Below are 55,737 nucleotides of genomic sequence, written 5' to 3' on the forward strand. Positions count from 1 at the left end.
GTTGGGAGCAGGTTCGCTTAACCAAAGCACAGCTTGCTTCTCCTTCTAAATTGTCTTTCCTAAAACGTCTCAATATTTGGTGGTCTCTTGGGATGGCAGGAGCAGTGATCTTTCTCTTTCTTCTTACGGTAAATATCTATAATTATGTAACCTTGAGCGGTGAATGGCAGCCAAAAAATACAGAGCTTTTTGAAGATCTTGATGTTGATGATACTTATCTTCATATTGAGGGTAAGAAAATTCATGGTTACATTGTCGATGATGATTATGATTCTGATGACTATAAAGAAGATAGTGACGATGACTCTGATTCCGATTATGACTCTGACTATGATTCAGATTATGATTATGATTATGATGATGACTACGATTCAGATTATGATTACGATGATGACTATGATTCTGATTACGACTCTGATTCTGATTCCGATTACGATTACGATTCTGATAACTTACCTTATTTTAATTACGACTATATCGACGGCAATATCTCAATATCTGATAAACGTATTCGACAAAAGAGAGATAAAGGCAGTGGGTATGAAGCCTATTACACAGCTAGTAAGGAGAAAATTACTTATCGCAAAGTTGATGGAAAGTTAAAGATTAAAATTGGTGATCAACTTACAGCGACCTATAGCAAAAAACGAGATCTTTTCCATCTCTTCTAGCTTTAGGGTTCAAAAGGCTGGGGAATTCCCTAGTCTTTTTTGCATTAGAGGTGCTTTCTGTAAAGTCTATGTTATAATAACGAGGACACCATTGGTAAGAAGAGGAAAACTATGTCAGAAGATATGATTGATGTGGAACACTATCATCAGTTGGCTTTACAAAAGCAAAAAGAGCATCGCAAATTTTTAGAGCGTTTGCGCAAAAAACCACCAAAACATTTGGATAAATTGACCAAACGTTTACATGAAGAGGTTTTTGAAGAGATTGATTGCACCAAGTGCGCTAACTGTTGTAAGGCCTTGGGACCTGATTTAACAGAGCAAGATATCATACGTATGTCAAAGCTCTTTCGTATGAAATTACAGACTTTTGAGTCTACTTACTTACGTATCGATGAAGATGGCGATAAGGTCTTTCAAGGGATGCCCTGTCCTTTTCTAGGCGGAGATAATCTGTGCAGTGTTTATGATTCTCGTCCCAAGGCCTGCGCTGCCTTTCCTCATACGGATCGAAAGAAATTTTATCAAATTAATCATTTGACACTTAAGAATACTTTGATTTGTCCGGCTGCCTATCTTTTTGTTGAGAAGCTTCGCCAGGAATTGGAGTAGAGCGGTGCTTATCAGACATTCGTGCTTTTATTTAGCAGAACGTCTATGCTTAATCTGATTTTGAATATAGTTATTGGTCGCTATTGGGGTGGTAGATTGTCAGTTGAGGTTGTTTGTCAGGAGCCTTATCATTTGGAGGAAATATATGGAAAATTTTGATATCAGGAAGTTGCAGTGGACTAGAGAGCCCAAGAGCTACACGATTTCTCCGGAGGAAATTACTATTACAACTCAACCTTGTACAGATCTTTGGCAAAAGACCTATTACCATTTTGTTAATGATACAGCCCCGGTACTACAGATGAGGACTGACGAATTGTACTTTTCCTTTACGGTCAAAACGGAGTTTTGGGATAGTCGGCAGCGCTTCGACCAGTGTGGGATTGTTCTTTATCAAGATTCTGAAAATTGGCTCAAGGGTTCTATTGAGTATGAGAATGAGGTCTACGGACATTTAGGGTCTGTTGTCACTAATCATGGTTATTCTGACTGGGCAACGAGGGAAATCTCAACCAAGAATAAGTATATGTGGTATCGGTTGAGTCGACGTGGTAGCGATTATTGTATTGAGAGCTCTTTGGATGGTGTGAGATTTGAGCAAATGCGCATCTGTCACTTACATGCAGGTGATGGTCGTGTCCGTTTTGGTGTCTATGCTTGTTCACCGGAAAATTCTAGTTTTACTGCTAGATTTACCCATTTCCATTTAGGAGAATGTCAATGGAAAGCACATGATGGTCAACAGCCTGATTGAAAATTATAAAAACACTTCTGATCCTAGGTTACTAGATGCTAGCAGAAGTGTTTTTTACTATCTTCTTTATAGGTAGGCTTTTACGTTATGACACATTTGTATTAATTGATAGCCGAGTAATTGTTTTTGTAGGAGTGGTAAGATTGCTTTTATGGAAGAAGTGGGGGAGTGTGTTGGGAGAGCATTTCAGAAGTGAAGATCATTGACAATTTTAGCATGTTATTTTACTATTTAATTGAATAATATAGGAGTCAATAATATGCAGGAAACAATTAATCATTATAAAACTAATCTATACAAGGCTTTATCTCATTTGACCAAAGGACTGGGTAGTGAGAAGCGGATTGAAATTTTAAATATATTATCACAAGGCCCTAAATCGGTAGAGGGGATTGCACAAGCAACTGGCCTTTCGGTTGCCAATACGTCACGCCATCTTCAAGTGCTAAAAGACAGTCATTTAGTAGTGACGCACCGCAATGGAAATTATATTCGTTATAGTTTGGCTTCAGAAAAAGTGGCTCAGCTTATCCTTTTAATGTTTGATGTAGGTGAGGAGCAGCTTGCTGAAGTTCGTGCTATTGAGGAAGATTATGATCAAGCGGCTGGAGTTAGCCAACTAACTTTGGACAAGGCAGTGGAGATGTCTGAGCAGGCAGATGTTGTCTTGGTTGATCTTCGACCAGCTGAGGAGTTTGAAGCTGGGCATCTGCCACGAGCGCTGAATCTACCGATTGATGAGTTTGCTCAGAGAAAAGCGAAGCTGCCAAAAGATAAAAAAATTATCCTCTACTGTCGTGGTCGTCAGTGTGGTTACGCTAATCTGGCTGCCCAAGACTTACAGAACATGGGCTATCAAACTTTTAGCCTTAATCGAAGTTTTGCAGATTGGAAATGGGGCACAGGTTTAGCCATCAAATAAGTCAATGTAAAAAGTAGTTTGCCAAAAGGTCAACTACTTTTTTTAGTACAGTTGAGCAAAACAGTTGACCTTTTATTGGAATATGCTATAATTCAATTATTCAATTAAATGATTGAATATAAAAACGCTATTATTTTTTAAAAACTCTATTCAACAAAATAGTTGAATAGAGTGGAGGAGGCTATTATGACAAAACAACTAACAACTGAAACTTTTGCACAAGAAATCCAAGCTGGTGTCACATTGGTAGATTTTGGTGCGACCTGGTGCCCACCATGTAAGATGATTGAGCCAGTCGTAGAAGAGTTAGCGCAGGAATTTGACGGAAAAGCCAGCGTGACTAAGGTTGACGTCGATCAATCACCTGAGCTAGCCCAATTGTTCAATGTTCGTTCCATCCCTACCCTTATTTTCTTTAAAGATGGAAAGCCGGTCGATGCAACAATCGGTGTTCAATCTAAAAAAGTTCTGGCCGATAAGTTGGCCAGTCAATTATAGGAGAAAGCTATGTACGATGCGATTATTATTGGATCAGGCCCTGCCGGATACACGGCAGGGATTTATCTGAGCCGTTCTGGTTTAAAGAATCGATTAATTTCAGGGTATTCTCAGGGAGGTCAGTTGACAACGACAACTCTAGTTGAAAATTACCCTGGTTTTAAAGAAGGTGTAGATGGTAATGAACTTGTTGAAAGCATGCGCCAACAAGCCGAGCAATTTGGGACTGAAATGACCTTTGGTTTGGTTGAAAATATTGAAGGAGACGTTTCCCCATTTACCATTCATCTGGATAATGGAGAGGCCCTTCAAACCAAAGCGGTCATTATTGCGACAGGTTCCAGTGCTAAGTACCTAGGAATTCCTGGCGAAGAAGAAGTGATTGGAAAGGGTGTCAGTGCTTGTGCGACCTGTGATGCCTTCTTTTATAAAGAACGCGAAATTGTCGTGGTCGGTGGAGGTGATGTTGCCATGGAAGAGGCGATCTTTCTAACCAAGTTTGCTTCCAAGGTGACCCTTGTGCATCGTCGAAAAGAGTTAAGAGCATCAGATATTATGGTTCAGCGGGCAAAAGCCAATGATAAGATTGATTGGATGCTCAACTACACCCCGCTTGAGGTCCAGTCAGACATGCTAGGTATGACTGGACTTGATCTCAAAGATAACGAGACGGGAGAAGTGGTTCACCTTAAGGCAGATGGTTTGTTTGTAGCTATCGGTCATCATCCGAATACCGAGTTTTTACGGGGGAAGCTCGCCTTGGATGATAAGGGCTATATCAAAACAGAACCAGGAAATTCAAAGACAACAGTAGAAGGTATTTATGCAGCAGGTGATGTCCAAGATCCTAAGTATCAACAGGCGGTAACAGCAGCTGCTAGTGGTGCCATTGCTGCTCTAGATGTTTTGGAGTATCTCAACCAATGACTCAAGATAGTATCACATCAACTTTGGAATTAAAAGAACTTGTCTCAGCGACAGCTCGTCTTGCGCTCTTAGTCTCTGCCAATCAGTGCAGTCTCTCTCCCTTAGGGCAAAGAGCCTTGATGAAAGAAGCAAGAGACCGTAATCTCCCTCTTTATCAAGTAGATATATTTCAAGTCCCTAGACTGATTTCCTTATACGGACTAAATCCAAACCAAATCAGTTTACTCATCTTTGAGCAGGGTCAGTTGGTGGCAAAGGAGGTTGCCTAGTATGGCTAGAAAAGCACTCAAGCAAGCTAAGAAAAAGAAATTCGCTGTACAAGAGTACAGCCGTTGCCAATCCTGTGGGAGACCGCATGCTGTCTACCGCAAGTTTCAACTCTGTCGGATTTGCCTACGTAGCAATGCTTATAAAGGAATGATTCCAGGATTGAAAAAAGCATCTTGGTAACAAGAAAGGAATTATCAATGGAAATTAGTTACTGGTCCGATATTGCCTGCCCATTTTGTTATATCGGTGCAGCTCGTATGAAACGGGCGATGAGAGAAGTGGGATTAGATCCCTATGATTTGGAAATGAAGGCCTTTCAATTAGATCCCAATGCGCCTTTAGAAACTGACGAAACCATGCAAAGCCAATTTGCGGCCAGCCACGGGATGACCCAGGAGCAAGCCAAATTGCAATTTGAGCACATGGCTGCTATGGGTGAGGAGGAAGGCTTGCACCTAGATGTTGCTGGTGCTATTCCAACCAATACCTTCTCAGCCCACCGTTTAGTCAAATGGGCGCGCAAACGCTTGTCTAAGGAAGACCACCAAGGCTTGATCATGAAGCTCTACCAGCTCTATTTTGTAGATCATGTCTCAATCGCTGATAAGGAAGTCCTTGTCTCTGCTGCGACAGCAGTCGGTCTGCCAGCTGATGAGGTTTCAACTTTTTTAGATGGAACAGAGTTTTCAAGTGACGTGAAACAAGATATTCTTGAAGCTCACCAATCAGGTGTGCAAGGAGCACCCTTCTTTGTGATTAACCAGAAATATGGTATTTCCGGTGCTCAGCCCTATGACTATATGTTAGCAGCCCTTAAACAAATCCAAGCAGAAGAAGGAGAGGTTTAGAATGAAAGAATTTAAATTAGATCTTTTTGATGCAACTAGCGCCAATGAAAACGGCCTTGGTCTTGTCTGTGGTATCGATGGGTGCGCCATTGACCCAGGATTACTAGAGCCAGTTGACGCTACCGATGACTCTAATCAGGATAAGGTGATGGACTAATGGAACTATCTGTGTTAAATTTAGTCCCTTTACGAACGGGGCAGTCTTACAAGGAAGCAATGGATGATATGGTAACCTTGGCCAAACAAGTGGAATCCTATGGTTACAAACGCTACTGGATAGCTGAGCACCATAACAGCAACATGATTGCGAGTAGCGCTACTCAGTTACTCATCCAAAGAACACTGGACCAGACTAAGGCTATTCGTGTGGGTTCGGGAGGGGTAATGCTACCAAATCATAGTCCCTATTTAGTTGCGGAGCAATACGGTACGCTAGAGACCCTTTACCCTGATCGTGTTGATTTAGGCTTGGGTCGTGCTCCTGGGACCGATATGCAAACAGCAAGAGCCATCCGTCGATCCGATGATTTAAATCCGGATTTTGAGACAGATTTACAAGCCTTAGCTAGTTATTTTAAAGATGAATCACCGGTTCATGCCTATCCAGCAGCAGGCTTGGATATTCCATTTTATATTTTGGGGTCTAGTACAGACTCTGCTTACCTAGCTGCTAAGCTGGGACGTCCGTATGTCTTTGCGGCGCATTTTGCACCAGCCATGATGGAAGAGGCGATTAGGATTTACCGTCAAAATTTCCAGCCATCGGACAAGCTAAAAACTCCCTACGTTATTTTAGCCTTAAATGCCATTGTGGCAGAAACAGATCAAAAAGCCCAGAAATTAGCCACCAGCCAAACTCAGACCTTTCTAAATATTATTACCAATAGCCATCAGGGTCTCCAACCTCCAAAGGAAAGTGATGATGAGGTCTGGCGTAACTATGTCAAAGCTGAAAAAGTTCCTCATTTTGGACCAGTGGCATTTGCTAAGGAAGATCTCATTTACCGTGAAAAGGCGGCTGTTAGACAAATGTCAGCAGTTACCCTCTTAGGCTCTCCCGAGACAGTCTCTCACCAGCTGGCAGATCTACAAACTAGACTAGCATTTGATGAAATCATGGTGAATAGTTTTATTTATGATCAGGATGCCCAAGCAAAATCTTACCGCCTGCTAGCTGAGCTCGTACAAAAAGGTGTCAAGTAACATGGATAAAAAACGAATTGAAGCCTTTTCAGATGCTATTTTAGCCATTATAGTGACCATCATGGCCTTGGAGCTACAGCTGCCAAAAGAACTGACGATTTCAGGGTTTCTTGAAATTCTCCCAATGCTTTTTGTCTATATCGCTAGTTTTTTACAAATTATGACAGTTTGGCTGTATTACCATGAGCTGTTCCAATCACTGGATCAGATGAGTTTTCGGGTCTTTGGTGCTAATAGTATCTGGTTACTGGCTGCTAGCCTAGTCCCTTTGGCAACCCGGGCTGTAGGACAATACAGCGATAGTTTTGCAGCTCTAGTGTTTTATCTGATTGTGTTAGCGTTATGGGATCTGGCTTGGCTCCTTATGACAACCGTTTTACTAAAGACGACCACTAAGCAATTAACGAATAAAGAACAACAGGCTCCCTATCGGTGGGCTAAACTTTATGGACTACAATTGCTCATTATTCTTGTCATTAGTTACCTCTGGCCTACTTTTATCCCATTTGGTCCCTTACTCATGATCGTTAATGTGATTTATGGCTTTTTAAGTAATCGGCAATAACCCTAATGATTTATCTATCAAAATGAGGTTGAGACAAGTTCTCAGCCTTATTTATTTAGTCAATTTATTTGCTAGGCGGAGTGGTTAGATATCTTTATCTTGGGGCATACTCTCATTGTTTATGTTTTAAAATGGTTGAGGCTAGTCAGTGGCTTTAGATTAGGTTGGGAGTAGTAGACTTTTCATTATTTATAAAGAATGTTTTTGCTTGATTTCTTGGATAAATGCTTTCACGGCATGTGACTGTGGCTTATGACGCTTCCAAATCATATTTAAATGAATGGTAGGGAGCTTCCCCACTAGAGGGATAAATGCTAAAGTGCTGTTGGGATTATTAGTATCAATCAATCCAGACCAGGCTATGGCAATGCCGATACCTGTTTCAACCATCAAACTAGCATTGAAGATGAGATTATAGGTGGCAACGATTTTTGCTTTAGGGATCTGATTGGTGAAAAAGTCTTGTGATCCAGACTGATTGGAAACAATCAAGGGATAGGAAGATAAGTCTTTTAGCCTTAGCGTAGACTGTCTGGCTAGCGGATGTGTTTTAGGGAGTAGTACTCCCCAATATTCCTGCGTTGGCAACGATAAACTCTCATATAAAGAGCCATCAATATCTTGAGAAAGGATACCTAAATCTAAGATACCAGCATTGATTTTCTCGATAATGTCATCTGCATTGGCACTATAGAAATCAAAGTGAACATCAGGATAGGTTTCTATGAAAGCCTTGGTAGTCCTTAAGATGGTTTGGATGGAGCGACTTTCTGCAGAGCCTATTGTTATGGTGCCAGAAATAGGACCTTTATCTACTAGGTTGCTGGTTGTTTTGCTGACAAGAGACAATATGTCAAGGGCACGATTGTAGAGATAATGACCATCTTCGGTTAGGGTAACTTCTCGACTGCCACGGTGAAAGAGTTTAGTCCCTAAGTCATCTTCTAAATGTTTGAGTTGACGTGATAGAGTTGGCTGAGTGATGTGACATTTTTTAGCCGCTTTTGAGATTGATTTTTCTTCTGCAATCGTAACAAAATACTGTAAGACACGAATTTCTATCATTTTTCACATTTAACTCCCATTTTTATTTAGTATATCATGGATAGTTGAAATATGCTTTAAAGGCATAGAATGTATATGATATAGGTATTTGTCCTAGAAGCGAAAAAAGCGTATACTGAGCTTGTACAGAGAAGCGAGGAGGAAATAGTCATGGTCATTAATTCCTTAACATTGTCTAGCGGGAATAGCATTCCCACACTTGGGCTAGGAACATGGCTTTTGTCAAATGAAGAGACTGAAAAAGCAGTGCTATCTGCTATTGAAGCTGGCTATCGTCACATTGATACAGCTCAGGCTTACGAAAATGAAAAGGGTGTCGGAAGGGCTATTAAAGCATCTGGTCTTGCGCGTGAGGAGCTATTTATTACAACAAAAATCGCAGCTGAGCATAAAACCTATGAGGCTACACTTAAAAGTTTGAAGCAATCCTTAGCGCAAGCCAATCTAGATTACTTTGATTTAGTGCTGATTCACAGTCCTCAGCCTTGGGTGGAGGTCAATCAATCAGACAACCGCTACTTTTCAGAAAATCGAGACGTTTGGAAGGCTCTGGAAGATGCTTATAAAGATGGTCTAGTCAAGGCTATTGGCGTGTCTAATTTCTTACAAGAAGACCTGCAAAATTTACTAGATCACGCAGAGATCAAGCCAATGGTCAATCAGATTCTTTGCCATATTACCAATACTCCTAGAGACTTGATTGCCTTTTGCCATGCCAATGACATTGTCGTAGAAGCCTATTCTCCAATTGGTCACGGTGCCGTCCTCAAACGCCAAGATATCCAGTCGATTGCGGCGCAATATGGTGTGAGTGTCGCTCAACTGTGCTTGCGCTATGATTTGCAGTTAGGCTTGGTTGTCTTGCCAAAAAGCGCCAATCCTTCCCATATTAAAAATAATGCAGAACTTAATTTTGTCATTTCTGATGAAGACATGGAAATGCTGAAAAACTTGGATCCGATTGAGAATTATGGAGAGGATAGCTTTTTCCCTGTTTTTGGTGGAACATTATAAGTCTGGTTTGTAAAAAAAGAAACGATCAAAAAGGAAGTGAAAGGTTATGATCAAACACGAAGAAGTAAAGACAAATCCTTTGTTTGAGTTTGGAGAAATAAATCCCTATAGTGCTAGTTTTACGGGTCAATCCTATCTGGCAATGTTAGCACAAGCGCCGGATGGTTCTACTAGTGTTGGTAATGTTAGTTTTGAGCCGGGTTGTCGTAACAATTGGCATGTGCATTTGGATGGCTACCAAATTTTATTAGTCACTGGTGGTGAGGGACTCTATCAAGAAGCTGGCAAGCCAGCACGTCATCTTAAAGTTGGTGATGTTGTTGTGACAGATAAAGGAGTGAAACATTGGCACGGTGCCACAAAAGATTCTTGGTTTAGTCATGTAGCAATCACTGCTGGAGCCAGTGAATTTTATGAGCCCGTGACAGATGAAGCGTATGACGCAGCTAATGAACAGGAGAAGTAACAATGGTAAAAAAACAAACAGCAGGACGTGATCAATTAGGCGAGTTTGCGCCTAAGTTTGCTGAGATTAATGACGATGTACTCTTTGGACAAGTCTGGGCGCGTGAGGAAGAACTATCACCTAAGATTCGCTCGATAGTCACCGCCAGTGCCTTGATAACAGCAGGTAACTGGGAACAACTCCAGTATCATCTCAATACAGCTAAGAACAACGGGATCACTAAATCAGAAATTTCAGAGATCATCACCCATATTGCCTTTTATGTTGGATGGCCTAAAGCTTGGTCAGCCTTTGGCCTTGCTAAGGACGTCTGGGAGAATGATGGGTGACTCTAGTGTTTTTTGATGGTAATAACTTGAACAGAGACGTTAACCGTTTGAGAGTTGAACAAGGTATCAGATTAACGTGAAAGCCACAGTATCTTATGCGTTTTTTATTGTCATCGCACAAACGTTAAAGTGAAACTTTTAGCTTAATTCTTAAATCAATGAGCTCATTTTCGTCTAACGAACAGAGACTATCCAGCTAACAAGAACAGGAAAAAGGAGATAATCAGATGTCAATTGCTTTATCGATAGACGAACAGAAAATTCCTGTGACTTGGGAAGAAAATAAGGCGGTATCAGTCTTAAAAGAAAAACTCATCCAACAGGATTTGACTATAGACCTGTCAGCCTATGGTGGTTTTGAACAAGTTGGCGACCTTGGTATGACGCTACCCAGTCAAAATAAGCAGCAAACTGCTCAACCGAGAGACATCATGCTCTATAATGATAGCCAGGTCGTTCTCTTTTATGGCTCAAATAGCTGGTCTTATACCAAGCTTGGTCACATGGAAGAGACTGCTAGCAGTCTATCAGAGAAAGGCGGTGTAAGGATTACCCTTTCCTTGGAGGAAGATAATGATTGATAAACGTTTTGACTCGTATATAAATACTGGAAAATTAGTGCCTGAGAAAGATGGGATACGTCAGCTTATTTCAGCAATTCAGGCTGAAAATCAGTCGTTGGTGCAGGAGTTGAATACCCAAGTTCAAACCATTGCCAGTACCAGACGAATCATAGAACAGTTGACTCAAGATAAGATTGACGATACCGTCACCATCAACATTCCCTTTCAAACTGATTTTGGTCGCCACATTGATTTTGGAAAAAACATCTATATTAATAAAGAGGTTTTGATGGTGGACTTGGGCGGTATTGTTATTGAGGACGGTGTGCTTATTGGACCTCGGGCCAAGCTAATCTCAGTGAATCATCCCTTACCTCCAAAAGCTCGTCACAAGTTAGAACTCAGGTCTGTTACCATCAAGAAAAATGCTTGGATTGGAGCAGATGCTACCATTTTGCCCGGTGTAACTGTTGGTGAAAATGCTGTTATAGCAGCAGGAGCCATTGTTTCAAAGGATGTTCCAGCCAATACTGTAGTTGCTGGGGTTCCGGCTGAAGTCATTAAGTTTATTGACGATTGTTAACAGGGAAGGCAGAATAGTCTTGACTAAAAGATAAAATTCCATTTGAGAAATTAGCTGCCTGCTTTTTTTTGAACATTTGAACTAAATGGTCGACTAAAAATCTCGATGATAGCATTGATGAACGATGGGTGAGCTTAATCCTTGACTTGCAAAAGCATTTACCCTATACTTGTATCACAAACAAGAACAAGTTTGTATTTTATCAGTTTATGATTTGAATGAATTGCTTAGAGAAGGAGTGCTATGGATACGAAATTTTCAGTGGCCATCCATATTTTAGCTATGATCGCTGAAACTAAGGAAAGCTTGTCCTCACAAGCCTTGGCGACAAGCGTTGGGACCAATGCTAGCTATATCCGAAAGGTCATTGCCCTTTTAAAAAACGCCAATTTATTGACCTCGCATCAGGGCAAGGTCGGCTATGAGCTTACCAAGGCTCCCTCAGACATTAGTCTGCTTGAAATCTATTATGCGACCCAAGAAGTGGCGCAAGTCAAGCTTTTTCAGGTTCATCAGCATGCCAATATGGATTGTCCTGTCGGCAAGCATATTGAAGGGGCCATCAGCCCAGTCTTCCAACAAGCAGAAAGACAACTAGCTGAAGAGCTAGCCAGTCAAAGCTTGGCGGATGTCATTGCTAATCTCTACAAACAAGCTAACTTAGCCAAGTAATGAGCTTGGCTAATAATTTAAATCAACTTGTATCTGTACTCAAAACAAGAACAAGAAAGAGTTGACAATTACCTCAATAACTAACAGACCCAGTTCTGCTATTTTCAAAAATTAGAAAGAAGAAAATCATGAAAGCAGCACAATTAAACGCCTACAACAAAAACAACCTCAACCTTGACCTAGTCGATGTCGCAAAGCCAACACCAGTGGAAAACCAAGTCCTTATCAAAGTATTGACTGCCGGTGTAAACCCACTGGATAACATGATTACTCGTGGTGAGGTCAAGATGATTGTCCCTTACAAAACGCCTCTCATCGCTGGTAACGAAGTAGTCGGTATAGTCGAGGAGGTCGGCAGCAATGTGAACCAGTTCAAGAAGGGGGAACGTGTCTTTGGACGCCTGCCGTTAGATAGTATTGGTGCTTTTGCCGAATATGTGGCAGTGGATACTGAAGCCTTGGCTATCGTTCCAGATTATTTGACAGATGAAGAAGCCGCTGGTGTGCCACTGACTGCTCTAACCATTATGCAGGCCTTAGAGCTGATGGATGCCAAAGCCAGGCAGACCCTTTTTATCTCAGGTGGAACCGGTGGTGTCGGTGCTATGGCTATCCCTCTTGCTAAGGCTAAGGGGTTGACGGTCATTACCAATGGATCTGGTAACAATGCTGACCGTGTTCTAGCTCTGGGTGCTGACCGATTTATTGATTATCAAGCAGAAGATTATACACAAACAGTGAGTGAAGTTGACTTGGTTCTTGATACGCTTGGTGGTACAGAGACTGAAAAGCAAATGGGAATTCTTAAAAAGGGTGGTCATCTTGTGTCTCTACGTGCTATGCCCAATGGGGCCTTTGCCAAGCGTATGAACCTTCCCAAATATAAGCAGCTTCTCTTTGCTCAAGCTGGCCGTAAATTCGATAAAATGGCTGATAAATACGAGGTCCATTATGACTTTATCTTCGTTGAAAGCAATGGTAAGCAGCTGCAGGAAGTGGCAGATATCTTTACCGAGCTCCAGATCAAGCCGTCTATAGATAGCGTCTTTGCCTTTTCAGATATCAATAAAGCCTTAGACAAAATCGCTAATGGTCGCTCACGTGGTAAAACAGTCCTCAGCATGAAAGGGTAAAACATGGCTTATTTAACAACTAAAAACCAATATATTGCTGTTAATGGCAACAAAATCGCCTACCGTGAAATCGCAAAAGGTAAGTCAGAACGGCCTTTGGTCATGCTGGTTCACTTAGCAGCAACCATGGACAACTGGGATCCTAAGTTGATTGACCTTTTGACTCAAAGACAACATGTCATTCTGCTTGATTTACCGGGTGTTGGAGCAAGCGAAGGCAAGGTTGCCCCAACTATTCCAGGCATGGCTGAGCAGGTGATTGCTATTGTCAAGGCCATGGGTTATACCAGCATCAACCTACTGGGACTGTCCATGGGCGGTATGGTCGCTCAAGAAGTCGTGCGGCTTGCGCCAACTTTAGTCAACCGCCTCATTCTAGTTGGGACAGGGCACCGAGGCGGCGTCGGTATTGATAAGGTAACGGCAACGACCTTTCGTTACATGGCGCGTGCTGGTTTTCACCGCGTAGATCCTAAACGCTATATTTTTTACGGGCATGATGCTAAGGGCAAAATAGAGGCGGATAAGGTTCTCAGTCGTTTAGACAGTCGCGATCCGGCTTATGCGGACAAGGCTATGGCAGTTTCGTCTTTCCTGCATCAGCTTAAAGCCATCAAACGCTGGGGCAAGTCAGCAGAGGACGACCTGAGCTTTATCAGCCAACCGACCTTGATTGCCAATGGGGATAAGGACATGATGGTGCCGACGGAAAATTCTTACATTATGCACGAAAAAATTCGCAATAGTCAGCTGATCATCTATCCTAATGCCGGCCATGGCTCACTCTTTCAGTATGCTGATCAATTTGCTAAGGATTTAGAGGATTTCTTAGGAGTGTCACATGACTAAAACCATCCTCATCACTGGATCAACAGACGGTATCGGCAAACACTTAGCCACCAAGCTAGCAAATGAAGGGATATGACCGCATAAAATGAAGCTAAACCGGCTAAAATGTTACTATTTAGACGAGGCTATAAACGTACTGACGCTCTAGTTCTCCAGAAACAATTCTTTACCTCAGTTGCTATTCTTGTTACAATAATGGTCCTGTCTCTTGTAAGTTTGTAAGCAATAGCAGTGACAAAATTATTATAGAATAAGATTAGGAAGTGAACCATGAACAAACTATCTACCAAACTCATCGTACAAAATACTATGATCGCAGCCATCTATCTAGTGCTGACCCTCATCAACCCTATCTCAAGTGGGATTTTCCAATTTCGCCTATCAACCCTCTTGATGGCAGTTCCCTTTTTCTTTCCAAAGCTATCTTATGGTCTCGTGATAGGGGTCATGGTCAGTAACTTTTTTACAGGTTTCGGCCTGATTGATGTCTTGGGTGGCTTTGTCATACAAACTCTATCCTTATTCGTCTATAATAAAATCTTCAAATCAGCCTACCTTAAGAGCTTTTTATACGCCTTAACAGCTGGTCTTGTCGTTTCAAGTGTCATTTTTTACGTAACCAAGATTCCATTTGAAAGCAAGGCCTTTGCCATCAGCGTCTTTTCTGTAGGTGTTTCAAACTTCTTGATTGCCGTCATCGGCGTCTTTATCGTCGATAAATACCTCAAAACACCCTTAGAAATATTCCTTGTCAAATAGTTAGATCCCTTGGTTGAAAGTCGTCAATCAAGGGTTATTTGTAGTGATCTCGAATAGATAGAAAATAACTGTTCTCTTGATCCACCGTATAAACTAGTTGGTGTTCATCTGTAATACGCCGAGACCAGGCTCTAGAATACCGATAGTTTAAAGACTCTGAGCTTACTAATTCTCTCCCTACTTTTTAGTCAGATATCTTGTAAACTAGCTCTCACACTCGGTTGCCATAATAACTGAGGGTTTTATTACTTTTAAAATCATGAAAATAAATGATGGTTTCTAGTGAGTGTTGATTGGATAAACTTGGTCGTCAAAGAGTACTGGCTAAGGTATTTCATGGTATAATGAAACAGTAATTTAAGGAGATGACATATGGTTTATAAACAGGACTATTTAGATGATGTCTTAGTCAGAATGGCCTACCATTCCAGCGCTATTGAGGGCAATACCATTTCCCTTCCTGAAACAGTCAGCATCATTTTAGAAAGTACACTTCCGAGTGGTCACAAGAGCATTCGTGAGTTTTATGAGATTGAAAATCATAAGCAGGCTTTTCAGTATGTGTTGGGCTTGTTAAAGGATAAGGAACCTTTTGTGCTGGGGCAAGTACAGGATTTACACTCATTGATTGTCGATCGCTTGCAACATGACCGTGGGTTATTTAAGCAGCAGCAAAATGCCATTGTCGGTGCTGAGTTTAAAACGGCCAGTCCTGAGGAGACGCCGATACTCATGCGCCAGTGGGCCGATAATCTAGCCTACCGACTCAATTTGGCGATTGGCGATGCTGAAGTCCTAGAGGTGCTTGCTGACACTCATATCCAATTTGAGCGGATTCATCCATTTTCTGATGGGAATGGACGTACAGGACGAATGGTTGTTTTGTACTTAGCCATGAAACTCCTCGGTGCACCAGTCATCATTAGTAAAGAAAATCGTGCAGAGTATATGCAACTTTTGGCAAATCAAGATGTAGCTGAGCTCACAGCACTTTTAGCGAGTTCACTAGCCTATGAACGTGAGCGCATGACGCAGTTTTAATGGGATACCAAAAAGAGGTCGAAACAAAATTATAAGTCCTACTTATTTAGCCAATTTCACAGCCTAAGCACAGTGGTTGGGAGTAAGACTTGTTCTCAATACAGGTGTTCTTTGATTAAACTTAACCCCACTAAAAGATTTTCCTCAGCTTTTGAGTCCTATACTCAAAGGCTTTTTTATTTTTTCTAAAAATCTCTTGACAAGTGAGTGATCACTCACTATAATAGCAAATGTCAAAGTGAGTATTCACTCACTTAAAGCTCGAGTGCTGGCGACAGGTGATTTAAAGGTCTGGGATCACTAGTGACTCTGATTCTAAAAGTCGCTGAGGCTAGGGCGAGCGATTCATTGAAAGAAGGTTAGGCAAATGGAAAAACTAATTGATTTAAAAGTACTGAAAAAATCATTTGGTCCCCAAATCGTTTTAAATGATGTGACCCTTTCGGTAGGTAAGGGCGAAATTATTGGTCTCATTGGACCTTCGGGAGCTGGAAAGTCAACCATGATTAAAACCATGCTAGGGATGGAAAAGGCAGACAGTGGTCAAGCCTTGATTCTTAATAAGGAGATGCCTGATCGCCACATTTTGAGTGAAATTGGTTATATGGCGCAATCAGATGCGCTTTATGAGAGCTTGACAGGGTTTGAAAATCTTGAATTTTATGGCCAGATGAAAGGCATCAAAAAAAATGACTTGCTGTCCCAGCTCAATCATTTAGCACGAGTGGTTGATCTAGAAGAGCACCTTGATAAGTACGTGAGTGGTTATTCTGGAGGGATGAAGCGTCGCCTTTCCTTGGCGATTGCCCTACTTGGTCATCCTGATTTGCTGATTTTGGATGAGCCGACAGTTGGGATTGATCCTGCTCTGAGACGTCAGATCTGGGCTGAGCTCGACCGGATTCGTCAGGAAGGTCGCTCCATCTTTATCACGACCCATGTCATGGATGAGGCAGAGTTGACCGACAAGGTGGCCCTTCTCCTACATGGGGACATCATTGCCTTTGATACGCCAGCTGCCCTCAAAGAAATTTATGGGGTTGCGACCATTGAAGATGTCTTTTTGAAAGCAGAAGATGAGGAGGAAAACTGATGCGGACACTTGCCATTACCAAAAAAGTTATCAAAGAGTTATTGCGGGACAAACGCACTCTAGCCATGATGTTTGTGGCTCCAATTTTTATCATGTGGTTGATGAATATCATGTTTTCGGCCAATAGCACGACTTCTGTAAGCCTGGGTACAGTTGATGTTTCTGATGCAGTGGTTAAAACCTTGGACAAGGTAGATCATGTTGACGTGGAAGGCTACACGAGTAAGGCAGCAGCGCAGAAGGCTCTAAGTGGCCAAGAGATCGATGGGATCATTGAGCAAACGGATGCCCATACCTATGAGGTGACCTATGCCAACACTGATGCTAGTAAAACCACCATTACCAAACAAGCCTTTAAAGCTGCGCTTAGTTCGTCAGCTGTAAATCAATTAAAAACAGCAGTGACCACAATGGCTAAGGCCAATCCTAAATTGGCCCAATCATTGCCTAAAGACAGCGCTAAAGTATCGATTAAAGAAAGCTATCACTATGGGAATGAAGACACTGGATTCTTTTCTAAAATGCTCCCTATCCTCATGAGCTTCATCGTTTTCTTCTTTGTCTTCTTGATTTCAGGAATGGCCTTGCTCAAAGAGCGCACCACTGGTACGCTTGACCGCCTCTTGGCAACGCCAGTTCGTCGTAGTGAAATTGTCTTTGGCTATATGTTGTCTTATGGCCTACTAGCGACGGTTCAAACTTTGGTCATCGTTTTTTCTACCATCTGGTTGATGGATGTTGAAGTCGTCGGCAATATTGTTAGTGTCGTTTTGGTGAATTTTGTTATGGCACTTGTGGCTTTGGCCTTTGGTATTCTCATGTCTACGCTAGCCAAGTCTGAGTTCCAAATGATGCAGTTCATTCCCTTGGTTATTATGCCACAGTTATTCTTCTCAGGAATCATCCCTCTAGATTCTATGGCCAACTGGGTTCAGTATATTGGAAAAGTTTTGCCCCTATCCTATGCTGGTGATGCGTTGACCAGAGTTATTTTGTACGGACAAGGTCTTGGAGATATTGCCTATGACATCTTGATCTTGCTGGTTTTCTTAGCAATCTTGACGCTTGCAAATATCGTTGGCCTAAAACGTTATCGTAAGGTATAATAAGGATATGTTAGACCAAAAATTTCAATCTTATCGGGAACAATTAGAAAACCTGCCCATGCCTTCTGGCAAACGTAAGGTTATGTTAGCAGCCATTGCCTTGTTTTCAAAACAAGGCTTTCATGCTACCTCGACAGCTCAGATTGCATCAGAGGCGCAGGTCAGCCAAGCTACGATTTTTAAGTATTTTAAGACTAAGGATGAGTTATTATTGGGCGTTTGTGAGCCCTTGGTCGATCTGGTTGGTAGGCCCTTTCTAGATGGCTTAAGAGCCTGTCCAGATACGATAAGCTTAGTTCACTTTTTTGTTCAGGATCGCTTTGCTTTTGTGGCAGCCAATAGTGACCTCCTTAAAATTATTTTTCAGGAGTTACAGACTGATAGTCCCATTAGAGAGCAATTGTTCCAGAATATTCAACCTTTACTACCGGAATTGCTAACAATTGTGACCAGAACCCTAAGAAAAGATGGGTTTGGTCATTCAGAATTGCCTCAAATTACGCTGTTAAGAACGATGCTAGCTCCACTTTTTACCTATATCGTTCAATGCTTTTTCTTGAACTGCCCTTCGAATCAAGAAGCAGATGAGCTACAGCTCATTGAATCACAGATCCTTGCTTCGATTAAGACTCTGTAAGCATCAATTTAAGGAGGAACATTATGACAAAAGTAACGATTATTGGTGCCACAGGGTCGCTCGGTCGAGCAGTGACAAAAATATTATTAGAAGGAACAGAAAGTGAACTGACCTTATTTTCACGCTCAGCCAACCGTCTGCCAGATCATCCACGTGTGACAAAAATTGCAGCAAGTATTTTTGATAAAGAATCACTAGAACAAGCAGTAGCTGGTAGTGACTTGGTTTTTGTAGCTATATCAGGTGATTTACCTGCTATGGTCAAGGCTGTCATAGATGCCATGGAGGTTAGCGCTGTCAGCCGTATCATCTTTGTCTCGTCTTATGGGATCTATGGAGAGTTGCCTGGTCAAAATGGTCGTGTGGACAGTATTTTGAGGTCTTACCGCAAAGCAGCAGATATTCTAGAGCAAACAGACCTAGACTACACCATTTTGCGACCAGGGTGGTTTGACAATTCAAGCGATCATTCCTATCAGCTCATTCCCAAAGGTGAGATTATCTATGGCAATAGTATTTCACGAGCTGCGATTGCAGACTTTGTGACAGAAGTGGCCTTGGATAGGAGCAAATATGCTAAAGAAAATTTGGGCATGGTCAGATAATAGAAAGGGGATTTAAGCAATGTCAAAAGAAAGGTGTTCAGCATTTTTTGATGCTGTCCTAGCCATTATTATGACGATTCTAATCTTGGAATTAGATGTCCCTAAGACCTTAACGATTCAGGGATTGTGGGAGATTGCGCCTAGCATTTTTAGCTATGTTTTATCCTTCTTTTGGCTGGGAACCATGTGGATAGGCATTCATAATTTGTGGCACAAAGCAACTAAAATTAGTCACTTAACAGTGTGGACCCAACTGCTCTTGTTGTTTTTTTGTGTCATTTTTTCCCTACACCACTAAGATTGTTGCCGCTAATTTTACCAATCATTTTGCCCAAGTCATGTATGGCATGATTACCATTTGGGTTTCAATTTGTGTGAATTGGTCAAATTATACACTGGTTCAAGCAGACCCAAATAATAATGAACTAAAAGTAGAAGTGAAATCGAGTGTTCGATTATTAGGAATTGATTTAGTAGTAAAACTTATTGGTCTGCTGGTGACAATCACCCTGTACCCACCAGCAATGATGTACAGTGTCTTAATAGCAGGTTTTCTGATTGTGTTGCCGCACAGGGTAGCCAATGATGTCTCTCAGCTGTCGAAAAATTAAAGTGACCATTATGGCTTGATAAAAGTCTGAGCTAAGCGACATCAGCTATGTGAGATTGAAAAGGCAACTAAATGAATGAAGATAGCCTAAAGGCCCCGTTCATGATGAACGAGGCCTTTAGACATGAGAGGAAATCGATTAGACTAGTCTGATGTCTCCAACAATGGTATAGAGTTTATCCTGCGCCTCTTCAAGGCTCAGATCGGTCTCAAGGAGCCAGTAGTTGACAAAGGCTGCGATGGCACCAGAGAAGATATGAATGGCGGCTGGTTCAATCTCCAAGCCACGCTCTTTGCTACCGTTTAGATTAGTCGTGACAATCATTTGTTGAAAGGCAGCAGAAAAACTTGCTGGCTGACTGGTTAGAAGCTGATGGATGATGAAGCGATTTTTTTCGACAGCTAGCAGAATGTTGTCCGGAAACAGTCGATTTTCTGCAGGAGTGATATGGTTAAGATCCTTGGCTACTGGACGGCAGGCTTCTTCCATTGAAATTAAAATTTCTTGAAGTAGGCTGTTGTAGAGATGTTCCTTGGTTTCATAGTGTTGGTAAAAAGCATTTCTTGATATCTGAGCTAGCTGACAAATTTCTTTGACGGAGATTTTAGCGATTTCTTTGGTTTGCAGTAAGTTCAATAAAGCCTCTTGAAGGTTTTTTTCAGTTTTTTCAAAGCGTAGGTCTTTTTTCAAGATGACAGTCCTTTCAATACTGTCATTTAAGTGACAGATAGCAAATAACTGTTTGTTGCTTCATTTAAATGACAAGTGTAATATAGATAGTATACTAAAAGGGAAGGATCTCTTCAATGCTTATGTAAGAGAAGATAGGAGATTAAGATGACAGAAACTAAGGAACAGATGTTACTGGGGCTCGCTATGTTTGGTGCAGCAGGCTTAAATTTTAAATCTTGGATGGATCCAGAGGTTCATATGACCGACTATCCAGATATTTCGGTAGATGTCAAAGCGGCGCAGCTAGCTGAAAAAGGGAAATTCCAGTTTATGTTCTTTGGTGATTTTCCTGGGACCAAAGCGGTGACAGATGCAGATATGCAGACTATGGGGATGGATCCTTTGCTGATCGCCACTGTCATTGCCAGTCAGACCAAGCATATTGGTCTAGGGATTACCAGGGCGACCTCTTGGAACAATCCTTATGAAGTCGCTAGACAATTCAAGACACTAGACGCTATCAGTAAGGGTCGTGCGGCTTGGAATGCTGTGACTGGTGCTAACGGAGTGAGTGCTAATGCTTACGGAGTGAACCTGCCATCTAGCTTTGACCGCTACGGAAAAGCCAGTGAATTTGTCGAGGCAGTTCAAAGATTATGGGCCACATGGGGCGAAGATGCGCTGAAATTGGATTCTGACAAGCAAGCGTTTGCGGACTATGATAAGGTCAAGTCTATCTCTTTTGAGGGGGATTATGTGTCGACCTCTGGAACCTTACCAATCCCCCCATCAAAACAGGGGCAACCACCGATTTTTCACTCAGGCGGCTCCAGCAATAGTGTGGCCTTTGCTGGCAAAGAGGCAGATGTCTATGTTGGGGAGGTCTGGACGATTGAGCAGGGGAAAGCTATGCGCCAAGCCCTTAGTCAAGCTGCTGTCGCAAATGGTAGAAAGTCTGATGCCATTGCTTTTATCGCAGGAGTTATGCCCCTGATCGGTGATAGTAAAAAAGATGCTCTGGAGCGTCATGCCAGATGGATCGATGAGGAGACCTTCTACCAACGAGTCGCTCATATCGGCTATGCCCTGGGCGTTAACTTTACTATGGCTGATATTGAAAAGCCTATCAATCCTGAAATTCTAGATAGCGTGGCTATTACGCCCTACAGTGACCCACGGACTGAAAATATCATCCGGGTGGCGCGTGAGGGCTGGACTCTTCGTGAAGTGGTTTACCACTCAGTCATCGACTACCACCCTGCAGCAGTAGGGACAGCGGAAGACATTGCTGACCACATGACCGAGTGGTTTGAAAGCGGCGCTGCCGATGGCTTCTGGGTTATGCCTGATGTCTATGAAACAGATCTTAAGCGCTTTGTCGATGAAGTTGTCCCAATTTTGCAAGAACGAGGTATTTTCCATACCGATTATGAAGGAGATACTCTCCGTGAAAATCTAGGGCTCCCTTATCAATATGGTGTGCGAAAGGAAGACTAGGTGACAGTCTTGATTAATTTGTCACTTAAGTGACAAAAGAGGCCTAAATGTTCCTTGACCTACTAAAATGACAGCGGTACCATAGAGGTGAATTTAGGATAGAATCGAGGTCAGCTTATGACAAATCGTGTAACAGAAATCTTAGGCATTGAAAAGCCAATCATTCAGGGACCCTTGGCTTGGTTAACTGATGGGAAATATGCAGGTGCAGTCAGCGCAGCTGGTGGTCTGGGTGTCCTTGGTATCAGTGCTGGTCAAAAAGTTGCGGCGACAACAGTAGAAGAAACGATTGAAAATATGCGCCGTGAGATCCATATTGCACGTGGCATTACGGATAAATCGCTGGGAATCAATATTTCCCCTGGATATGAGCTGACTGATATTTTTACAGAACCGATGCTTGATCTTATGGCTGAAGAAGGCGTAGAAGTCGCTATCTGGGGTGGAGAGTTTTCTGCTACTTGGGCAAAGAAAATTAAAGACAAAGGCATCAAAATTGTCTTTCGTGCCGAAAATCCAACGGTTGAAAATACGGAAGAGGCCATCCAAGGCGGTGCTGATATCATTGTGGCGACTGGTTTTGATGAAGGCGGGACAGTTCCAGGTAAGGCCATAGGAACCTTCTCAATCGTCCCTATGATTGTTGATGCAGCTAAAGGGCGTGTGCCAGTCATGGCAGCAGGTGGTATTGCCGATAGCCGAACTGCACGGGCCGCTTTTGCCCTTGGTGCAGAAGGACTGTTTGTCGGGACCGCCTTTATGATGTCAGAAGAGTCTATCTTAGCGCAAAATATCAAAGAAATGGCTTTGAAAGCTGATGCCTCAGACCTCTTGCTCTACCGTACAGTGCCCGCCTATTATCGTTCATTACCGGGAGATATTCCAAATCAACTCTTGAAAATGAGTAAAGCCGGTGCGACAGAAGAAGAAATTTTCCAAGTGCAACGGGGATACGATGGCATGCGTGATGGCATGCTCTTTGGCGATCTGACCAAGGGTTTTGCCTCCTTTGGACTTGGTATCTCAATGATCGATAAAATCGAACCTGTTTCTGTTATTATGGATAAGCTCATGAGCGGGATTGCAGATTTGGTATAATTTATGGAGAAATATTAGTGTCTATTGATTTTCCAAATAGCACAAGTTTTGTATAAAAATTCTATCCGAGTTTGGATAGAATTTTTTGTCTCTATCAGTTACTCGTATTTTCTTTTGAGATTGAGCGTGTTACAATGGCACTAGTATTAAAAAGAAGGAATTGAGTTATGGAGCCAGTCAATTTGTTGTTCACTGTCGATGATGCCTATGTCGAGCAGCTTAAAGTAACGCTCTATTCTGTTAAGCAAAATCTATCTGCTGCTGAGGTGCATGTTTATCTTCTGCAAAAAACACTCCTAACGAAGAACGACCAGCTAGCTCGTTTTTGTCAAACGTTAGATTATCATTACCATCCTATTATTGTAGGGGATCAACCTTTCAAGGATGCCCCGACGACAGATCGCTATCCTGATACTATTTATTATCGTCTTCTGGCGCACGAGTTTTTACCGAAAGATATGAACAAGATTCTCTATCTGGATGCAGATATCCTCTGTCTCAATGATTTTAGAGAGTTTTACCAGCAAGATCTGGGGCAAGATCTCTATGCCGCAGCCAGTCATAATGCTGACAGTAAAATTATGGATATGATCAATCAGCTGCGCCTTCAGAATTATGAGATGGAGTCCTCTTATTTCAATACAGGTGTTCTCCTTATGAATCTTCCTATGATTCATCAAACTGTAGAGCGTCAGGATATTTTAGAGTATATCGAAAAAAATCGGACCAAGCTGATTTTGCCTGATCAGGATGTCTTAAATGGCCTCTATGCAGACAGAGTACAAGCTGTGTCTGATGAGATTTACAATTACGATGCCAGATACAGTCGTTTGTACCAAGCACGCAGCGGCGGCGATTGGGATATTGACTGGGTTATTGAAAATACAGTCTTTTTGCACTTTGCTGGTCGAGACAAGCCTTGGAAACCTAATTATACTACCCGCTATGCAGCTCTTTATAAATATATGGCTAAAAAAGCGCATGAGGTTTAAAGTAGAGCCGCTTAAAATCGACTCGAGTGTTGAGATAGGAGCCAAAAACTGATTCGCTGAGTTAAGCTAATCAGTTGATTTTTGCGACCAAACTTATGCTATAATACCCTTATTCCTCTATAGAAAGGACCATCATGCCCTACAAATACCTTCTTTTCGATCTTGATCATACTTTGTTAGATTTTGATGCGGCGGAAAGTCTTGCCTTGCGCCAGCTTTTGTTTGAGGCGCAAGTGTCGGATATTGCAGCTTATATGGACTACTATGTCCCCATGAATCGTGGACTTTGGGACGATTTGAGCTTGGGCAAGATCAGCAAGCAAGAATTGATCGATACACGTTTTGCAAGGTTGTTTGCCCACTTTGGTCAAGATGTGGATGGTCAGTACTATGCCCAGCGTTATCAGCATTTTCTCAGTCAGCAGGGGCAGGTTTTAGAGGGAGCTAAGGAACTTTTGGAAAGCCTTGCCTTGCATGGCTTTCGTCTTTTTGCTGCGACCAATGGGGTGACCTTTATCCAAAATGGTCGTTTAGATCGCTCTGGAATCAGGGATTATTTCGAGCAGGTGTTTATCTCGGATGATCTGGGTTATCAAAAGCCTAAGAAGGAATACTATGATAGCATTGCGCATCGGATTGATGGCTTTGATAAGCAGCAAGCACTGATGATTGGTGATGGACTTCTCAGTGATATTCAAGGCGGTAACAATGCTGGGATTGATACGGTTTGGTACAATCCTGATGGTAAGGAGAATACCAGTCAGGCTCAGCCGACCTACACTGTAGCAAACTATAATGAACTTTTGACGACAATACTCGCTAAATAAACCTCCGATTCTACCATGAACCGGAGGTTTATTTAGCGAGTATTCTTTTTTGATACGTTGCAACATAATGAGCACCATGGTGACTGTCCAAAAGATACCGGCCAAGACAGTTCTAATGATACTTTGAAGGCTAAAAAGTGCTGTTAGTAGCTGCTCATGATAATCTAAAGCATCCATCAGCCCTGTTAATAGCCAAAAGAGGATTGTGAAAATTATCCCGGAGAATATCGTATTTCGGATAGTTTTCTTTCTTTCTGGTTTAATTTCGTCTGATTCAACATAATGAGCGGTTAGATTGGTACGCTTTGACGCAATGATGATGTATAAGCATATTCCCAAAAATACAATAATGTTTAAGGACATTAGGCCCCAGATAGCTAGGGTAACATTTATATAAGATACGAGCAGTGCTATTAATGTTGAAGTAATCAAATAATAAAAAGTAAATACAAAGGCATTGTTGCCGATGCGATTGATTTCTTGAAGAATGTATTCATCCATTTCTCTAATGCCGTAAAATCGCTTCAAAACGTTTGTCCAAAATTTACTCTTTTTCATAGTTTTATCCTTTCTTTAGTCGTGGCGATTATTCCAAAATAAGGTATTAAGATCAGTATCCAGAGTTTCTGCGATCTTAATACAGAGATCAAGCGATGGATTATATTTGTTATTTTCGATTAGGTTAATGGTCTGTCGAGCGACTCCAATGGTTTTAGCTAGGGCTAGCTGAGACAGGCCTTTATCCAAGCGAAACGTTTTGACATGATTTATCATAAATGCTCCAAAGTAAGAAAATAGTAGTGTCGATGGCAACTATCGATAGATTGTCACATATAACTGACAGATATAGTGTATCATATATATGACACTTGTCAACTATAGATGACATATTTTTTAAATTATCTACTCATTTGAACAAATGAGTAGATAGGATTAGATTCACAACTCTCCTATGTTACCATTCGGAACTATTTTGGTCATGTCTAGTTCTCGTTTTAGGACTTTTTTATTGCAAAAATAAAATTATGTAAATAATATATAGAATGAACAGCTGCTTGTGCAGAACCTTGAGTCGTTCATAGCTGACATTTGTCATATAGGGTCATGACATCGTGTACTAATTGTAAAAGATCTTTTGACCTATACTTACAATAGAAAGAGAGGAAGCAAAAATGAAAGAGAAAGAAAAAGCAACAGTTAAACTATCGTGGTTCCTATACTCTGTTATAGCAAGTATTTGTGCGGCTATTAGTATGTTTACAAATTGGTTTGATCATTATTCGTTTGATCGTTTCTTTGAAATTCAAGGAACTGTCATGGGTCTAGGGATTAGTCTAGCTGTTGCTTGGAGTGTATGGCGATATATCTTAAAAGAAATCTTTAGATCAAATAAAAAGTAGGAGGTGTCATGATGACAGAGCGTATTCTACAAGCTGACCATCTTGGAAAAGTTATTAAGGGTCATAGAATTTTAGAGGATATCACATTTTCAGTTTCTAAGGGTGATTGTGTTGCCGTGATTGGTCCTAATGGCGCTGGGAAGACGACCTTGATGCGCTGTCTGCTAGGAGACCTCAGGCTGTCATCTGGATCTATTTTGGTGGAGGGATTGGATGCTCGTCATGCTGACCTTAAAGCTAGGATGGCTGTGCTTCCACAAAGGAATCAAGTTCCTGAACAGTTGAAAGTTATAGAATTGATCCGTTTTTTTCAAAAAATAGCAAAGAAGCCTTTAATAGATCCTGCTATTGACCAGCTTTTAGGCTTCTCAGCTTCTCAAAAAGAGCAGTTGGCAGAAAAATTATCAGGTGGGCAGAAGCGGTTGTTATCGTTTGTACTCTGCTTGATTGGTCAACCTGATCTAATATTTTTAGACGAACCGACTGCCGGCATGGATACGTCGACTCGCAGAAGATTTTGGGAAATTATTGATCAGTTAAAAGCTGATGGTCGGACGATTATATACTCTAGTCATTATATTGAGGAAGTGGAGCATACAGCGGATCGGATTTTAGTATTGCATCAAGGAAGGTTGATTCGTGATACGACACCTTTTACCATGCGTAATGAAGACCAAGAAAAAGAGGTGATTTTGCCGGCTCGATTTGCTCCTCTTATATGGCAGTTGGAAGATATCTATCGAGTGGAACAAAAAATGGATAGCTTAAGGTTTGCAACGAAACATCTAGCCCAAGTGTGGCAGGTCTTACAAGAAGCTGGCTGTACCATAGAGGATATTGAGATTCATCGTAAAACCTTGTTAGATACTTTATTTGAACAAACTAAGGAGGAAGCCAATGAGAGCCTTATTAAAAATTGAAGGAATAAAAATGTGGAGGTCCTGGCCGGTCTTTATCTTGGCTATTGGGATGCCGGTTGGTTTTTTTCTCTTTTATTCTGGAATGATCATGTACAAAGATCCCGTCCAGCAAGATGCTTTTATCCAGTCTTACATGTTAACGATGACCGGATTTTCCATGTCCAGTTTTGGCTTTTTTACCTTTCCTTCAATGCTATCAGAAGATCAAACGGGTCATTGGCTGACCTATATCGAACATTCCAGACTCCCGATTTGGCAGTACTATGTTTCAAAGGTAGCTAGGGTTGCGCTTAATTTTCTCTGTGCTATCTTAGTGACCTTTTTAATAGGAGCCTGGGTCAGGGGAGTGACTATGCCAATAGAACGCTGGATTGGTTCAGCTGTTATGCTACTAATTGCAGGACTATTATTTTTAGCCTTTGGTCTCTTGATTGCACAAATAAAATCAGAGCAAATCAGGTCTATTGTTGGTAATATCACTTTTCTCAGTCTGGCTATTCTGGGTGGCTCTTGGATGCCTATTACCCTATTTCCAGATTGGATGCAGGTACTATCGAAGTGGACACCTATCTATCATGTTAATCAGTTTGTCGTGAGCTTTGCTCGAGATGGGAGTATCGATTGGCAGGCATTTGTTGCTATATCAGCCTATGCTATAATAGCTGCTGGAGCAGCTATTGCTCTTAAACGGAGAACAGAGGTAGCTTAATGTTTCGTCCCTTTCAACGAACCGATTTTCTATATTATATCGGACTTATCTTTACTATTTTTCCTTTTGCAGGGCCTATTTTGTTTGGCTATCCTGTTTGGACATTACTATTGTCTAGTTTATTCGTCTTTGCCTATCTAATGCTTGTCCATCTAAAGGATCAGTATAAGAAAAGCATAGCTGTCCTGTGGTTTTATCATCTTGCTTACATCATAGGAATGGCTTGCTTTATAGAAGGCGGAATGATGTGGTTCTTCTTTTTTACGGCTAATCTTCTGGTTTGGCGTTTTAATGCTGCTGTTAAGTCTTACTATTTTATTAGTTTCTTAGCGGCCCTTGTAGGAACTGGATTTATTGGTGCTATAACGACTGATGTCGCAGGAAATCGCATTATGCTAGCCATTATTCCAACTTTTATCGGCAGTGTCTACTACCTTGAAGCAAAGAGTCGCAAGGAATCTGAGCTAGAAGCAGCATTGTATCAGCAGCATAAGACCATTAATCTTTTAGCGGCCGAAAATGAGCGAAACCGAATTGGGCGTGACCTCCATGATACATTAGGCCATACCTTTGCTATGATAACTTTGAAAACAGAGTTAGCTCTAAAACAATTGGATAAGGCTAATTTATTAGCAGTGCGCAAGGAACTAGAAGACTTGCACAATATCAGTCAGGCATCTATGAAGGAAGTTCGTGAATTGGTTAATAACCTCAAATTTCGAACTGTTGCAGAAGAATTGTCAGCAATTCAAGATATGTTTGAGGGTTCTGAAGTGACCCTGCAGGTGATCAATGAATTGGATACCGATCAATTCTCCCCTGTCTTACAATCCAGTATGACGATGATTTTACGGGAGCTGACCACCAATGTTATTAAACATGCTCAGGCTCATCATTGTCAGATCCGTATCTTTCGTAAAAAAGGAATCTGTATTGAAGTAACAGATGACGGTCAAGGATTTGGAGTGTTAGACGCTCAGGACTTGCACTCTATTCAGGAGCGCTTACAGTTAGTAGATGGACAAGTCGCCATCATTTCCCCTAGACAGCCTACCAGGGTTAGTGTGATATTACAGGAAGTGTGGAAAAAGGAACAATGAATTTACTAGTAGCAGAAGATCAAGCTATGTTAAGAGATGCTATGTGTCAACTCCTTCTCATGGAAGAGGATGTAGACGAAGTCTTTCAAGCAGGTAATGGCCGTGAGGCGATCGTACAGATTCAAGAGCAGGAAATTGATGTTGCTATTTTGGATATCGAGATGTCTGAGCTAAGCGGGCTAGATGTTTTAGAGTGGATTCGTGCTAACCGAGAGATGAAGGTTGTGGTTGTGACGACTTTCAAGAGGCTTGGCTATTTCCAGCGAGCAGTTAAGGCAGGTGTAGACGCCTATGTCCTTAAAGATCGCTCTACAACAGAGCTTATGGCAACGATTCGTAAGGTCTTATCGGGGGGAAGGGAGTATTCTCCAGAGTTGATGGAAGATATAGTGAATCAGGAAAATCCTTTAAGCCAGCGTGAGCAGGATATCTTGCGACTAGTCGCCCAAGGGCTTTCAAATAAAATGATTGCTGAGCAGTTATTTCTATCCCATGGGACAGTACGTAACTATCTGGTCAGTATTTTTACGAAATTAGAGGCTAATAATCGTACAGAAGCTGTCCGAATAGCTCAAGAGCGGAGTTGGTTATAATTTTAATCATAACAATAATTATGTAAAAAACTGTTCAAGCGATCGGTTGTTTAGCTTGAAGCAAACGTATTGTTTGCCACTATCCTTAGGTGCTGTTGGACGCTAGCAACCTCCTTCGGAGTTTCATAGCTTAATTTTGAGCCTTAGGTCTCAAAATTCCCGAGTGTTAGAACCGTTTATATCATAGCGTTTCTAATACTTTTAGCACGACGGAGTTGGCTGGATTATGCTCACCTTGCTCGCAAAAATAGGAAATGTATTGAAAAACTTGCAGAACTTCTTGTCTCATTTTATTGGGAAAATAAGGTTGTCTACAGTCTGAACAACTGTTTAAGCGATCAGTTGCTTTTATGCTGTACCAGTATATAGAGAGTCAGTTTTCTTTAATTTCTCTGGGCGGTCTTGTCTCTTTATATTTGTTATAATAGTCTTATGAACGAGCTGATAAAACATAAGTTAGAGTTACTGCCAGCTAATCCTGGCTGCTATATTCATAAGGACAAAAATGGCAAGATTATCTATGTCGGTAAGGCAAAAAATTTAAAGAATCGGGTACGGTCTTATTTCCACGGGAGCCATGATACAAAGACAGAGATGCTGGTCTCAGAAATTGCCGATTTTGAGTATATAGTGACAGGGTCTAATACTGAGGCGCTGCTCTTGGAAATTAACCTCATCCAAGAAAATATGCCCAAGTACAATATCCGTCTCAAAGATGATAAATCCTATCCTTATATCAAGATTACCAATGAGCTCTATCCACGCCTCATGATTACGAGACAGGTACGAAAGAACGACGGGATTTATTTTGGTCCTTATCCCGACTCAGGAGCAGCGACCGAGATTAAGCGTTTGCTGGATCGTATTTTCCCTTTTAAAAAGTGTACCAATCCCGCTAATAAGGTTTGCTTTTATTATCATCTAGGACAGTGCAATGCCCATACCGTCTGTCAAACAGATCAAGCGTATTGGGATACCCTCAAAGAAGATGTTAAAAACTTTCTCAATGGTAAAGATAATAAGATCATTGACCAGATTAAGGAGAAAATGCTCAAGGCCTCGGAACTCATGGAGTTTGAGCGGGCAGCTGAGTATCGTGACCTGCTTGAAGCCATTAGCAAACTTCGGACCAAGCAACGTATCATGAATCAAGATATGATGGATCGTGATATCTTTGGCTATTATGTCGACAAGGGCTGGATGTGTGTACAGGTCTTCTTTGTCCGTCAAGGCAAGCTGATCCAGCGGGATGTCAATATGTTTCCCTACTACAATGAGCCTGAAGAGGATTTTCTCACCTATGTCGGTCAATTCTATCGTGAGAGCAAGCACTTCTTGCCAAAAGAGGTTTTTATTCCTCAGGACATCGATGAAAATCTCGTCAAAGCAGTAGTGGGTACTAAGGTCATCAAACCTCAGCGTGGCGAGAAGAAGCAGTTGGTCAATCTAGCGACTAAGAATGCCAGGGTCAGCCTTCAGCAAAAATTTGACCTGCTGGAAAAGGATATCAAAAAGACAAAAGGAGCTATTGAAAATATTGGCGAGTTGCTGAATATTCCGACTCCGCACCGTATTGAGTCTTTTGATAACTCCAATATCCAAGGGACTAGTCCAGTGGCTGCCATGGTTGTCTTTGTTGATGGGAAACCCAGTAAGAAAGACTATCGTAAGTTTAAAATCAAGACGGTTGTTGGTCCAGATGACTACGCCAGTATGCGTGAGGTCATTTATCGGCGTTATAGTCGGGTCATGCGAGATGGTTTGACCCCACCTGATTTAATCGTTATTGATGGTGGACAAGGTCAGGTCAATATTGCCAAAGAGGTCATCCAAGACCGTCTAGGCTTAGATATTCCTATTGCAGGTCTTCAAAAAAATGATAGGCACCAAACCCATGAATTGCTCTTTGGTGATCCTCTGGAAGTCATTGATCTGCCAAGAAATTCTGAGGAGTTCTTTCTCTTACAGCGTATTCAGGACGAAGTCCATAGATTCGCGATTACCTTCCACCGTCAGGTTCGCAGCAAGAATAGCTTTAGCTCCAAATTGGACGGCATTCCTGGCCTTGGACCTAAACGCAAGCAGCTCCTGCTTAAGCATTATAAAAGCCTGACTAAGATCCAAGAAGCAGATGTGGATGATATCGTCAACTGTGGCATACCTAGAAATGTCGCAGAGGCAGTGAAGGAAGCACTGACACAAGAAGAAGTTGTAGATAAGACGTAAATAGCTCTATAAGCATATTAAAACCGCTTACCTAATCCTTTATGAGTATAAGAAGTGGTATATGAAATTGAAATTGTTTGACAAGCGGCCGCCCTATGGTGGTCGCTTTTTGGTATTTAGAAAAATGTTTATATTGTTATTTGAAATTATTGTGATACAATAATTTTAGAGAAATTATTATTGTCTGGCAATAATTTAAAAGGAGAGATGTATGAAATTAAATATTTTTAAATGGTTAAGACTGATCTTGTATTTATTCCAATTTCTAGTCGTTGCTTTGATTATTTTGCTAATAGTGGGGATCTTTGGGGTAATATTCAGTGAGGAAAATCATCAGGGTATCTTTGTTTTTGATTATGGTTCTTCAACGATTACAATGCCAGTTATTATTCCTTTTTTAGTTCTCACTATTTTAGTAATTATGACTGGCATTTTGTCAGTAGTTCTTTATTGCTTGAGAAAATTATTATTAAACTTTCAATTTGATAAATATTTTTACCAATCTAATTTAAAGATTTTAAAAGTTGTTTTTATATTAGGAATAAGCTTCACAATTTTACAATTAGGGGTTCATATTATTCTTAATAGCAGTAATATTGATAGGATTAGTGACTTCTATACTTTTACTATAAAGGACTACTTTATCAATATCATTTTTTTAGTAATTAATTTCATTTTTATAATGATATTCCAAAAAGGCATTGCTTTGAGGAAAGAAAATGAGGAGATAATCTAATGAAATGGAAGAAATAAAAATAAATTTAGATGAGGTTATTAAGTCAAGAAACATGACATCTAAAGAACTTGCTAAAAGAATCAATATAACAGAAGCTAATTTATCGATTTTAAAAACTGGTAAAGCAAAAGGAATCCGTTTTGAGACATTGATGAACATTTGTCGAGAATTAGATTGTCAGCCGGGTGATATTTTAGAATATAGAAAATGAGGAGATATTTATGAAAAAATTACTTGCTATATTATTATTTATTAGTACCTTCTTCTTTTTCGTTGGTTGTTCATTGTGGACTAATGATACATCAACTGAAATAAAGAGCGAACTGCAAAATGATTTATCAAAGGAAGACCTCAAAGATTTGAAAATTCAACAATTAGTAGAATTAAAAACAGGTGACACTTTTGAGTTAAAGCAGCCTTTTAAGGGCTCAATATATGTGATGGCGAGTCGAGATGAGATTGAGAAAGTATCAGATTTGAATCTTAAAATAGGAGAAAGTGAGTTTGAAAAAGTAAGTAAAAATACTAGTCAAGATTTCAATTTTAGAAAGCAAGGCAAAACATATTTCTCTATCAAAAGAATCAAAGTAAAAAATATTAGTTCCGTAAAAATAATTTCAGACAGTGAAGCTAAGTTATTAATAGCTTTTAGGAAAGACTAAATTTTAAGGTACCAGTAACTAGTCATTTTTAAAGTAATCTATTTTACCCGACAGCAGCCTTTTATAGTCGTAGCGGAAAATTGCTTGACCTTTTCATTTATGATACTCTAAATCTACTTTAACACTTAGAAAGGGATTCTTATGGTAAAAGAATACGATTATATTGTCCTTGGAGGTGGTTCTGGGGGGATTGCTTCGGCTAACCGAGCTGCTATACATGGTGCCAAAGTGCTCTTGATTGAGGCAGCGGAGACTGGCGGGACCTGTGTCAACCGTGGTTGTGTCCCTAAAAAGGTCATGTGGTACGGGGCTCAGGTTGCTGAAGCTATTCATAAGTATGCTGGTGAATACGGTTTTACCGTGGGAGAGACAACTTTTGATTTTACAACCCTGAAAAATAACCGTGAAGCCTACATTGACCGTATCCACGGTTCTTATGAACGAGGATTTGCAGCAAATGGTGTAGAGGTACTGAATGCTTATGCCACCTTCCTTGATGACCACACCCTAGAAGCTAACGGTGAAACCTATACAGCACCCCATATTCTCATTGCGACAGGTGGGCACGCCCTCATTCCTGATATTCCAGGAGCTGAGTATGGTATCACTTCCGATGGCTTCTTTGAGTTAGATGAGGTTCCTAAGCGCGTGGCTATTGTCGGAGCGGGTTATATCGGTGTTGAGATTGCTGGTGTTCTGCATACGCTTGGTAGTGACGCTCACCTCTTTGTTCGTAAGGATCGTCCCCTTCGCAACTGGGACAATTACCTAACGGATGCCCTCATGGAAGAAATGGAAAAAGACGGTCCAACCCTGCATAAACATTGTGTACCCAAAGCAGTGGTCAAGAATGCTGATGGTTCCCTAACGCTCAGCTTTGAAAATGGTGAGGAACATACCACTGATGTCCTTATCTGGGCTATTGGGCGTGTCGCTAATACCAAGGGCTACGGACTGGAAAACACCGGAGTGGCTCTTAACGAGCGTGGCTTTATCCAAGCTGATGAATACGAAAACACCAATGTTTCAGGTGTTTACGCCATCGGTGATGTCAATGGTAAGATCGAGCTAACCCCAGTTGCCATCAAGGCAGGACGTCAGCTGTCAGAGCGCCTCTTCAACGGTCAAACAACAGCTAAGATGGATTATACCAATGTCCCAACCGTAGTCTTTAGCCACCCGGCCATGGGAATGGTCGGTCTTACTGAAGAGCAAGCCATCAAGCAGTATGGTGAAGATCGTATTAAGACTTACAGCTCTTCCTTTACGTCCATGTACACAGCTATGGCTGATCATCGTCAAGTATCTCGCATGAAGTTAGTAGTCATGGGAGATGATGAAAAAGTTGTCGGTCTCCACGGTATCGGTTATGGTGTCGATGAAATGATTCAAGGCTTCGCAGTTGCGATCAAGATGGGAGCTACTAAAGCTGATCTCGACAGCACTGTTGCTATTCACCCAACCGGAGCGGAAGAATTCGTGACCATGAGATAAGCAGAGCAGGTCATTGCTAGATAAGAGCAACAAAGAGTCTGAGACAAAGTTCAGGCTCTTTTGCATTATTCTAAATTTACCACGATTTATTGATTTTTGTCCCTCTCTCTTTCATGATATCAACTGATAGGGATGACTAGAAAAAGCCTCTCAAGGATTTGCCCTGAGAGGTTACTAGTCTTTTAATCATTCATTACTCTGCTGTATGCAATTATTCTTGAGCTGCAGGAGCTTCCGGCGTTTGCGTATTGGCACCGCCATCATCAGTTGTGCCAGCATCGTTGCCATTTTGACTATCAGCAGTATCAGTATTAGATTCAGATGTTTGGGTGTCTCCTCCTTGATCTGTTTCTTTCGCTGTTGATTGGTTGGTTTGACCTTGATTAGTAGAGGCATCTGTCTGACTTTGTGATTGGTCTGTATCCTTTTCTTCACGGATAATAGTGGTTGTAGAGGTTTTAGAAGAATCGGTATCTTTGTTGTCAGACTTGTGAGTATAGTTGTAAAGTGTGATTGAAGATACAATAATGGCTAAGATGGTACCAATAGTCGTCAAGGTAATACGCAGAGCTGAAAATCCTTTTTTAGTAGTGTGGACGATTTTCTTGGTCGCCTTGGCTTTTGGAACTTTCTTCTTTGGATTGTTTTTTTGAGAACGTGAATATTCAGACATGTCTTTCCTCATCTCTTATAGATTGTTTACTTCTAGTTTACCAAAAAATAACCGCTTTGGCTGAAAAAAACTCCTTCACTTTACTTAGCTTGAAGTGATTATGTTTTTATGAATTTCCAATTAATTGGGCTAGATAGGCTTTTGTGCTATAATGAAGCTAATTGATTTTTTGAGGATATATTATGATTTATTTTGATAACTCAGCAACGACCCAGCCCTATTCTGAAGCCTTACATACCTACCAAGAAGTAGCGACAAAGATGTTTGGCAATCCCTCTAGTTTGCACAATCTAGGGGATAAGTCGACCCGTATCTTAGAGGCCTCTCGTCAGCAGATTGCAGCCCTACTTGGAGTCTCTTCAGAAGAGATTTTCTTTACCTCTGGTGGGACTGAGGGTGATAATTGGGCCATAAAAGGAACTGCTTTTGAAAAAGCGGCTTATGGAAAACATATCATCGTGTCAGATGTTGAGCATCCGGCTGTCAAGGAGACGGCGCAATGGTTAGCTCATCAGGGATTTGATGTCGATTTTGCACCGGTTGACGAACGAGGATTTGTCAAGGTAGATAGCTTGGCGCAACTCTTGCGCTCGGATACGATCTTAGTGTCTATTATGGCTGTCAATAATGAAATCGGTGCTATTCAACCCATTCAAGCTATTTCAGATCTTTTGGCAGACAAGCCGACTATTACCTTCCATGTCGATGCGGTTCAGGCTATCGGCAAGATTCCAACGGCTAGATATTTAACGGATCGTGTAGATTTGGCCTCGTTTTCAGGTCATAAATTTCATGCTGTGCGAGGGGTTGGTTTCCTCTATAAGAAGGCAGGCAAGCGTATAAGTCCTTTACTAACTGGAGGCGGTCAAGAGAGTGACATGCGCTCAACGACTGAAAATGTTGCAGGAATTGCTAGTATGGCTAAAGCGCTTCGTCTTGTTATGGACAAGGAAGGACTGGCTCTTCCTAGGATTTCGAAAATGAAGGAAACTCTTTACAAGGCTTTGAGTCAGTATCAGGATATCCATATTTTCTCAGAGCCAACTGATGACTTTGCTCCTAACATCCTAACGCTTGGTATCAAAGGAGTTCGTGGTGAAGTCATTGTCCACGCTTTTGAAGAACATGAGATTTATATTTCAACTACCAGTGCCTGCTCCTCAAAAGCAGGAAAACCAGCCGGAACACTGATTGCCATGGGTGTCCCAACAAAAATCGCTCAGACAGCTGTCCGAATCAGCCTGGATGATGACAATGATATGAGTCAAGTAGAGCAGTTTCTAACGATTTTTAAGCAAGTGTATGACAGAACACAAAAAGTAAGAGCATAAATACTTTTAATCGGGATAGTCAGCAGCTAAAAATGAGAGTGTGATTGCATTTTGGGTAATCCTTTGACTTTTTAGGCTTATTCTGATTAATAGTTTTTAGTAATGATGAATAGAACAAGAGTAAAAGGAAAAAGATACAACATGTTACAGTATTCAGAAATTATGATTCGCTATGGTGAATTGTCAACTAAGGGAAAAAACCGTATGCGCTTTATCAACAAGCTCAAGCGGACGATTCAAGATGTTTTATCTGTGTATCCAGATGTTAAGGTGAGTGCCGATCGGGATCGTGGCCATGTTTTTCTTAATGGGACAGATTATCACACGGTGGCGGAGAGTCTCAAGCTCATCTTTGGGATTCAAGCTTTTTCCCCTGTTTATAAGGTTGAGAAAGATCTGGATATCCTCAAAAAAGCTGTTCAAGAGATTATGACAGATCTTTATCAAGATGGTATGACCTTCAAAATCACTGCCAAGCGTAGTGATCACGACTTTGAGTTAGATAGTCGTGAGCTCAACCAATATCTTGGTAACTCTGTCTTTGATGTTTTGCCAGCTATCACAGCCCAGATGAAAAAGCCTGATGTCAACTTGAAAGTTGAGGTCAGACAGGAAGCTATCTATATCTCACATGAAGAGGTGAAAGGAGCAGGTGGACTGCCTGTAGGTACAGCAGGCAAAGGTATGCTCATGCTCTCAGGTGGGATTGACTCTCCGGTCGCTGGTTATCTTGCTCTTAAGCGAGGCGTCGATATTGAGGCTGTCCACTTTGCCAGCCCTCCTTATACTAGTCCTGGTGCGCTCAAAAAAGCCCATGATTTGACTCGTAAATTGACGAGATTTGGTGGCAATATTCAATTTATCGAAGTTCCTTTTACTGAAATTCAGGAAGAAATCAAGGCTAAAGCGCCTGAAGCATACTTGATGACTCTGACACGCCGGTTTATGATGCGTATTACTGATCGTATCCGTGAAGAACGTCATGGTTTAGTGATTATTAATGGGGAAAGTCTGGGACAAGTAGCGAGTCAAACTCTGGAGTCGATGACGGCTATCAATGCGGTAACAAATACCCCTGTTATCCGTCCAGTTGTGACTATGGATAAGCTTGAAATCATTGATATTGCTCAAAAGATCGATACTTTTGACATCTCTATCCAGCCCTTTGAAGACTGTTGTACAATCTTTGCTCCTGATCGTCCTAAGACTAATCCAAAGATCAAAAACGTTGAACAATATGAAGCACGACTCGATGTTGAAGGCCTTATTGATCGTGCTGTTCAAGGCATTATGGTTTCTGAAATCACACCGGAAGGTCAAAATGACGCTGTAGATGATATGATTGAGGGCTTATTGTAGGAGATTATAAGTGTGCAATATCTGGGAGTTTTAATGGCTGTTATGATATTTGTGTATTTATCCTAATGGAAAGACCTATTCAGTATTTGTTTCGGATGCCGATTCTAGTCAAGTTGCCAAAGTAAGAAACACTGGTAAAGATCAACTGGTCATAGTTGGATTCAACAAATCAGGCAAACCTGTTCACATTTTATTCACAGAAAGAAAAGCAACAAATGAATCTATCAAGCAAATTGACTATCTTGCCAGAGAGCGAATGGAATCTTTCGATAAGAGATAAGGTTCAGGAACTTTATTTTTCTGCTTTTCCAGCGGAAGAGCGCTTAGACTGGCAGTGGTTGCTTGAGAAATCCGAATCTGGTCAGGCGGATTTTATGGCTTATTACGACGGTGGGGAGTTTGTTGGTTTCACCTATAGCCTTCAGTCTGATGAGGTTTACTACCTCCTGTTTTTAGCTGTTTCTCCCTCTAAGCGTTCACAAGGCTATGGCAGCTCTATTCTTGAAATTGTGGCAGAGAAAGCTGATAATCGTCCTATTTACCTAGTTATTGAGCCTCTGGGAGAAGAATCACCAAATCTTGATCAGCGAGCAAGCCGATTCGCATTTTATCAAGCCAATGGTTACCGGATGACGAACTATCTCTATTATGAGAATAGTGAGATTTATCAAGTTTTGGTAAATCGTGATACGTTCCAAATAGGGGCGTTTGCTGAAATGATAGAAGTGATAGAGGGAGCAGGCGTTACTGTCGGATTGAAAAAATTTTAAGACTGAGTTAAAAAGCTTGATACTTTAAATTAATTGTGATAACTTATTACAAGAAGGTTACTGAAAAGTAACTTAATATTTTTAACATATAGGGAGAAGAATATGTCGAATAAGAAGTATTCAAGAGTTACCTTGCTAAGTAGCTTGGTACTCGTTATGGCATCCGGAGCTGCTTTGGCAGATCATGCTTATGCAGATGAGACGTCATCTGCTGCACCTGCTAGCGCTGAGGTGGCCCCTGCTGCTGATCAAGAAGCTGCGACACCAGAATCATCAGCAGTTGCTCCTACAGTAACTGAAGTTGATAAAAAGGTTGAGGGTAATACAACGACAACAACATCCGAAGTGACTTCACAAGAGTTAGAGGATGCTAAGCAAGCAGCACAAGATGCTGGTGTAGCCTTGGAAGAGGCTGACCCTCAAGTACAACCGTCTGTAGAAGCAGCTGATGCGGATAATAAAGAACAAGCTCAAAAAATTCAACAAACGATTGAGGAGTACAATAAGGCTAAAGCAGCTCACGATGAAGCTCTAGCTAAGTTGCCTCAAGAGCAAGAAAAGTACAAGGCAGATCTTGCCGCTTATCAAGAGCAGCTAAAAGAGTATGAAGCTAAAAAGGCTGCCTATGACGAGTATAAGAAATTAGTGGATCAAGGTATTGGTGCTGGTCGTGTTGAGACAGCTCAAGGATTGATCTTTACTAATGAACCAGAAGCAACCTTTACTATCGAAGGGGTCAATAGCTATCTTAAAAAAGATGTCAGAGCAGCACACAGTACAGATGATATTCTCGCTCAGTATAACACCGATAAATATACAGATGCTGATTTTTCTGCTGAGAATGGCTATGCCCCAAATGAAGATACTTGGTTCAAGATGAATGTCGGAGATACGGTTACCGTAACTTACGAAAACATCAAAAACTCAACCTATAACGATAAGAAAATTGCTAAGGTTGTTTCCACTTATAAACTTGATAGTACGACAAATAACGATAATAACGCCTTAGTTCAACTCTACCATGATCCGACTAAGACGATCTTTATTGGAGCACAAACTTCACGTGAAGGACGTCAGGATGAAATTTCCATCACGATGCAGATTACCTTCTACGATGAAAACGGCAATCCAATCGATCTCTCTGACAACCGCTCGATCATGAGCTTGTCATCGTTGAACCACTGGACAACTGACTTTGGTGACCACGTTGAAAAAGTGAGCCTAGGAAATAATGAATTTATCCAAATTCCTGGTTCATCTGTCAAATTGCATGGGGATTCTATCTATTCTGATAAGGATAACCAATACAAGTCTAACGGTGCAACTTTCAATGGTGATGGCGATACTGGTTGGGATGCGATCAATGCAGATGGTACCCCACGTTCTGGTACTGCCTACTATGGTGCAGGGGCAATGACCTATAAGGGTGAGCCTTTCACCTTCACTGTGGGTGGAAATGATCAGTACTTGCCGACAACGATCTGGTTTGCCGTTAATTCGGTAGTCGCAGTTCCTCAGCCACCAGGAGAAGCACCAGTTCCTCCAACAGAGCCAGGTGTTCCTGATCTTGAGGTTCCTACAGCTCAATGGCACAGGAACCGTGTAGTAGTTATCACTACACCACCAGCGGATGAAGAAAAACCACCATTGGATATCACGGCTACACCAAAAACACCAGCTCCAAAGAATAATAAGCCGGTTGCCTCTGTCAATGTGACCCCTGAGCAGGGCGATCCAGTAGCAGAGCAAGAGCTTCCACAAACTGGTGATCAGGCTATGTCTACAGCTGTTTCAAGCTTTGGTCTTGTGTCTATCGTTATGGGTATCCTGACCTTCTTTGGATTCAAATCAAAGTCTAAAAACAATGATTAATCTATCAGTAACAAGGAAGTAGCGACTTAGTTGTTATACCTTGATCTGATTTGTAGCATCAACTATAAAGCGATAAATTGGGACTAGGTCCTGGTTTGTCGTTTTTTTTATGGGATAAAGGTTTCGATGTCACACGAATAGAAGGATAATTCTTTACTGAGAATCTGTTTAAACTTTTATCTTGTCATAATGAATTGAGAATGCTAAAATACTATTGTTGACTAGTATGCACATCCTGTGCAACCGCACGACTATCGTTTTAAGCAGTTTTGTACTCACGATACAAGGCGAGTCTTCACATGAAGGAGATTTCCTTCACAATCAAATCTTATAGGAGGTGCATGATGAGCACATACGCAATCATCAAAACAGGTGGTAAGCAAGTTAAAGTTGAAGTTGGTCAAGCTATCTATGTTGAAAAACTTGATGTTGAAGCAGGAGCAGAAGTGACATTTGATCACGTTGTTCTTGTTGGTGGAGAAACAACTAAAGTTGGTACTCCAGTTGTGGAAGGTGCTACTGTTGTTGGGACTGTTGAGAAGCAAGGTAAGCAAAAGAAAGTTGTTACCTTCAAGTACAAACCTAAAAAAGGTAGTCACCGTAAACAAGGTCACCGTCAACCTTACACTAAAGTTGTTATCAACGCTATCAATGCTTAATTTTGCATAATGATTGAAGCTACATTTATACGAGACGCTTCCGGTTGGTCAGAAATGTTAGTGACTGGCCACGCCGGCAGCGGTGAGTATGGCTTTGATGTGATTTGTGCTTCCATTTCTATGCTGACCCTCAACTTTATTAATTCTGTAGAGGTAATGACTGGACTGGAGCCAATTGTGGAATTAAGAGATGGTGGTGGTTATCTCAGAACTTCTAAACCTTCTGGGATGACTTCTAAACAAAATCAGGTTTGGCAAACCTTATTTCAATCTGTAGTGATTGGATTTGAGAATCTTGCTGAAAATTCTAGTGAGTATGTTGCCCAGCCTATTATTCAATAATGTTTACAACGAAAGGAAAATACTATGCTTAAACTTAATCTTTCTAACTTGCAATACTTCGCCCACAAAAAAGGTGGAGGTTCTACATCAAACGGACGTGACTCAGAAAGCAAACGCCTCGGTGCTAAAGCAGCTGATGGTCAAACTGTAACTGGTGGATCAATTCTCTACCGTCAACGTGGAACTCATATCTATCCAGGTGCCAATGTTGGTCGTGGTGGAGATGATACGCTTTTTGCTAAGGTTGAAGGCGTTGTTCGTTTTGAGCGTAAAGGGCGCGATAAGAGACAAGTATCTGTTTACCCAATCGCTAAATAAGCTCATACATAGCCAAAACTCAAACGGTCTGATAGGATAGACCGTTTGAGTTTTTTTATTTCTAGCTATAAATTCTAGGTGCTTATTATACATGGCACTACATTTAAAGTGAAAATATCAAAAAAATTAGTAAAGTATTAAAAACAAGAGAAGATAAGGGATTAGAACTCTGATTATACGTGTGATATTGAAGAATTAGCTGTAGATATATGACAAAATATTTGTAATATATTAAATATAATGTTAAAATTAAACGGAGCTTAAAGATTATTATATTTTTGAGCAATAACTTTTTTCAAATTGGGAGGACTCCATTCATGGAGAGGAAAGAACGTTTTAAAATGCATAAGGTCAAGAAAAGATGGGTAACTATCTCGGTTGCGTCTGCGACAATGTTGGCTTCAGCTATTGGAGCATCTGCAGCGAGCGCTGATACGAATGTAGCGCCTGTAGATGATGCTAGCCAACCTATTGTTGCTGGAGAGCAGACACAATCGGATCAAGAGCAAGTAGCTCCTTCTTCTGATGTCGCTGCGACTGCAACGTCAGAAGGTAATGAAGCTGGACAAGAAGCGGTACAAGCTGATGAAGTACAAGCGCCTGTAGCTCAAAAAGCAGCTGTATCTAATGATGTCCAAAGGGTTGCTACAGCAGATGTACAAGCTGATGAAGAGACTTCTGTTACAACACAGACAGCTGATCAATCGTTAGCTTCTGTTCCAAATGTTAAAGAAATCGATGGTAAATACTACTATATCGATCAAGATGGTGAAGCTAAGAAAAACTTCGCTTTCAGTCATGAAGGAAAAGTTTATTACTTCGATGCGACAGGGGCTTTGAAGAATACATCGGCTCGTGCTAATGCTAATCAAGCATCTTCAGCTACCAGTGCTGAGACAACTACCTTTGTTTCCAACAATCGTGCTTATGACACATCAGCTGATAGTTTTGAAGCTATCGATGGTTATTTGACAGCTGATTCTTGGTACCGTCCAAAATACATCTTAAAAGATGGTCAAAAGTGGACAGAGTCAACATCAGAGGATTTTCGTCCTTTGTTGATGGCTTGGTGGCCAGACACAGAAACTAAGCGCAATTATGTTAATTACATGAATAATGTGCTTGGTATCGATAAAGAATTTTCAAACGATGCATCTGTTAGTGATTTGCAAGCAGCATCTGAGGTAATTCAAGCACGTATTGAGCAGCGTATTACTTCAGAGCAAAATGTAGCTTGGTTGCGTGAGGCCATCTCAGCTTTTGTCAAGACCCAGTCTCAATGGAATGGTGAAAGTGAAAAACCATATGATAGTCACCTTCAAAATGGTGCTTTACGCTTTGATAATGACGCACCGTTGACACCAGATACTGAGTCTGATTACCGCTTGCTCAATCGTACACCGAGTGCTCAAACAGGTGTTTTAGATTCACGTTATACTTACAACCCTGATGATCCATTGGGTGGTTATGAATATCTCTTAGCTAACGATGTTGATAATTCCAATCCAGTCGTTCAGGCAGAAAGCTTGAACTGGCTACACTATTTGATGAATTTTGGAAGCATCTATGCTAATGACCCAGAAGCTAACTTTGACTCTATCCGTGTTGATGCGGTGGATAATGTCGATGCTGACTTGCTTCAAATTTCAAGTGATTACTTGAAAGCAGCATACAAAATTAATGAAAATAATAAAAATGCCAACGACCATGTCTCTATTGTAGAAGCATGGAGCAATAACGACACTCCATATCTGCACGATGAAGGCGACAATTTGATGAATATGGACAACAAATTCCGCTTGTCTATGCTTTGGTCTTTGGCTAAACCAACTGCTATTCGTTCAGGGCTTAATCCTTTGATTCACAACAGTGTGGTTGACCGTGAGGTTGATGACCGTGAAGTAGAAGAGGTTCCAAGCTATAGCTTTGCACGTGCTCATGACAGTGAAGTTCAGGATCTGATCCGTGATATCATCAAGGCAGAAATCAATCCTAACTCCTTTGGTTATTCCTTTACTCAAGAAGAAATCGATCAAGCCTTTAAAATTTATAACGAAGACTTGAAGAAAACAGATAAGAAGTACACACACTACAATGTGCCACTATCTTATACGCTTCTGTTGACTAATAAAGGTTCTATTCCACGTGTTTATTACGGGGATATGTTTACAGATGATGGTCATTATATGGCTAATAAGACTGTAAACTACGATGCGATTGAATCACTTCTTAAAGCTCGTATTAAGTATGTGTCTGGTGGACAGCGCATGCAAAACTATAATATCGGTAATGGTGAGATCCTTACTTCTGTTCGTTATGGTAAGGGTGCGCTTAAAGAGAGCGATAAGGGTGATGCAACAACACGTACATCAGGTGTAGGTGTTGTTATGGGTAATCAACCTGGATTTGATTTACAAGGAAATGTTGTAGCGCTTAACATGGGTGCTGCTCATGCCAACCAAGAATATCGTGCTATGTTGGTTTCTACTGAAACGGGTGTAGCTATCTACAATTCTGATGCTGAGGCGCAAGGAGCTGGACTAGTCAAGCGTACTGATGAAAATGGTTACCTTTACTTCTTGAATGATGATCTCAAGGGAGTAGCTAACCCACAAATTTCTGGTTTCCTTCAAGTCTGGGTACCTGTAGGAGCTTCTGATGATCAGGATATCCGTGTAGCAGCCTCAGATGCAGCAAGTACTGATGGACGTTCATTGCATCAAGATGCAGCTTTAGATTCTCGTGTGATGTATGAAGGCTTCTCAAACTTCCAAGCCTTTGCAAGAACTGAAGATGAATATACGAATGTAGTCATCGCTAAAAATGTGGATACCTTCAAATCATGGGGAATCACTGACTTTGAGATGGCACCTCAATACTTGTCATCAACTGACGGTCAGTTCCTTGACTCTGTTATTCAGAATGGTTATGCCTTTACAGACCGTTATGACTTGGGTATTTCTAAGCCAAATAAATATGGTACAGCTGATCAGTTAGTAGCAGCTATTAAAGCCCTTCATAAAGCTGGTATGAAAGTTATGGCTGACTGGGTTCCAGACCAAATGTACACTTTCCCAGAAAAAGAAGTCGTAACGGTAACACGTACAGATAAATTTGGTGTCCCTACTGCAGGTAGTGATATCAAGGGAACGCTTTATGTTACAGACACTAAAGGTAGCGGAAATGACTATCAAGCTAAGTATGGTGGGGAATTCCTTGATGAGTTGCAAGCCAAGTATCCAGAAATTTTCGAGCGTCTCCAAATTTCTACAGGTCAACCGATTGATCCATCAGAGAAAATCAAAGTATGGTCTGCTAAGTACTTTAATGGTTCTAATATTCTTGGACGTGGTTCTGACTATGTTCTAAATGATCAAGTATCTAATCAATATTTCACTGTCAATAAAGAAAATGTATTCTTACCAAGTGCACTTCTTGGAGAAGTGGTTGAAAGTGGTATTCAGTTTGATGGTACTGGATATATCTACAAGTCAAGTACTACTGGAGCTCAAGTGAAGAAGGCCTTCATCAATGAGGGTGGTAATCTCTATTACTTCGGAGAAAATGGTTACATGGTAACTGGTATGCAGTCTATCGATGGTGCTAACTATTATTTCCTTGATAATGGTGTTGCTCTACGTAACAGTATCTATAAAGATGCAGATGGTAAATCCTATTACTTTGCTAATGATGGTAAACGTTATGAAAATGGCTACTTCCAATTTGGTAACGATTGGCGTTATTTCCGCAATGGTGTGATGTCTGTAGGGGTAGATGCTGTTGATGGCAATCTTCAATACTTTGATAAAGATGGTATCCAAACTAAGGGTGAGTTTGTTACAGTTAATGGTGATGTTTACTACTTTGACCTTCATAGTGGTAATGCTGTACAAAATGCCTTTATGCAAGACAATGCTGGACACTGGTATTACCTAGGTCGAGATGGTAAGGCTGTTACTGGTCTCCAAAAGATCAACGGTCAAAATCTTTACTTTGAATCTAATGGTCAACAAGTCAAAGGTGAGTTTGCAACTTCTCAAGATGGTAAGCTTCGCTATTTCGACGCTGATTCAGGTGAAATGTGGACCAACCGTTTCGTATCTGATGCTGCTGGACACTGGTTCTACCTTGGAGCTGATGGAACAGCTGTAACAGGTGCTCAAACGATTAATGGCCAAAAACTTTACTTCGGCTCTAATGGTCAGCAAGTTAAAGGTGGCTTCCGTCATGATAATGGCCAAGTTCGCTATTACGATGCCGATTCAGGTGAGATGTGGACCAATCGTTTTGTTCAAGATAATGAAGGACACTGGTTCTACCTTGGTGAGGATGGCGTTGCTGTAACAGGTGCTCGTGTGATTAATGGTCAACGTCTCTACTTTACAGCTAATGGTCAGCAAGTTAAGGGTAATCTTGTACGTGGAGCAGATCGTCGTTTACGTTACTATGATGCTGATTCAGGAGATCAAGTCTTTAATAGAACTGTTAAAGTTGGTGATCGTTACTACGTCATTGGAGAAGACGGGATTGCCCGTGATCGTTTCTTCTTTGGTCGTTAATAAGTGTTATCAATAGAGATTGTCTATTATAATTGCAAAAGTCGTTTGGGAATAATTCCCAAACGACTTTTGTCATATCGTGGATCATAAAACCAGACAGGCTAAGCCCGTCTGGTTTTAAATATATATTGATGATTAGTAGCTAATGCGTTTACCTAAACCATCAGCTCCGATTTCAAATGTACCTGTACGAGCTTTAACAGTTCTGTTTTTTACAGCTTCTCCAGAGTTATAATCATAGAAGCGGTAGAGTTGCTCACCGTTTGCATCTTTTCCAGCTTCAATGGCTTCTCCCTTGACTTGGAAGTGATCGGAATTAAAGTAGTAGAGCTTACCATTTAGCTCGAAGTTACCATAGGCAGCCTTACCATCTTCTTTGAGGTAGATCCAAGCTTTATCACCGACAGCACCTGAAGGATAGCCGCGTGTATAGTGATGTGGTACTAAGACGAAGCGATTGGTTATCATTTCTCCAGAATCTGGATCGAAGTAGTAAAGGCTATCTCCAATTTGAGCAGTATGTCCTTTGACTTGCTTACCATCTTGGTTGAAGTATAGTGTTTGACCATTGATGTTTTGCCAACCAGTTGCTAGATGACCTTCTGCATCAACGTAGTACCAAGTGTTCACACCGTTTTCTCTATGGAAAGTATTACGCTTAAGGTTAGCGTCTAGGATTTCACCAGTATCATAATCAGTGCGGATAGCTTTACCAGTACTGTCTGTACCAATACCTTTCAGCTGTTGACCATTTTGTTCTGAGAAGTAGTATTGCTTACCATCAATCGTTTGGTAGCCTGTTACAATCTTGCCATCATTGCCATAGTAATAACTGTATCTTGTATCAGGAACAGTATACCAATGGCTACCTGTGCTAGAGCTAGTTGATTGAGTATTTTCTTCAACAGTCGCAGTAGATGCTGGTGTCGTTTGTGTCACAGCCTTGGCTGCAGTCTCAACAGTAGAAGAAGTTTCCTTATCAGTTTGAACAGGCTGCCAGCTTTGTTGCGCTTGATTAGCTTCTTGTGTTTGAGTAGCAGCTGTAGATTCTGAAGTTGCAGCAGGAGCTACTGATGCTGGTTGTTGTACAGTAGCTTGTGATTCTAAACCACTTCCTGGTTTTGCAATGATAGCACCAGAATCAGCAGGAGTACTCTGAGCTTTTTGCTCATCAGCTTTAGCTGGATTGCTGGACGCAAGTAGGGATACTGACAGCGCTGTCAGTGTTCCAGCTATCGTTACCCAGTGCTTTTTGGATTTGTGTAGTTTATAAGTTGTCTTTCCTTGCATTCTTATTACCTCCCTATGCAATTGTCGTAAGACCTGTTCATTGTAACATAATATGTTAAGAAATGTTTATGGTCTCTGAAATGATTAGATATTGTAATCTTAACGAAATATTAAATAATAAACAGCAATGAAGATAACGTTGATAGAAATAGTGACTTAAAATACTAGTGCTGTTTTTTGATTTTGAGACAACCTTCAAAGAAGGGAAGAGTTGAGATGTTCTAATAGATCAATTTTTGCTATAATAAAGCCAATGATATTATGAAGGGATGACTAATGAATATCCAACAATTACGTTATGTAGTTTCTATTGCCAATAGCGGGACATTCCGTGAGGCTGCTTCCAAACTTTTTGTCAGTCAGCCAAGCTTGTCTGTTGCTGTAAAAGATTTGGAAACAGAGTTGGGATTTCAGATTTTTACACGTACGACTACAGGTGCTGTTTTGACCAGTCAGGGTATGGTTTTTTATGAGAAAGCTTTGGATGTGGTTAAAAGTTTTGATAGTTTTGAAAAACAATACACCAATCCTGATATGGGGACCCCTCAATTTTCGATAGCCAGTCAGCACTATGATTTTTTGCCTCCTTTAATGACCACCTTCTCGCAAAAATATCCTGAGTATAGAGAGTTGAGGATTTTTGAGTCGACGACTGTACAAATTTTAGATGAGGTCAGTCAGGGACATAGTGAGATTGGGATTATTTATATGAATCGGCGAAATAGCAAAGGTATTCAGCAAAAATTGGATAAGTTGGGGTTGGAACTCGTTGAGTTGATTCCCTTTAAAACACATATCTATCTGCGTAAGGATCATCCTCTCACTAAAAAGTCTGTTTTAACTGTAGATGATCTAAGCAATTTACCGACTGTACGTTTTACTCAAGAAAAAGATGAATATCCCTACTATTCTGAGAACTTTATAGATACGTCTGACAGTTCCTTGTTATTTAATGTGACGGATCGTGCCACTTTAAATGGTATTTTAGAACGTACAGATGCTTATGCGACTGGATCAGGCTTTTTAGATAGTAGAAGTGTGAATGGTATAGCTGTCATTCCTATGGAAGATGATCTGGACAATAAGATGGTCTATGTCAAACGTGTAGATACAGCCTTGTCAGCGTATGCGCTTCAATTTATAAAAGAGATGCGTATTTACTTTGATACTTATAGACCATGAGGGGGATTCCTGTGAAATTACGACATCAACTTATACCTATAGTCGTTCTCTTTTTGATCGCACTAGATCAATGGTCCAAGTATTGGGTTGTCGATAGGATAGCCTTGCAGGGTGAGCGTCCCTTTTTACCTTTCGTGTTTCATTTGACCTATGTTCGAAATTATGGCGCAGCTTTTTCTATTTTACAGAACCAGCAGTGGTTTTTTGCACTAATGACGCTTTTGGTGATCGGTGCAGCTGTTGTCTACCTCTGGTACCACAAAGATGGTTCTCTTTGGATAGTTTCTAGTCTGATTTTGATTATAGCGGGTGGTTTAGGAAATTTTATCGATCGTTTACGTCTTGGCTACGTGGTCGATATGATTGAATTAGATTTTATAGACTTTGCTATTTTCAATCTGGCTGATAGTTTTTTAAGTATTGGTGTAGTGGTGATGCTGATTGCCCTATGGAAGGAAGGTGACCATGCAAGTAACAGTTAATGAGTTTGAAGGTGTTCGCCTTGATAAAGCACTGGCAGATTTGACGGAGCTATCGCGTTCTCAGGCTAATGATGCTATCAAGGCAGGGACTGTCTTGGTCAATGGTCAGGCTAAAAAGGCTAAGTATGCTGTTAAGCTAGGAGATATTATTACCTATGAAGCACCTCAAGAGGTTGTTTTGGAATATTCAGCACAAGATATCCCTCTAGATATTATCTATCAAGATGATGATGTTGCTATTATCAATAAGCCTCAGGGAATGGTGGTTCACCCTTCAGCTGGGCATAGTTCTGGTACCTTAGTTAATGCGCTGATGTTTCATATCAAAGATCTTTCATCCATCAACGGTGTGGTTCGTCCTGGTATTGTTCATCGTATTGACAAGGACACGTCGGGTCTGTTGATGATTGCTAAAAATGATCAGGCTCATCAGAGATTAGCTGAAGAATTGAAGCAGAAGAAATCCTTACGTAAGTATGTTGCTATAGTTCACGGTAATTTACCAAATGATAGGGGGGTGATTGAAGCTCCTATTGGTCGCTCAGAAAAAGATCGTAAGAAGCAGGCTGTAAATGCCAAGGGAAAACCTGCTGTAACCCATTTTAAGGTTTTAGAGCGATTTGGCGACTATACTTTGGTTGAGTTACGATTGGAAACAGGACGTACGCATCAGATCAGGGTTCATATGTCTTATATTGGTCATCCTATTGCAGGAGATCCTTTGTACGGTCCCAAAAAGACTCTGAAGGGGCAAGGGCAGTTTCTTCATGCCAAGACGCTTGGTTTCACCCATCCATCTACCGGTGAGGAGTTGGAATTTTCTGCGGAACCGCCAAGCATTTTTCAAGAAACTCTAGAAAGATTAAGAAAAGTCTGATCTAAGCTTGATTTGATAGTCATTATCTGTTACAATGTGTTAAATGAATATGATCCTTTAATCCGGTCCAGAGAGACAGGCAAGGAGTCACGATATTAATGAGGTAAGGGTGAGTTGTACTCTGACCTTGGTTTTGTGTAATCTCCTTGTGAAAGCAAGGAGATTTTTTCATAATTTATTGAAGAGGAAGCTGTCGTATGAAAGTAAAAGAAATTGTAGATGATGTGACAATGAAGCGTGCTATTACACGTATCACCTATGAGATTATTGAGCGGAATAAAAGTCTAGAGAATGTCGTTCTGGCAGGCATCAAGACTCGAGGGGTCTATATTGCTCGTCGCATACAGGAGCGCCTTAAACAGCTTGAAAATGTTGATGTCCCTGCTGGAGAGCTTGATATTAAGCATTTTCGTGATGATATTAGGGCTGAGGAAGATACGACAACGATGCCTGTGGATATTACAGGACGTGATGTGATTCTAGTAGATGATGTCCTTTATACTGGACGCACTATCCGAGCAGCCATTGATAATCTAGTCAGTCTGGGGCGTCCAGCCCGGGTTAGTTTAGCAGTCTTGGTTGATCGAGGCCATCGTGAATTACCAATCCGAGCGGATTATGTTGGAAAAAACATTCCGACTAGGTCTACCGAGGAGATTACGGTGGAGATGACTGAGGTCGATGGCAGGGACTGTGTCTTTATCAGTGAATCGAAATAGAAAAAGGGGATACTATGAATAAGCTTGCTTATGATATATCTGATAGGCCTAAAGCAGGGTTGCTTCTTGGACTATCACTGCAACATTTATTTGCTATGTTTGGAGCAACTGTCTTGGTTCCTATTTTAGTCGGGATTGATCCAGCTATAGCTTTATTTTCAAGCGGTTTAGGTACTCTTGTTCACTTATCAGTTACTAAGTACAAGATCCCGGCTTATATGGGCTCTAGCTTTGCCTACATAGCGACTATGCAGACATTGATGAAGACTGATGGCATGCCAGCTGTCGCTCAAGGGGCGATAGCTGGTGGCTTAGTCTACTTAATCGTAGCTATTATTGTCAAGTTTGCTGGTAAGAATTGGATTGATAAAGTTTTGCCACCGATTGTTGTTGGACCTATTATCATGGTTATTGGGCTTAGCCTAGCAACATCAGCCGTCAATGATGCTATGACAAAAGATGGTAATTACAGCGGTATCAGCTTGCTTGTTGCCATGGTCACCCTGCTTTCTGTTATTGCATTTAACCTTTATGGTAAAAAGATTGTGGCTGTTGTTCCCATATTGCTAGGGCTTATTGTTGGTTACGGCTTTGCTATTGTGGTAGGAGCAGTTAGTGGCCACCCCTTAGTTGATTTCTCAGGCGTAGCTCAGGCATCCTGGCTTGATCTACCTGATTTCCATATTTTCTTGACAAAGGGTCATTTTAAGTTTTACCCCAGTGCTGTTTTAACCATGGCACCGATTGCCTTTGTAACTATGACAGAACATTTTGGACATATTATGGTGTTAAATAGCTTGACGGGACGAGATTTCTTTAAAGATCCTGGTTTGGAGCGTACTCTGACAGGAGATGGTCTGGCGCAGATTGTTGCTGGGATTTTTGGGGCACCGCCTGTAACTTCTTATGGTGAAAATATCGGTGTTATGGCCCTTAATAAAATTTTCTCCGTTTATGTGATCGCAGGGGCGGCAATTCTGGCTATAATCATGAGTTTTGTTGGTAAGGTTTCAGCCCTCTTGCAGTCAATCCCATCGGCCGTTTTAGGTGGTGTTTCTATCGCTCTCTTTGGTGTTATTGCCGCCAGTGGACTGAAAATTTTGATCGAGAATAAGATCGATCTGGATAATAAGAAAAATCTTTTTATTGCTAGTGTTATCTTGGTTTCAGGTATTGGCGGTTTGACCTTGAAAATTGCAGGTCTTGAAATCACTAGTGTGGCATTTTCAACATTACTAGGAATTATTCTGTACCAAATTTTACCAGAAAAGGAATGATAGCATGGTTGTTATAAATGAAGGTGTCTCTCTAAAGCATCTGGTCACAATGGAAACTTTGACGAACGAAGAAGTCCTAGGATTGATTAAACGAGGAATTGCCTTTAAATCTGGTCAAGCTCAAATACAGTTAGATCGACAGTATATGGCAGCCAATCTCTTTTTTGAAAATTCGACTAGGACGCATAAGTCTTTTGAGGTTGCTGAAAAAAAGTTAGGATTGGATGTCATTGACTTCGATGCCAAAACTAGCTCTATCAATAAGGGTGAGACTCTCTATGATACTATCTTAACTATGTCAGCCCTGGGAGTGGATATCTGCGTAGTTCGACATAATCAGGACGATTATTATAAAGATTTGATTGATAGTCGGAGTATTCAGGCGTCTATCATTAACGGTGGTGATGGATCGGGTCAACATCCTAGTCAGAGTCTATTGGATTTGATGACTATTTATCAGGAATTTGGACATTTTGATCGTTTATCTGTTGCTATTGCTGGTGATTTAACGCATTCGAGGGTTGCTAAGTCCAACATGCAAATTCTCAAGCGCTTAGGAGCCCAGCTTTACTTCTGCGGTCCCAAAGAGTGGTATTCTAGTGATTTTGATGTTTATGGGCAATTTGAGGCTATCGACGCTATTGTTGATAAGGTAGATGTTCTCATGCTTCTAAGGGTTCAGCATGAGCGTCATGATGGGGCTAATAGTTTTTCGAAGAAGACTTATCATCAGCAGTTTGGTCTGACAGAGGATCGCTACAAGCGCATGAAAGACAGTGCTATCATTATGCATCCGGCACCTGTCAATCGTGATGTTGAGATTGCAGATCAATTAGTTGAAGCTCCAAAATCAAGGATTGTGGCCCAAATGCAAAATGGTGTATATGTTCGTATGGCGATCATTGAAGCTATTTTGAATGGTAAAACTTAGCTTCATATACGCCTGTAGGTAGTTGAGATAGAGTGAAAGGAAATTATATGGTAAAGAGATTACTTATTTTAGAAGACGGCACTATTTTTGAAGGTCAGGCTTTTGGTGCTGGTATAGATGTTACAGGTGAGATTGTTTTTAATACTGGGATGACTGGTTATCAGGAATCTATTACAGACCAGTCTTACAATGGACAAATTTTGACTTTCACTTATCCCTTGGTAGGTAACTACGGGATTAACCGTGACGACTATGAGTCTATTACACCGACTTGTAAGGGAGTTGTGGTATCTGAGCATGCTCGTTTAGCCAGTAATTGGCGCAACCAAATGTCTTTGGATGAGTTTTTCAAATCAAAAAATATTCCTGGAATTTCAGGTATTGATACGCGTGCATTGACTAAAATTATTCGTCAGCATGGTACGATGAAAGCGACTATTGCTAATGATGGTGATAGCCTCGATCACCTTCAGGATCAATTACGTGCGACAGTACTTCCAACTAACAATATCGAGCAAGTTTCTACCAAAACAGCTTATCCAGCCCCTGGGGTAGGCAAAAATATTGTCTTAGTAGACTTTGGACTTAAACACTCCATTTTACAAGAATTTTCTAAACGCCATTGTAGCGTAACAGTCGTTCCTTATAGCACGACAGCTCAAGAAATTTTGCAATTAAATCCAGACGGTGTTATGCTTTCCAATGGTCCTGGAAATCCGGAGGATGTACCAGAAGCATTGGAGATGATTCGTGGTATTCAGGGTAAAATACCTATTTTTGGTATCTGTATGGGTCATCAACTCTTTAGTTTAGCTAATGGTGCGCAAACTTATAAGATGAAGTTTGGTCACCGTGGTTTCAACCATGCGGTGCGTGAGATTGCTACTGGTCGTGTTGATTTTACTAGTCAAAATCATGGCTATGCTGTTGATCGTGAGACACTGCCGGATTGTCTAATGGTAACTCATGAAGAAATCAATGATAAGTCGGTCGAAGGTGTGCGTCACAGGGATTATCCAGCTTTTTCAGTTCAGTACCATCCAGATGCGGCGCCGGGTCCACATGATGCCAGCTATCTCTTTGATGAATTCCTTGAATTGATAGATGCTTTTAAATTAGAGCAAGCTAGTCGCTAATATTTAATGCTGTCCTGAGAGACACAAATGATAGAAAGGAGAAGATACAAGGTGTTCGACTTAGGTCGAGCGCATTCCAGATTTTTGCTAGGTTATCCTCTAAAGCATTCCAGATGGATCAATGTTTAGGTGATTATCAAAGATTCTAGGGAATTTGTATCATAAGTTATGTCAAAACGTTTAGATATTAAGAAAATTATGGTTATTGGTTCTGGTCCTATTGTTATCGGTCAGGCTGCAGAGTTTGACTATGCTGGAACTCAAGCCTGTCTGGCTCTACGTGAGGAGGGTTATGAAGTTGTTTTGGTCAACTCTAATCCAGCGACCATTATGACCGACAAAGAATTTGCTGATCGTGTTTATATCGAGCCTATTACGGTAGAGTTTGTTACGCGCATCTTGCGTAAGGAGCGCCCAGATGCTTTGCTGCCAACACTTGGTGGCCAAACTGGGTTAAACATGGCGATGGAGCTTTCTAATTCTGGTATTTTGGATGAGCTTGGTGTCGAGCTATTGGGGACTAAACTATCGGCTATTGATCAGGCTGAGGATCGTGACCTCTTTAAGCAATTAATGGAAGAATTAGACCAACCAATTCCAGAATCTGAGATTGTTAATACGGTGGATGAGGCTCTCGATTTTGCAGATAAAATTGGTTATCCTGTTATTGTTCGTCCAGCTTTTACGCTTGGCGGTACTGGTGGAGGGATGTGTGCCAATGAAGAAGAGCTGCGTGAAATAGCTGAGAATGGATTGAAACTCTCCCCTGTTACCCAATGTCTGATTGAGCGTTCGATTGCTGGTTTCAAGGAAATTGAATATGAAGTGATGAGGGATAGTGCTGATAATGCCTTAGTAGTTTGTAACATGGAGAACTTTGACCCAGTTGGAATTCATACAGGTGATTCTATCGTTTTTGCTCCAACGCAAACGCTCTCTGATATTGAAAATCAGATGTTGCGCGACGCTAGTCTAAAAATTATTCGTGCTCTTAATATCGAGGGAGGATGCAACGTTCAGTTAGCCTTGGATCCTAATAGCTTCAAATATTATGTTATTGAGGTTAATCCACGTGTGTCTCGTTCATCGGCTTTAGCTTCCAAAGCTACGGGTTATCCTATTGCTAAGCTAGCAGCGAAGATTGCCGTTGGTTTGACATTGGATGAGATGATTAATCCAGTTACAGGATCAACTTATGCCATGTTTGAACCAGCTTTGGACTATGTTGTTGCTAAACT

General features: G+C 41.1%; 63 protein-coding genes, 2 pseudogenes and 1 other annotated feature (2 of these 66 cut by a window edge). Of the genes and pseudogenes, 58 read left to right on the forward strand and 7 right to left on the reverse strand.

Annotated features, from left to right (window positions below; translation table 11 throughout):
- The 12 genes from AC4HAJ_RS01650 to AC4HAJ_RS01705 form a co-directional block, all read left to right on the forward strand.
- Positions 1-671, forward strand: the 3' end of a protein-coding gene (locus AC4HAJ_RS01650; protein ID WP_491078409.1) for a hypothetical protein. It extends 775 nt beyond the left edge of the window; the window shows 671 of its 1,446 coding nt (coding positions 776-1,446); its start codon lies off the left edge, out of view; its stop codon occupies positions 669-671.
- Between the two features lie 111 nt (positions 672-782).
- Positions 783-1,283, forward strand: coding sequence for a YkgJ family cysteine cluster protein (locus AC4HAJ_RS01655; RefSeq protein ID WP_491078410.1), 501 nt, complete (start codon positions 783-785; stop codon positions 1,281-1,283).
- 145 nt (positions 1,284-1,428) lie between these two features.
- Positions 1,429-2,037 carry a DUF1349 domain-containing protein gene (locus tag AC4HAJ_RS01660; protein WP_491078411.1) on the forward strand — a complete coding sequence of 203 codons (609 nt, stop codon included), beginning with the start codon at positions 1,429-1,431 and terminating at the stop codon, positions 2,035-2,037.
- 259 nt (positions 2,038-2,296) lie between these two features.
- The gene (locus AC4HAJ_RS01665) at positions 2,297-2,959 is read left to right on the forward strand and encodes an ArsR/SmtB family transcription factor (protein ID WP_491078412.1); all 663 of its coding nucleotides are present in this window, start codon (positions 2,297-2,299) and stop codon (positions 2,957-2,959) included.
- Between the two features lie 171 nt (positions 2,960-3,130).
- Positions 3,131-3,457: a thioredoxin gene (trxA, locus tag AC4HAJ_RS01670; protein ID WP_491078413.1), complete on the forward strand. Its 327-nt coding sequence runs from the start codon at positions 3,131-3,133 to the stop codon at positions 3,455-3,457.
- A gap of 9 nt (positions 3,458-3,466) precedes the next feature.
- Positions 3,467-4,384: a thioredoxin-disulfide reductase gene (trxB, locus tag AC4HAJ_RS01675; protein ID WP_491078414.1), complete on the forward strand. Its 918-nt coding sequence runs from the start codon at positions 3,467-3,469 to the stop codon at positions 4,382-4,384.
- Positions 4,381-4,653: a hypothetical protein gene (locus AC4HAJ_RS01680; RefSeq protein ID WP_491078415.1), complete on the forward strand. Its 273-nt coding sequence runs from the start codon at positions 4,381-4,383 to the stop codon at positions 4,651-4,653. Before trxB ends, AC4HAJ_RS01680 begins: the two co-directional genes overlap by 4 nt.
- Before the next feature lies 1 nt (position 4,654).
- Positions 4,655-4,834, forward strand: a complete 180-nt coding sequence (locus AC4HAJ_RS01685; RefSeq protein WP_491078416.1) for a type Z 30S ribosomal protein S14 — start codon at positions 4,655-4,657, stop codon at positions 4,832-4,834.
- A gap of 17 nt (positions 4,835-4,851) precedes the next feature.
- A complete protein-coding gene (locus AC4HAJ_RS01690) occupies positions 4,852-5,502 on the forward strand; it encodes a DsbA family oxidoreductase (protein WP_491078417.1) in 651 nt (216 codons plus the stop codon).
- Position 5,503: 1 nt separating this feature from the next.
- Positions 5,504-5,659, forward strand: a complete 156-nt coding sequence (locus AC4HAJ_RS01695) for a hypothetical protein (protein WP_491078418.1) — start codon at positions 5,504-5,506, stop codon at positions 5,657-5,659.
- On the forward strand, positions 5,659-6,705 hold the full coding sequence (locus tag AC4HAJ_RS01700) for an LLM class flavin-dependent oxidoreductase (RefSeq protein ID WP_491078419.1): 1,047 nt from the start codon (positions 5,659-5,661) through the stop codon (positions 6,703-6,705). Before AC4HAJ_RS01695 ends, AC4HAJ_RS01700 begins: the two co-directional genes overlap by 1 nt.
- 1 nt (position 6,706) lies before the next feature.
- Positions 6,707-7,270, forward strand: coding sequence for a TMEM175 family protein (locus tag AC4HAJ_RS01705; RefSeq protein WP_491078420.1), 564 nt, complete (start codon positions 6,707-6,709; stop codon positions 7,268-7,270).
- Positions 7,271-7,459: 189 nt separating this feature from the next.
- Here the strand turns inward: AC4HAJ_RS01705 and AC4HAJ_RS01710 are convergent, their stop codons facing one another.
- Complete coding sequence (locus tag AC4HAJ_RS01710; protein WP_491078421.1) at positions 7,460-8,335, reverse strand: LysR family transcriptional regulator; 876 nt, start codon at positions 8,333-8,335, stop codon at positions 7,460-7,462.
- Between the two features lie 150 nt (positions 8,336-8,485).
- Between AC4HAJ_RS01710 and AC4HAJ_RS01715 the strand changes: the two genes are divergently transcribed.
- The 9 genes from AC4HAJ_RS01715 to AC4HAJ_RS01755 all read left to right on the forward strand — a co-directional run bounded on the left by AC4HAJ_RS01715 (position 8,486) and on the right by AC4HAJ_RS01755 (position 14,703).
- Complete coding sequence (locus AC4HAJ_RS01715; protein WP_491078422.1) at positions 8,486-9,349, forward strand: aldo/keto reductase; 864 nt, start codon at positions 8,486-8,488, stop codon at positions 9,347-9,349.
- A 46-nt stretch (positions 9,350-9,395) separates the two neighbouring features.
- On the forward strand, positions 9,396-9,815 hold the full coding sequence (locus AC4HAJ_RS01720) for a cupin domain-containing protein (RefSeq protein ID WP_491078423.1): 420 nt from the start codon (positions 9,396-9,398) through the stop codon (positions 9,813-9,815).
- 2 nt (positions 9,816-9,817) lie between these two features.
- Positions 9,818-10,144 (forward strand): carboxymuconolactone decarboxylase family protein, encoded by a 327-nt coding sequence (locus AC4HAJ_RS01725; RefSeq protein WP_491078424.1) that lies wholly within the window; start codon positions 9,818-9,820, stop codon positions 10,142-10,144.
- A 227-nt stretch (positions 10,145-10,371) separates the two neighbouring features.
- Positions 10,372-10,725, forward strand: a complete 354-nt coding sequence (locus AC4HAJ_RS01730) for a cyclophilin-like fold protein (RefSeq protein WP_491078425.1) — start codon at positions 10,372-10,374, stop codon at positions 10,723-10,725.
- Positions 10,718-11,290 (forward strand): DapH/DapD/GlmU-related protein, encoded by a 573-nt coding sequence (locus tag AC4HAJ_RS01735; protein ID WP_491078426.1) that lies wholly within the window; start codon positions 10,718-10,720, stop codon positions 11,288-11,290. The genes AC4HAJ_RS01730 and AC4HAJ_RS01735 overlap by 8 nt, the downstream gene beginning before the upstream one ends.
- A 243-nt stretch (positions 11,291-11,533) precedes the next feature.
- Complete coding sequence (locus AC4HAJ_RS01740; protein WP_491078427.1) at positions 11,534-11,962, forward strand: Rrf2 family transcriptional regulator; 429 nt, start codon at positions 11,534-11,536, stop codon at positions 11,960-11,962.
- Positions 11,963-12,090: 128 nt separating this feature from the next.
- Positions 12,091-13,095: an NADP-dependent oxidoreductase gene (locus tag AC4HAJ_RS01745; RefSeq protein ID WP_491078428.1), complete on the forward strand. Its 1,005-nt coding sequence runs from the start codon at positions 12,091-12,093 to the stop codon at positions 13,093-13,095.
- A 3-nt stretch (positions 13,096-13,098) separates the two neighbouring features.
- The gene (locus AC4HAJ_RS01750) at positions 13,099-13,944 is read left to right on the forward strand and encodes an alpha/beta fold hydrolase (protein WP_491078429.1); all 846 of its coding nucleotides are present in this window, start codon (positions 13,099-13,101) and stop codon (positions 13,942-13,944) included.
- Positions 13,945-14,214: 270 nt separating this feature from the next.
- On the forward strand, positions 14,215-14,703 hold the full coding sequence (locus tag AC4HAJ_RS01755; protein ID WP_491078430.1) for a QueT transporter family protein: 489 nt from the start codon (positions 14,215-14,217) through the stop codon (positions 14,701-14,703).
- Positions 14,704-14,737: 34 nt separating this feature from the next.
- On the opposite strand, the pseudogene AC4HAJ_RS01760 reads toward AC4HAJ_RS01755, so the two are convergent.
- A pseudogene (locus tag AC4HAJ_RS01760) lies at positions 14,738-14,860 on the reverse strand (type II toxin-antitoxin system YoeB family toxin); the annotation flags it as partial.
- Between the two features lie 215 nt (positions 14,861-15,075).
- Between AC4HAJ_RS01760 and AC4HAJ_RS01765 the strand changes: the two are divergent.
- The 7 genes from AC4HAJ_RS01765 to AC4HAJ_RS01795 all read left to right on the forward strand — a co-directional run bounded on the left by AC4HAJ_RS01765 (position 15,076) and on the right by AC4HAJ_RS01795 (position 19,796).
- On the forward strand, positions 15,076-15,744 hold the full coding sequence (locus AC4HAJ_RS01765) for a Fic family protein (RefSeq protein WP_491078431.1): 669 nt from the start codon (positions 15,076-15,078) through the stop codon (positions 15,742-15,744).
- A 367-nt stretch (positions 15,745-16,111) separates the two neighbouring features.
- On the forward strand, positions 16,112-16,837 hold the full coding sequence (locus AC4HAJ_RS01770) for an ABC transporter ATP-binding protein (protein WP_491078432.1): 726 nt from the start codon (positions 16,112-16,114) through the stop codon (positions 16,835-16,837).
- Positions 16,837-17,943, forward strand: a complete 1,107-nt coding sequence (locus AC4HAJ_RS01775) for an ABC transporter permease (RefSeq protein ID WP_491078433.1) — start codon at positions 16,837-16,839, stop codon at positions 17,941-17,943. The genes AC4HAJ_RS01770 and AC4HAJ_RS01775 overlap by 1 nt, the downstream gene beginning before the upstream one ends.
- Positions 17,944-17,950: 7 nt before the next feature.
- Entirely contained in the window at positions 17,951-18,580 is a 630-nt protein-coding gene (locus tag AC4HAJ_RS01780; protein WP_491078434.1) for a TetR/AcrR family transcriptional regulator, read from the forward strand.
- Between the two features lie 23 nt (positions 18,581-18,603).
- A complete protein-coding gene (locus AC4HAJ_RS01785) occupies positions 18,604-19,185 on the forward strand; it encodes an NAD(P)H-binding protein (RefSeq protein WP_491078435.1) in 582 nt (193 codons plus the stop codon).
- A gap of 19 nt (positions 19,186-19,204) precedes the next feature.
- The gene (locus tag AC4HAJ_RS01790; protein WP_491078436.1) at positions 19,205-19,483 is read left to right on the forward strand and encodes a TMEM175 family protein; all 279 of its coding nucleotides are present in this window, start codon (positions 19,205-19,207) and stop codon (positions 19,481-19,483) included.
- A gap of 49 nt (positions 19,484-19,532) precedes the next feature.
- Positions 19,533-19,796, forward strand: a complete 264-nt coding sequence (locus AC4HAJ_RS01795) for a hypothetical protein (RefSeq protein ID WP_491078437.1) — start codon at positions 19,533-19,535, stop codon at positions 19,794-19,796.
- Between the two features lie 138 nt (positions 19,797-19,934).
- Here AC4HAJ_RS01795 and AC4HAJ_RS01800 read toward each other — a convergent pair whose 3' ends face one another.
- Positions 19,935-20,486, reverse strand: a complete 552-nt coding sequence (locus AC4HAJ_RS01800) for a TetR/AcrR family transcriptional regulator (RefSeq protein WP_491078438.1) — start codon at positions 20,484-20,486, stop codon at positions 19,935-19,937.
- Positions 20,487-20,633: 147 nt separating this feature from the next.
- Between AC4HAJ_RS01800 and AC4HAJ_RS01805 the strand changes: the two genes are divergently transcribed.
- The 4 genes from AC4HAJ_RS01805 (at position 20,634) to pynA (ending at position 24,882) form a co-directional block, all read left to right on the forward strand.
- Entirely contained in the window at positions 20,634-21,965 is a 1,332-nt protein-coding gene (locus tag AC4HAJ_RS01805) for an NtaA/DmoA family FMN-dependent monooxygenase (protein ID WP_491078439.1), read from the forward strand.
- Positions 21,966-22,082: 117 nt separating this feature from the next.
- Complete coding sequence (locus AC4HAJ_RS01810) at positions 22,083-23,063, forward strand: NAD(P)H-dependent flavin oxidoreductase (protein WP_491078440.1); 981 nt, start codon at positions 22,083-22,085, stop codon at positions 23,061-23,063.
- Positions 23,064-23,230: 167 nt separating this feature from the next.
- Positions 23,231-24,055 carry a glycosyltransferase family 8 protein gene (locus tag AC4HAJ_RS01815; protein WP_491078441.1) on the forward strand — a complete coding sequence of 275 codons (825 nt, stop codon included), beginning with the start codon at positions 23,231-23,233 and terminating at the stop codon, positions 24,053-24,055.
- 134 nt (positions 24,056-24,189) lie between these two features.
- A complete protein-coding gene (gene pynA, locus AC4HAJ_RS01820; protein ID WP_491078442.1) occupies positions 24,190-24,882 on the forward strand; it encodes a pyrimidine 5'-nucleotidase PynA in 693 nt (230 codons plus the stop codon).
- Between the two features lie 60 nt (positions 24,883-24,942).
- Here the strand turns inward: pynA and AC4HAJ_RS01825 are convergent.
- Positions 24,943-25,440 (reverse strand): annotated as a pseudogene (locus tag AC4HAJ_RS01825) (DUF6773 family protein); the annotation flags it as partial.
- A 15-nt stretch (positions 25,441-25,455) separates the two neighbouring features.
- Positions 25,456-25,656 (reverse strand): helix-turn-helix transcriptional regulator, encoded by a 201-nt coding sequence (locus AC4HAJ_RS01830; RefSeq protein WP_491078443.1) that lies wholly within the window; start codon positions 25,654-25,656, stop codon positions 25,456-25,458.
- A 398-nt stretch (positions 25,657-26,054) separates the two neighbouring features.
- On the opposite strand from AC4HAJ_RS01830, the gene AC4HAJ_RS01835 reads away from it, so the two are divergent.
- The 10 genes from AC4HAJ_RS01835 to gorA all read left to right on the forward strand — a co-directional run bounded on the left by AC4HAJ_RS01835 (position 26,055) and on the right by gorA (position 34,722).
- A complete protein-coding gene (locus AC4HAJ_RS01835) occupies positions 26,055-26,282 on the forward strand; it encodes a hypothetical protein (RefSeq protein ID WP_491078444.1) in 228 nt (75 codons plus the stop codon).
- 11 nt (positions 26,283-26,293) lie between these two features.
- The gene (locus tag AC4HAJ_RS01840; protein WP_491078445.1) at positions 26,294-27,202 is read left to right on the forward strand and encodes an ABC transporter ATP-binding protein; all 909 of its coding nucleotides are present in this window, start codon (positions 26,294-26,296) and stop codon (positions 27,200-27,202) included.
- Complete coding sequence (locus AC4HAJ_RS01845; protein WP_491078446.1) at positions 27,180-27,911, forward strand: ABC transporter permease; 732 nt, start codon at positions 27,180-27,182, stop codon at positions 27,909-27,911. The genes AC4HAJ_RS01840 and AC4HAJ_RS01845 overlap by 23 nt, the downstream gene beginning before the upstream one ends.
- Positions 27,911-29,011, forward strand: coding sequence for a sensor histidine kinase (locus tag AC4HAJ_RS01850; RefSeq protein ID WP_491078447.1), 1,101 nt, complete (start codon positions 27,911-27,913; stop codon positions 29,009-29,011). The genes AC4HAJ_RS01845 and AC4HAJ_RS01850 overlap by 1 nt, the downstream gene beginning before the upstream one ends.
- On the forward strand, positions 29,008-29,604 hold the full coding sequence (locus AC4HAJ_RS01855; RefSeq protein ID WP_491078448.1) for a response regulator transcription factor: 597 nt from the start codon (positions 29,008-29,010) through the stop codon (positions 29,602-29,604). The genes AC4HAJ_RS01850 and AC4HAJ_RS01855 overlap by 4 nt, the downstream gene beginning before the upstream one ends.
- A 432-nt stretch (positions 29,605-30,036) precedes the next feature.
- Positions 30,037-31,830, forward strand: a complete 1,794-nt coding sequence (gene uvrC / locus AC4HAJ_RS01860; protein WP_491078449.1) for an excinuclease ABC subunit UvrC — start codon at positions 30,037-30,039, stop codon at positions 31,828-31,830.
- 211 nt (positions 31,831-32,041) lie between these two features.
- Entirely contained in the window at positions 32,042-32,566 is a 525-nt protein-coding gene (locus tag AC4HAJ_RS01865) for a DUF2975 domain-containing protein (RefSeq protein ID WP_491078450.1), read from the forward strand.
- Positions 32,567-32,570: 4 nt separating this feature from the next.
- Positions 32,571-32,777, forward strand: a complete 207-nt coding sequence (locus tag AC4HAJ_RS01870; RefSeq protein WP_491078451.1) for a helix-turn-helix domain-containing protein — start codon at positions 32,571-32,573, stop codon at positions 32,775-32,777.
- A 10-nt stretch (positions 32,778-32,787) separates the two neighbouring features.
- On the forward strand, positions 32,788-33,228 hold the full coding sequence (locus AC4HAJ_RS01875; RefSeq protein WP_491078452.1) for a hypothetical protein: 441 nt from the start codon (positions 32,788-32,790) through the stop codon (positions 33,226-33,228).
- 141 nt (positions 33,229-33,369) lie between these two features.
- Positions 33,370-34,722, forward strand: a complete 1,353-nt coding sequence (gene gorA / locus AC4HAJ_RS01880; protein WP_491078453.1) for a glutathione-disulfide reductase — start codon at positions 33,370-33,372, stop codon at positions 34,720-34,722.
- A gap of 211 nt (positions 34,723-34,933) precedes the next feature.
- Here the strand turns inward: gorA and AC4HAJ_RS01885 are convergent, their stop codons facing one another.
- On the reverse strand, positions 34,934-35,395 hold the full coding sequence (locus AC4HAJ_RS01885) for a DUF6556 family protein (RefSeq protein WP_491078454.1): 462 nt from the start codon (positions 35,393-35,395) through the stop codon (positions 34,934-34,936).
- 182 nt (positions 35,396-35,577) lie between these two features.
- Here AC4HAJ_RS01885 and AC4HAJ_RS01890 point away from each other — a divergent pair, with 182 nt between their 5' ends.
- From AC4HAJ_RS01890 to AC4HAJ_RS01925, 8 genes are all read left to right on the forward strand, one after another.
- Positions 35,578-36,726 (forward strand): cysteine desulfurase family protein, encoded by a 1,149-nt coding sequence (locus AC4HAJ_RS01890; RefSeq protein WP_491078455.1) that lies wholly within the window; start codon positions 35,578-35,580, stop codon positions 36,724-36,726.
- A gap of 141 nt (positions 36,727-36,867) precedes the next feature.
- Positions 36,868-38,085, forward strand: a complete 1,218-nt coding sequence (thiI, locus tag AC4HAJ_RS01895) for a tRNA uracil 4-sulfurtransferase ThiI (protein WP_491078456.1) — start codon at positions 36,868-36,870, stop codon at positions 38,083-38,085.
- Positions 38,086-38,300: 215 nt separating this feature from the next.
- A complete protein-coding gene (locus AC4HAJ_RS01900; protein WP_491078457.1) occupies positions 38,301-38,855 on the forward strand; it encodes a GNAT family N-acetyltransferase in 555 nt (184 codons plus the stop codon).
- A gap of 102 nt (positions 38,856-38,957) precedes the next feature.
- Positions 38,958-40,727, forward strand: coding sequence for a GbpC/Spa domain-containing protein (locus tag AC4HAJ_RS01905; RefSeq protein WP_491078458.1), 1,770 nt, complete (start codon positions 38,958-38,960; stop codon positions 40,725-40,727).
- 231 nt (positions 40,728-40,958) lie between these two features.
- Positions 40,959-41,032 (forward strand) — a sequence feature (ribosomal protein L21 leader region).
- Between the two features lie 39 nt (positions 41,033-41,071).
- Positions 41,072-41,386 carry a 50S ribosomal protein L21 gene (rplU, locus tag AC4HAJ_RS01910; protein ID WP_491078486.1) on the forward strand — a complete coding sequence of 105 codons (315 nt, stop codon included), beginning with the start codon at positions 41,072-41,074 and terminating at the stop codon, positions 41,384-41,386.
- 9 nt (positions 41,387-41,395) lie between these two features.
- Positions 41,396-41,728: a ribosomal-processing cysteine protease Prp gene (locus tag AC4HAJ_RS01915; protein ID WP_491078459.1), complete on the forward strand. Its 333-nt coding sequence runs from the start codon at positions 41,396-41,398 to the stop codon at positions 41,726-41,728.
- 24 nt (positions 41,729-41,752) lie between these two features.
- Complete coding sequence (rpmA, locus tag AC4HAJ_RS01920; RefSeq protein WP_447452327.1) at positions 41,753-42,046, forward strand: 50S ribosomal protein L27; 294 nt, start codon at positions 41,753-41,755, stop codon at positions 42,044-42,046.
- Between the two features lie 317 nt (positions 42,047-42,363).
- Positions 42,364-46,605: a glycoside hydrolase family 70 protein gene (locus AC4HAJ_RS01925; protein ID WP_491078460.1), complete on the forward strand. Its 4,242-nt coding sequence runs from the start codon at positions 42,364-42,366 to the stop codon at positions 46,603-46,605.
- A gap of 135 nt (positions 46,606-46,740) precedes the next feature.
- On the opposite strand, the gene AC4HAJ_RS01930 is transcribed toward AC4HAJ_RS01925, so the two are convergent.
- Positions 46,741-47,895, reverse strand: a complete 1,155-nt coding sequence (locus AC4HAJ_RS01930) for a KxYKxGKxW signal peptide domain-containing protein (protein ID WP_491078461.1) — start codon at positions 47,893-47,895, stop codon at positions 46,741-46,743.
- A 276-nt stretch (positions 47,896-48,171) separates the two neighbouring features.
- Between AC4HAJ_RS01930 and AC4HAJ_RS01935 the strand changes: the two genes are divergently transcribed.
- From AC4HAJ_RS01935 to carB, 8 genes are all read left to right on the forward strand, one after another.
- The gene (locus AC4HAJ_RS01935; protein ID WP_491078462.1) at positions 48,172-49,077 is read left to right on the forward strand and encodes a LysR family transcriptional regulator; all 906 of its coding nucleotides are present in this window, start codon (positions 48,172-48,174) and stop codon (positions 49,075-49,077) included.
- Positions 49,078-49,088: 11 nt separating this feature from the next.
- Positions 49,089-49,559 (forward strand): signal peptidase II, encoded by a 471-nt coding sequence (gene lspA / locus AC4HAJ_RS01940; RefSeq protein WP_491078463.1) that lies wholly within the window; start codon positions 49,089-49,091, stop codon positions 49,557-49,559.
- A complete protein-coding gene (locus AC4HAJ_RS01945) occupies positions 49,543-50,436 on the forward strand; it encodes an RluA family pseudouridine synthase (protein WP_491078464.1) in 894 nt (297 codons plus the stop codon). Before lspA ends, AC4HAJ_RS01945 begins: the two co-directional genes overlap by 17 nt.
- A gap of 197 nt (positions 50,437-50,633) precedes the next feature.
- Positions 50,634-51,155, forward strand: a complete 522-nt coding sequence (gene pyrR / locus AC4HAJ_RS01950) for a bifunctional pyr operon transcriptional regulator/uracil phosphoribosyltransferase PyrR (RefSeq protein WP_491078465.1) — start codon at positions 50,634-50,636, stop codon at positions 51,153-51,155.
- A 14-nt stretch (positions 51,156-51,169) separates the two neighbouring features.
- Complete coding sequence (locus AC4HAJ_RS01955) at positions 51,170-52,432, forward strand: uracil-xanthine permease family protein (protein ID WP_491078466.1); 1,263 nt, start codon at positions 51,170-51,172, stop codon at positions 52,430-52,432.
- 4 nt (positions 52,433-52,436) lie between these two features.
- On the forward strand, positions 52,437-53,363 hold the full coding sequence (locus tag AC4HAJ_RS01960; RefSeq protein ID WP_491078467.1) for an aspartate carbamoyltransferase catalytic subunit: 927 nt from the start codon (positions 52,437-52,439) through the stop codon (positions 53,361-53,363).
- A gap of 47 nt (positions 53,364-53,410) precedes the next feature.
- Complete coding sequence (locus tag AC4HAJ_RS01965) at positions 53,411-54,499, forward strand: carbamoyl phosphate synthase small subunit (RefSeq protein WP_491078468.1); 1,089 nt, start codon at positions 53,411-53,413, stop codon at positions 54,497-54,499.
- A 168-nt stretch (positions 54,500-54,667) separates the two neighbouring features.
- Positions 54,668-55,737: the 5' portion of a carbamoyl-phosphate synthase large subunit gene (gene carB, locus AC4HAJ_RS01970; protein WP_491078469.1), read on the forward strand. It continues 2,110 nt past the right edge of the window; the window shows 1,070 of its 3,180 coding nt (coding positions 1-1,070); it begins with the start codon at positions 54,668-54,670; its stop codon lies off the right edge, out of view.

The organism is Streptococcus sp. ALY_211 (genome assembly GCF_058314555.1).

What these genes read in the sequence shown, in the direction of transcription:
- AC4HAJ_RS01745 (WP_491078428.1), top strand. Translation starts at nt 12,091, where the DNA reads ATGAAAGCAGCACAATTAAACGCCTACAACAAAAACAACCTCAACCTT.
- AC4HAJ_RS01705 (WP_491078420.1), top strand. Translation starts at nt 6,707, where the DNA reads ATGGATAAAAAACGAATTGAAGCCTTTTCAGATGCTATTTTAGCCATT.
- AC4HAJ_RS01835 (WP_491078444.1), top strand. Translation starts at nt 26,055, where the DNA reads ATGAAAGAGAAAGAAAAAGCAACAGTTAAACTATCGTGGTTCCTATAC.
- AC4HAJ_RS01680 (WP_491078415.1), top strand. Translation starts at nt 4,381, where the DNA reads ATGACTCAAGATAGTATCACATCAACTTTGGAATTAAAAGAACTTGTC.
- AC4HAJ_RS01725 (WP_491078424.1), top strand. Translation starts at nt 9,818, where the DNA reads ATGGTAAAAAAACAAACAGCAGGACGTGATCAATTAGGCGAGTTTGCG.
- AC4HAJ_RS01665 (WP_491078412.1), top strand. Translation starts at nt 2,297, where the DNA reads ATGCAGGAAACAATTAATCATTATAAAACTAATCTATACAAGGCTTTA.
- AC4HAJ_RS01780 (WP_491078434.1), top strand. Translation starts at nt 17,951, where the DNA reads ATGTTAGACCAAAAATTTCAATCTTATCGGGAACAATTAGAAAACCTG.
- AC4HAJ_RS01690 (WP_491078417.1), top strand. Translation starts at nt 4,852, where the DNA reads ATGGAAATTAGTTACTGGTCCGATATTGCCTGCCCATTTTGTTATATC.
- AC4HAJ_RS01775 (WP_491078433.1), top strand. Translation starts at nt 16,837, where the DNA reads ATGCGGACACTTGCCATTACCAAAAAAGTTATCAAAGAGTTATTGCGG.
- AC4HAJ_RS01770 (WP_491078432.1), top strand. Translation starts at nt 16,112, where the DNA reads ATGGAAAAACTAATTGATTTAAAAGTACTGAAAAAATCATTTGGTCCC.
- AC4HAJ_RS01900 (WP_491078457.1), top strand. Translation starts at nt 38,301, where the DNA reads ATGAATCTATCAAGCAAATTGACTATCTTGCCAGAGAGCGAATGGAAT.
- AC4HAJ_RS01720 (WP_491078423.1), top strand. Translation starts at nt 9,396, where the DNA reads ATGATCAAACACGAAGAAGTAAAGACAAATCCTTTGTTTGAGTTTGGA.
- AC4HAJ_RS01925 (WP_491078460.1), top strand. Translation starts at nt 42,364, where the DNA reads ATGGAGAGGAAAGAACGTTTTAAAATGCATAAGGTCAAGAAAAGATGG.
- AC4HAJ_RS01955 (WP_491078466.1), top strand. Translation starts at nt 51,170, where the DNA reads ATGAATAAGCTTGCTTATGATATATCTGATAGGCCTAAAGCAGGGTTG.
- AC4HAJ_RS01805 (WP_491078439.1), top strand. Translation starts at nt 20,634, where the DNA reads ATGACAGAAACTAAGGAACAGATGTTACTGGGGCTCGCTATGTTTGGT.
- AC4HAJ_RS01930 (WP_491078461.1), bottom strand. Translation starts at nt 47,895, where the DNA reads ATGCAAGGAAAGACAACTTATAAACTACACAAATCCAAAAAGCACTGG.
- gorA (WP_491078453.1), top strand. Translation starts at nt 33,370, where the DNA reads ATGGTAAAAGAATACGATTATATTGTCCTTGGAGGTGGTTCTGGGGGG.
- AC4HAJ_RS01685 (WP_491078416.1), top strand. Translation starts at nt 4,655, where the DNA reads ATGGCTAGAAAAGCACTCAAGCAAGCTAAGAAAAAGAAATTCGCTGTA.
- pynA (WP_491078442.1), top strand. Translation starts at nt 24,190, where the DNA reads ATGCCCTACAAATACCTTCTTTTCGATCTTGATCATACTTTGTTAGAT.
- AC4HAJ_RS01870 (WP_491078451.1), top strand. Translation starts at nt 32,571, where the DNA reads ATGGAAGAAATAAAAATAAATTTAGATGAGGTTATTAAGTCAAGAAAC.
- trxB (WP_491078414.1), top strand. Translation starts at nt 3,467, where the DNA reads ATGTACGATGCGATTATTATTGGATCAGGCCCTGCCGGATACACGGCA.
- AC4HAJ_RS01865 (WP_491078450.1), top strand. Translation starts at nt 32,042, where the DNA reads ATGAAATTAAATATTTTTAAATGGTTAAGACTGATCTTGTATTTATTC.
- AC4HAJ_RS01795 (WP_491078437.1), top strand. Translation starts at nt 19,533, where the DNA reads ATGATTACCATTTGGGTTTCAATTTGTGTGAATTGGTCAAATTATACA.
- AC4HAJ_RS01735 (WP_491078426.1), top strand. Translation starts at nt 10,718, where the DNA reads ATGATTGATAAACGTTTTGACTCGTATATAAATACTGGAAAATTAGTG.
- AC4HAJ_RS01695 (WP_491078418.1), top strand. Translation starts at nt 5,504, where the DNA reads ATGAAAGAATTTAAATTAGATCTTTTTGATGCAACTAGCGCCAATGAA.
- rpmA (WP_447452327.1), top strand. Translation starts at nt 41,753, where the DNA reads ATGCTTAAACTTAATCTTTCTAACTTGCAATACTTCGCCCACAAAAAA.
- AC4HAJ_RS01960 (WP_491078467.1), top strand. Translation starts at nt 52,437, where the DNA reads ATGGTTGTTATAAATGAAGGTGTCTCTCTAAAGCATCTGGTCACAATG.
- AC4HAJ_RS01965 (WP_491078468.1), top strand. Translation starts at nt 53,411, where the DNA reads ATGGTAAAGAGATTACTTATTTTAGAAGACGGCACTATTTTTGAAGGT.
- AC4HAJ_RS01890 (WP_491078455.1), top strand. Translation starts at nt 35,578, where the DNA reads ATGATTTATTTTGATAACTCAGCAACGACCCAGCCCTATTCTGAAGCC.
- AC4HAJ_RS01945 (WP_491078464.1), top strand. Translation starts at nt 49,543, where the DNA reads ATGCAAGTAACAGTTAATGAGTTTGAAGGTGTTCGCCTTGATAAAGCA.
- AC4HAJ_RS01845 (WP_491078446.1), top strand. Translation starts at nt 27,180, where the DNA reads ATGAGAGCCTTATTAAAAATTGAAGGAATAAAAATGTGGAGGTCCTGG.
- AC4HAJ_RS01830 (WP_491078443.1), bottom strand. Translation starts at nt 25,656, where the DNA reads ATGATAAATCATGTCAAAACGTTTCGCTTGGATAAAGGCCTGTCTCAG.
- AC4HAJ_RS01790 (WP_491078436.1), top strand. Translation starts at nt 19,205, where the DNA reads ATGTCAAAAGAAAGGTGTTCAGCATTTTTTGATGCTGTCCTAGCCATT.
- AC4HAJ_RS01855 (WP_491078448.1), top strand. Translation starts at nt 29,008, where the DNA reads ATGAATTTACTAGTAGCAGAAGATCAAGCTATGTTAAGAGATGCTATG.
- AC4HAJ_RS01730 (WP_491078425.1), top strand. Translation starts at nt 10,372, where the DNA reads ATGTCAATTGCTTTATCGATAGACGAACAGAAAATTCCTGTGACTTGG.
- AC4HAJ_RS01700 (WP_491078419.1), top strand. Translation starts at nt 5,659, where the DNA reads ATGGAACTATCTGTGTTAAATTTAGTCCCTTTACGAACGGGGCAGTCT.
- AC4HAJ_RS01750 (WP_491078429.1), top strand. Translation starts at nt 13,099, where the DNA reads ATGGCTTATTTAACAACTAAAAACCAATATATTGCTGTTAATGGCAAC.
- AC4HAJ_RS01765 (WP_491078431.1), top strand. Translation starts at nt 15,076, where the DNA reads ATGGTTTATAAACAGGACTATTTAGATGATGTCTTAGTCAGAATGGCC.
- AC4HAJ_RS01810 (WP_491078440.1), top strand. Translation starts at nt 22,083, where the DNA reads ATGACAAATCGTGTAACAGAAATCTTAGGCATTGAAAAGCCAATCATT.
- AC4HAJ_RS01885 (WP_491078454.1), bottom strand. Translation starts at nt 35,395, where the DNA reads ATGTCTGAATATTCACGTTCTCAAAAAAACAATCCAAAGAAGAAAGTT.
- AC4HAJ_RS01710 (WP_491078421.1), bottom strand. Translation starts at nt 8,335, where the DNA reads ATGATAGAAATTCGTGTCTTACAGTATTTTGTTACGATTGCAGAAGAA.
- AC4HAJ_RS01875 (WP_491078452.1), top strand. Translation starts at nt 32,788, where the DNA reads ATGAAAAAATTACTTGCTATATTATTATTTATTAGTACCTTCTTCTTT.
- AC4HAJ_RS01815 (WP_491078441.1), top strand. Translation starts at nt 23,231, where the DNA reads ATGGAGCCAGTCAATTTGTTGTTCACTGTCGATGATGCCTATGTCGAG.
- pyrR (WP_491078465.1), top strand. Translation starts at nt 50,634, where the DNA reads ATGAAAGTAAAAGAAATTGTAGATGATGTGACAATGAAGCGTGCTATT.
- AC4HAJ_RS01850 (WP_491078447.1), top strand. Translation starts at nt 27,911, where the DNA reads ATGTTTCGTCCCTTTCAACGAACCGATTTTCTATATTATATCGGACTT.
- AC4HAJ_RS01715 (WP_491078422.1), top strand. Translation starts at nt 8,486, where the DNA reads ATGGTCATTAATTCCTTAACATTGTCTAGCGGGAATAGCATTCCCACA.
- AC4HAJ_RS01740 (WP_491078427.1), top strand. Translation starts at nt 11,534, where the DNA reads ATGGATACGAAATTTTCAGTGGCCATCCATATTTTAGCTATGATCGCT.
- AC4HAJ_RS01840 (WP_491078445.1), top strand. Translation starts at nt 26,294, where the DNA reads ATGACAGAGCGTATTCTACAAGCTGACCATCTTGGAAAAGTTATTAAG.
- AC4HAJ_RS01660 (WP_491078411.1), top strand. Translation starts at nt 1,429, where the DNA reads ATGGAAAATTTTGATATCAGGAAGTTGCAGTGGACTAGAGAGCCCAAG.
- uvrC (WP_491078449.1), top strand. Translation starts at nt 30,037, where the DNA reads ATGAACGAGCTGATAAAACATAAGTTAGAGTTACTGCCAGCTAATCCT.
- AC4HAJ_RS01935 (WP_491078462.1), top strand. Translation starts at nt 48,172, where the DNA reads ATGAATATCCAACAATTACGTTATGTAGTTTCTATTGCCAATAGCGGG.
- thiI (WP_491078456.1), top strand. Translation starts at nt 36,868, where the DNA reads ATGTTACAGTATTCAGAAATTATGATTCGCTATGGTGAATTGTCAACT.
- rplU (WP_491078486.1), top strand. Translation starts at nt 41,072, where the DNA reads ATGAGCACATACGCAATCATCAAAACAGGTGGTAAGCAAGTTAAAGTT.
- AC4HAJ_RS01755 (WP_491078430.1), top strand. Translation starts at nt 14,215, where the DNA reads ATGAACAAACTATCTACCAAACTCATCGTACAAAATACTATGATCGCA.
- AC4HAJ_RS01915 (WP_491078459.1), top strand. Translation starts at nt 41,396, where the DNA reads ATGATTGAAGCTACATTTATACGAGACGCTTCCGGTTGGTCAGAAATG.
- AC4HAJ_RS01655 (WP_491078410.1), top strand. Translation starts at nt 783, where the DNA reads ATGTCAGAAGATATGATTGATGTGGAACACTATCATCAGTTGGCTTTA.
- AC4HAJ_RS01905 (WP_491078458.1), top strand. Translation starts at nt 38,958, where the DNA reads ATGTCGAATAAGAAGTATTCAAGAGTTACCTTGCTAAGTAGCTTGGTA.
- AC4HAJ_RS01785 (WP_491078435.1), top strand. Translation starts at nt 18,604, where the DNA reads ATGACAAAAGTAACGATTATTGGTGCCACAGGGTCGCTCGGTCGAGCA.